At 72.8% G+C, this 57671-nt stretch carries 52 protein-coding genes (1 of these 52 cut by a window edge); 32 read left to right on the forward strand and 20 right to left on the reverse strand.

Translation table 11 applies throughout. The features are described from left to right. Positions 1 to 32 precede the first annotated feature (32 nt). Positions 33 to 494, forward strand: coding sequence for a hypothetical protein (locus ABD340_RS46240; RefSeq protein ID WP_344598361.1), 462 nt, complete (start codon positions 33 to 35; stop codon positions 492 to 494). Positions 495 to 544: 50 nt separating this feature from the next. After that, positions 545 to 1753, forward strand: coding sequence for a radical SAM family heme chaperone HemW (hemW, locus tag ABD340_RS46245; protein WP_344598362.1), 1209 nt, complete (start codon positions 545 to 547; stop codon positions 1751 to 1753). Positions 1754 to 1793: 40 nt separating this feature from the next. On the opposite strand, the gene ABD340_RS46250 is transcribed toward hemW, so the two are convergent. Together ABD340_RS46250 and ABD340_RS46255 are read right to left on the reverse strand one after the other, a co-directional pair. After that, positions 1794 to 2393, reverse strand: a complete 600-nt coding sequence (locus tag ABD340_RS46250) for a DUF4870 domain-containing protein (RefSeq protein WP_344598363.1) — start codon at positions 2391 to 2393, stop codon at positions 1794 to 1796. Positions 2394 to 2464: 71 nt separating this feature from the next. Next, positions 2465 to 3334: a DUF3097 domain-containing protein gene (locus ABD340_RS46255; protein ID WP_344598365.1), complete on the reverse strand. Its 870-nt coding sequence runs from the start codon at positions 3332 to 3334 to the stop codon at positions 2465 to 2467. 138 nt (positions 3335 to 3472) lie between these two features. Between ABD340_RS46255 and hrcA the strand changes: the two genes are divergently transcribed. The 3 genes from hrcA to ABD340_RS46270 all read left to right on the forward strand — a co-directional run bounded on the left by hrcA (position 3473) and on the right by ABD340_RS46270 (position 6473). Then, on the forward strand, positions 3473 to 4486 hold the full coding sequence (gene hrcA, locus ABD340_RS46260; RefSeq protein WP_344598367.1) for a heat-inducible transcriptional repressor HrcA: 1014 nt from the start codon (positions 3473 to 3475) through the stop codon (positions 4484 to 4486). Continuing rightward, positions 4487 to 5623, forward strand: coding sequence for a molecular chaperone DnaJ (gene dnaJ, locus ABD340_RS46265; RefSeq protein WP_344598369.1), 1137 nt, complete (start codon positions 4487 to 4489; stop codon positions 5621 to 5623). A gap of 118 nt (positions 5624 to 5741) precedes the next feature. After that, the gene (locus ABD340_RS46270) at positions 5742 to 6473 is read left to right on the forward strand and encodes a 16S rRNA (uracil(1498)-N(3))-methyltransferase (RefSeq protein WP_344598370.1); all 732 of its coding nucleotides are present in this window, start codon (positions 5742 to 5744) and stop codon (positions 6471 to 6473) included. Between the two features lie 39 nt (positions 6474 to 6512). On the opposite strand, the gene ABD340_RS46275 is transcribed toward ABD340_RS46270, so the two are convergent. Together ABD340_RS46275 and ABD340_RS46280 are read right to left on the reverse strand one after the other, a co-directional pair. Further along, the gene (locus ABD340_RS46275; protein WP_344598372.1) at positions 6513 to 7202 is read right to left on the reverse strand and encodes a hypothetical protein; all 690 of its coding nucleotides are present in this window, start codon (positions 7200 to 7202) and stop codon (positions 6513 to 6515) included. Beyond that, on the reverse strand, positions 7199 to 7786 hold the full coding sequence (locus ABD340_RS46280; RefSeq protein WP_425547554.1) for a SigE family RNA polymerase sigma factor: 588 nt from the start codon (positions 7784 to 7786) through the stop codon (positions 7199 to 7201). Before ABD340_RS46280 ends, ABD340_RS46275 begins: the two co-directional genes overlap by 4 nt. 317 nt (positions 7787 to 8103) lie before the next feature. On the opposite strand from ABD340_RS46280, the gene ABD340_RS46285 reads away from it, so the two are divergent. From ABD340_RS46285 to ABD340_RS46305, 5 genes are all read left to right on the forward strand, one after another. Further along, positions 8104 to 8448 (forward strand): histidine triad nucleotide-binding protein, encoded by a 345-nt coding sequence (locus ABD340_RS46285; RefSeq protein ID WP_344598375.1) that lies wholly within the window; start codon positions 8104 to 8106, stop codon positions 8446 to 8448. A gap of 247 nt (positions 8449 to 8695) precedes the next feature. Continuing rightward, entirely contained in the window at positions 8696 to 9763 is a 1068-nt protein-coding gene (locus tag ABD340_RS46290) for a PhoH family protein (protein ID WP_344598377.1), read from the forward strand. Positions 9764 to 9809: 46 nt separating this feature from the next. After that, on the forward strand, positions 9810 to 10289 hold the full coding sequence (gene ybeY, locus ABD340_RS46295; protein ID WP_344598379.1) for an rRNA maturation RNase YbeY: 480 nt from the start codon (positions 9810 to 9812) through the stop codon (positions 10287 to 10289). Positions 10290 to 10362: 73 nt separating this feature from the next. Continuing rightward, positions 10363 to 11670: a hemolysin family protein gene (locus ABD340_RS46300; RefSeq protein WP_344598381.1), complete on the forward strand. Its 1308-nt coding sequence runs from the start codon at positions 10363 to 10365 to the stop codon at positions 11668 to 11670. Positions 11671 to 11742: 72 nt separating this feature from the next. After that, the gene (locus ABD340_RS46305; RefSeq protein WP_344598383.1) at positions 11743 to 12507 is read left to right on the forward strand and encodes a hypothetical protein; all 765 of its coding nucleotides are present in this window, start codon (positions 11743 to 11745) and stop codon (positions 12505 to 12507) included. Here the strand turns inward: ABD340_RS46305 and ABD340_RS46310 are convergent. Next, complete coding sequence (locus ABD340_RS46310; protein WP_344598501.1) at positions 12500 to 12826, reverse strand: cytidine deaminase; 327 nt, start codon at positions 12824 to 12826, stop codon at positions 12500 to 12502. The two genes, ABD340_RS46305 and ABD340_RS46310, sit on opposite strands and share 8 nt — an antisense overlap. A 165-nt stretch (positions 12827 to 12991) precedes the next feature. On the opposite strand from ABD340_RS46310, the gene ABD340_RS46315 reads away from it, so the two are divergent. From ABD340_RS46315 to era, 3 genes are all read left to right on the forward strand, one after another. Further along, positions 12992 to 15139, forward strand: a complete 2148-nt coding sequence (locus tag ABD340_RS46315) for an MMPL family transporter (protein WP_344598384.1) — start codon at positions 12992 to 12994, stop codon at positions 15137 to 15139. Positions 15140 to 15177: 38 nt separating this feature from the next. After that, positions 15178 to 18576, forward strand: a complete 3399-nt coding sequence (locus ABD340_RS46320; RefSeq protein ID WP_344598386.1) for an ATP-binding protein — start codon at positions 15178 to 15180, stop codon at positions 18574 to 18576. 143 nt (positions 18577 to 18719) lie between these two features. Then, positions 18720 to 19655, forward strand: coding sequence for a GTPase Era (era, locus tag ABD340_RS46325; RefSeq protein ID WP_344598388.1), 936 nt, complete (start codon positions 18720 to 18722; stop codon positions 19653 to 19655). A 5-nt stretch (positions 19656 to 19660) separates the two neighbouring features. On the opposite strand, the gene ABD340_RS46330 is transcribed toward era, so the two are convergent. Then, a complete protein-coding gene (locus tag ABD340_RS46330) occupies positions 19661 to 20491 on the reverse strand; it encodes a hypothetical protein (RefSeq protein WP_344598389.1) in 831 nt (276 codons plus the stop codon). Positions 20492 to 20592: 101 nt separating this feature from the next. Here ABD340_RS46330 and ABD340_RS46335 point away from each other — a divergent pair, with 101 nt between their 5' ends. From ABD340_RS46335 to leuA, 3 genes are all read left to right on the forward strand, one after another. After that, positions 20593 to 21204 (forward strand): TerB family tellurite resistance protein, encoded by a 612-nt coding sequence (locus ABD340_RS46335; protein WP_344598391.1) that lies wholly within the window; start codon positions 20593 to 20595, stop codon positions 21202 to 21204. A gap of 248 nt (positions 21205 to 21452) precedes the next feature. After that, positions 21453 to 22250, forward strand: coding sequence for a dimethylargininase (gene ddaH / locus ABD340_RS46340; protein ID WP_344598393.1), 798 nt, complete (start codon positions 21453 to 21455; stop codon positions 22248 to 22250). Between the two features lie 195 nt (positions 22251 to 22445). Continuing rightward, on the forward strand, positions 22446 to 24149 hold the full coding sequence (leuA, locus tag ABD340_RS46345; protein ID WP_344598395.1) for a 2-isopropylmalate synthase: 1704 nt from the start codon (positions 22446 to 22448) through the stop codon (positions 24147 to 24149). A 274-nt stretch (positions 24150 to 24423) separates the two neighbouring features. Here the strand turns inward: leuA and ABD340_RS46350 are convergent, their stop codons facing one another. Beyond that, positions 24424 to 24678: a protealysin inhibitor emfourin gene (locus tag ABD340_RS46350; RefSeq protein ID WP_344598397.1), complete on the reverse strand. Its 255-nt coding sequence runs from the start codon at positions 24676 to 24678 to the stop codon at positions 24424 to 24426. Between the two features lie 231 nt (positions 24679 to 24909). After that, positions 24910 to 25938, reverse strand: coding sequence for a M4 family metallopeptidase (locus ABD340_RS46355; protein WP_344598399.1), 1029 nt, complete (start codon positions 25936 to 25938; stop codon positions 24910 to 24912). Positions 25939 to 26106: 168 nt separating this feature from the next. Here ABD340_RS46355 and recO point away from each other — a divergent pair, with 168 nt between their 5' ends. Both recO and ABD340_RS46365 read left to right on the forward strand, forming a co-directional pair. Next, positions 26107 to 26916, forward strand: a complete 810-nt coding sequence (recO, locus tag ABD340_RS46360) for a DNA repair protein RecO (RefSeq protein WP_344598401.1) — start codon at positions 26107 to 26109, stop codon at positions 26914 to 26916. Next, positions 26913 to 27710 (forward strand): isoprenyl transferase, encoded by a 798-nt coding sequence (locus ABD340_RS46365; RefSeq protein WP_344598403.1) that lies wholly within the window; start codon positions 26913 to 26915, stop codon positions 27708 to 27710. The genes recO and ABD340_RS46365 overlap by 4 nt, the downstream gene beginning before the upstream one ends. A gap of 69 nt (positions 27711 to 27779) precedes the next feature. Here ABD340_RS46365 and ABD340_RS46370 read toward each other — a convergent pair whose 3' ends face one another. The 6 genes from ABD340_RS46370 to ABD340_RS46395 all read right to left on the reverse strand — a co-directional run bounded on the left by ABD340_RS46370 (position 27780) and on the right by ABD340_RS46395 (position 31769). Further along, a complete protein-coding gene (locus ABD340_RS46370) occupies positions 27780 to 28205 on the reverse strand; it encodes an OsmC family protein (protein ID WP_344598404.1) in 426 nt (141 codons plus the stop codon). A gap of 227 nt (positions 28206 to 28432) precedes the next feature. Further along, on the reverse strand, positions 28433 to 28819 hold the full coding sequence (locus ABD340_RS46375; RefSeq protein ID WP_344598405.1) for a Fur family transcriptional regulator: 387 nt from the start codon (positions 28817 to 28819) through the stop codon (positions 28433 to 28435). Continuing rightward, on the reverse strand, positions 28816 to 29682 hold the full coding sequence (locus ABD340_RS46380) for a metal ABC transporter permease (protein ID WP_344598407.1): 867 nt from the start codon (positions 29680 to 29682) through the stop codon (positions 28816 to 28818). Before ABD340_RS46380 ends, ABD340_RS46375 begins: the two co-directional genes overlap by 4 nt. Beyond that, the gene (locus tag ABD340_RS46385) at positions 29679 to 30410 is read right to left on the reverse strand and encodes a metal ABC transporter ATP-binding protein (RefSeq protein WP_425547552.1); all 732 of its coding nucleotides are present in this window, start codon (positions 30408 to 30410) and stop codon (positions 29679 to 29681) included. The genes ABD340_RS46380 and ABD340_RS46385 overlap by 4 nt, the downstream gene beginning before the upstream one ends. Then, positions 30407 to 31363 carry a metal ABC transporter substrate-binding protein gene (locus tag ABD340_RS46390; protein WP_344598408.1) on the reverse strand — a complete coding sequence of 319 codons (957 nt, stop codon included), beginning with the start codon at positions 31361 to 31363 and terminating at the stop codon, positions 30407 to 30409. Before ABD340_RS46390 ends, ABD340_RS46385 begins: the two co-directional genes overlap by 4 nt. Before the next feature lie 61 nt (positions 31364 to 31424). Next, complete coding sequence (locus ABD340_RS46395) at positions 31425 to 31769, reverse strand: DUF6703 family protein (RefSeq protein WP_344598410.1); 345 nt, start codon at positions 31767 to 31769, stop codon at positions 31425 to 31427. 56 nt (positions 31770 to 31825) lie between these two features. Between ABD340_RS46395 and ABD340_RS46400 the strand changes: the two genes are divergently transcribed. The 7 genes from ABD340_RS46400 to secD all read left to right on the forward strand — a co-directional run bounded on the left by ABD340_RS46400 (position 31826) and on the right by secD (position 40245). Beyond that, a complete protein-coding gene (locus ABD340_RS46400; RefSeq protein WP_344598412.1) occupies positions 31826 to 32137 on the forward strand; it encodes an antibiotic biosynthesis monooxygenase family protein in 312 nt (103 codons plus the stop codon). Positions 32138 to 32225: 88 nt separating this feature from the next. Beyond that, positions 32226 to 33764 (forward strand): DUF1906 domain-containing protein, encoded by a 1539-nt coding sequence (locus ABD340_RS46405; protein WP_344598414.1) that lies wholly within the window; start codon positions 32226 to 32228, stop codon positions 33762 to 33764. Positions 33765 to 34039: 275 nt separating this feature from the next. Continuing rightward, complete coding sequence (locus ABD340_RS46410; RefSeq protein WP_344598415.1) at positions 34040 to 35428, forward strand: glycine--tRNA ligase; 1389 nt, start codon at positions 34040 to 34042, stop codon at positions 35426 to 35428. 173 nt (positions 35429 to 35601) lie between these two features. After that, on the forward strand, positions 35602 to 35979 hold the full coding sequence (locus tag ABD340_RS46415) for a hypothetical protein (protein ID WP_344598416.1): 378 nt from the start codon (positions 35602 to 35604) through the stop codon (positions 35977 to 35979). Positions 35980 to 36129: 150 nt separating this feature from the next. Further along, positions 36130 to 37296, forward strand: a complete 1167-nt coding sequence (locus ABD340_RS46420) for a cation:proton antiporter (RefSeq protein ID WP_344598417.1) — start codon at positions 36130 to 36132, stop codon at positions 37294 to 37296. Between the two features lie 21 nt (positions 37297 to 37317). Then, positions 37318 to 37848 (forward strand): hypothetical protein, encoded by a 531-nt coding sequence (locus tag ABD340_RS46425; RefSeq protein ID WP_344598418.1) that lies wholly within the window; start codon positions 37318 to 37320, stop codon positions 37846 to 37848. A 126-nt stretch (positions 37849 to 37974) separates the two neighbouring features. Continuing rightward, the gene (gene secD / locus ABD340_RS46430; protein WP_344598420.1) at positions 37975 to 40245 is read left to right on the forward strand and encodes a protein translocase subunit SecD; all 2271 of its coding nucleotides are present in this window, start codon (positions 37975 to 37977) and stop codon (positions 40243 to 40245) included. Positions 40246 to 40249: 4 nt separating this feature from the next. On the opposite strand, the gene ABD340_RS46435 is transcribed toward secD, so the two are convergent. The 4 genes from ABD340_RS46435 to ABD340_RS46450 form a co-directional block, all read right to left on the reverse strand. Further along, positions 40250 to 41233 carry a discoidin domain-containing protein gene (locus ABD340_RS46435; RefSeq protein WP_344598422.1) on the reverse strand — a complete coding sequence of 328 codons (984 nt, stop codon included), beginning with the start codon at positions 41231 to 41233 and terminating at the stop codon, positions 40250 to 40252. Beyond that, positions 41233 to 42861, reverse strand: coding sequence for an alkaline phosphatase D family protein (locus tag ABD340_RS46440; protein ID WP_344598424.1), 1629 nt, complete (start codon positions 42859 to 42861; stop codon positions 41233 to 41235). The genes ABD340_RS46435 and ABD340_RS46440 overlap by 1 nt, the downstream gene beginning before the upstream one ends. A 173-nt stretch (positions 42862 to 43034) precedes the next feature. Next, entirely contained in the window at positions 43035 to 44144 is a 1110-nt protein-coding gene (locus ABD340_RS46445; RefSeq protein ID WP_344598426.1) for a DUF4190 domain-containing protein, read from the reverse strand. Between the two features lie 127 nt (positions 44145 to 44271). Beyond that, entirely contained in the window at positions 44272 to 46149 is a 1878-nt protein-coding gene (locus ABD340_RS46450; RefSeq protein ID WP_344598504.1) for a glycoside hydrolase family 15 protein, read from the reverse strand. Positions 46150 to 46425: 276 nt separating this feature from the next. On the opposite strand from ABD340_RS46450, the gene ppdK reads away from it, so the two are divergent. From ppdK to ABD340_RS46480, 6 genes are all read left to right on the forward strand, one after another. After that, positions 46426 to 49101, forward strand: coding sequence for a pyruvate, phosphate dikinase (ppdK, locus tag ABD340_RS46455; RefSeq protein WP_344598428.1), 2676 nt, complete (start codon positions 46426 to 46428; stop codon positions 49099 to 49101). A gap of 77 nt (positions 49102 to 49178) precedes the next feature. After that, positions 49179 to 49952, forward strand: a complete 774-nt coding sequence (locus ABD340_RS46460; protein WP_344598429.1) for a YdcF family protein — start codon at positions 49179 to 49181, stop codon at positions 49950 to 49952. Between the two features lie 62 nt (positions 49953 to 50014). After that, positions 50015 to 51280 (forward strand): deoxyguanosinetriphosphate triphosphohydrolase, encoded by a 1266-nt coding sequence (locus tag ABD340_RS46465; RefSeq protein ID WP_344598431.1) that lies wholly within the window; start codon positions 50015 to 50017, stop codon positions 51278 to 51280. 299 nt (positions 51281 to 51579) lie between these two features. After that, a complete protein-coding gene (locus tag ABD340_RS46470; RefSeq protein ID WP_344598433.1) occupies positions 51580 to 52809 on the forward strand; it encodes an NAD(P)/FAD-dependent oxidoreductase in 1230 nt (409 codons plus the stop codon). Positions 52810 to 52864: 55 nt separating this feature from the next. Further along, positions 52865 to 54055 (forward strand): MFS transporter, encoded by a 1191-nt coding sequence (locus tag ABD340_RS46475; protein ID WP_344598435.1) that lies wholly within the window; start codon positions 52865 to 52867, stop codon positions 54053 to 54055. Between the two features lie 58 nt (positions 54056 to 54113). Continuing rightward, positions 54114 to 54599, forward strand: a complete 486-nt coding sequence (locus ABD340_RS46480) for a GtrA family protein (RefSeq protein WP_344598436.1) — start codon at positions 54114 to 54116, stop codon at positions 54597 to 54599. Between the two features lie 78 nt (positions 54600 to 54677). On the opposite strand, the gene ABD340_RS46485 is transcribed toward ABD340_RS46480, so the two are convergent. Beyond that, entirely contained in the window at positions 54678 to 56054 is a 1377-nt protein-coding gene (locus ABD340_RS46485) for an LVIVD repeat-containing protein (protein WP_425547555.1), read from the reverse strand. Between the two features lie 175 nt (positions 56055 to 56229). Here ABD340_RS46485 and ABD340_RS46490 point away from each other — a divergent pair, with 175 nt between their 5' ends. After that, complete coding sequence (locus tag ABD340_RS46490) at positions 56230 to 56988, forward strand: DUF305 domain-containing protein (RefSeq protein ID WP_344598439.1); 759 nt, start codon at positions 56230 to 56232, stop codon at positions 56986 to 56988. Between the two features lie 48 nt (positions 56989 to 57036). On the opposite strand, the gene ABD340_RS46495 is transcribed toward ABD340_RS46490, so the two are convergent. Then, positions 57037 to 57671, reverse strand: partial view of an LLM class F420-dependent oxidoreductase gene (locus ABD340_RS46495; RefSeq protein WP_344598440.1) — the 3' portion only. 238 nt of this gene lie beyond the right edge of the window; 635 of the gene's 873 nt are visible here — the last part of the coding sequence; its start codon lies off the right edge, out of view; its stop codon occupies positions 57037 to 57039.

Here is a 57671-nt window from a genome sequence, read left to right on the forward strand (position 1 = left end):
GCGGTGGCCACTATGGTTCCGGAGGTTCGACCGTGACCCACGTCGAGCAGGTCCTGCGTTCTCCGAGGGAGCGGGCGACGGTGAACGGGGCCGTCCGCGCGTTGCGCTCGGCCGCCCCTCTCGGCTGGGCGCGGCTCGGGTTCGAGTTCCGCGCGACCGTGGGCATCGACACCGTCTCCTTCAAGGTGGTGAACGCCGGCGGTGAGGCCCGTGCCGCGATGCCGCCGGGCCGGGCCGTCGGGAAGATGGACGAGCTGCGCCGGGCCATGTACCGGCGAGGCAAGGGCGCCTGGTTCACCGCGCGGCTGGTGATCGAGCGCGACGGCCCGTTCAGCGCGGAGTTCGACTACAACGGCGAACCGGACTTCAGCCCGCCGCTGACCCCCGCCGCCTACGTCCAGGACCTGGAGCGCTTCCCGCGCTCGGACGAGCACATCCCCGGCTGGCTCCGCGACAAGCTGGACGCGGGAGCGCCGCGCTCGGAGCGGCCGTAGCCGGAGCGGCCGCGGTCAGAGCAGCACTGACGGCGCGGCAGACTTGAAGGGTGCCCTCGACCCTGCCTGACGGTGACCCGGTACCCGCCGACGGCGCGCTGCCCCGCAGCGCCCTGGACGGGCTGGGTGAGCGGCCGTTCGCCTTCTACGTGCACGTTCCGTTCTGTGTGACGCGGTGCGGCTACTGCGACTTCAACACCTACACCGCCACCGAGCTGGGGCCGGGGGCGAGCCGGGACTCCTACGCCGACACGGCCATCGAAGAGGTGAGGCTTGCCCGCCGTGTACTGGGCGAGGTGGACCTGCCCGTGGAGACGGTGTTCGTCGGCGGGGGCACCCCCACGCTGCTGCCGCCTGACGACCTGGGACGCATGCTCGGCGCCATCGACAAGGAGTTCGGCCTTGCGAAGGGGGCCGAGGTCACCACCGAGGCCAACCCGGAGTCGGTGGACGGCCGTTACCTTGCCCGCTTGCGGGAGGTCGGATTCACCCGTGTCTCCTACGGCATGCAAAGCGCGCGCGAGCACATCCTGGCCGTACTGGATCGCACCCACACTCCGGGCCGGATCCCGCAGGTCGTCGATTGGACCCGCAAGGCCGGCTTCGACCACATCAACCTGGACCTCATATACGGCACCCCGGGGGAGAGCAACGACGACTGGAGGGCGTCCCTGGAGGCCGCGTTGGCGGCAGGGCCCGACCACGTGTCGGCATACGCCCTCATCGTGGAAGAAGGGACGCGCCTGGCAGCGCAGGTGCGCCGAGGGGAACTCACCCCGCCCGACGATGACGCGATGGCCGACCGCTATCTCATGGCGGACGAACTGCTGGCCGCCCAAGGTCTGCGCTGGTACGAGATCTCCAACTGGGCCGCGAGCCCCGAAGCCGCCTGCCGCCACAACCTCCTCTACTGGACCGGGGCTGACTGGTGGGGCGTGGGCCCCGGCGCGCACAGCCACGTCGGCGGCACCCGCTGGTGGAACGTCAAGCACCCCGCGGCGTACGCCTCCCGGCTCGCCGAGCAGGTCACGCCCGCGCACGCCCGCGAGGTCCTGGACGACGACGACCGGCACATCGAACGCGTCATGCTGGAGCTGCGGCTCGCCGACGGCTGCCCGGCCGGGCTGTTGGACGACGCGGCGGTGCGGCGGGCGATCGCCGACGGCCTCGTCGAGCCGGGCCCCTTCGAACGGGGCCGCGCCGTCCTGACCCGGCGCGGCCGGCTACTGGCCGACGCGGTCGTCCGCGACCTCACCTGAGCCACGGGAGCCGGCCCCGGGCGACCCGGAGGAGCGGCGGTCACTTGATCATGGGCCAGGCCATGAAGGCCGGAAAGGTGTACCACTCGCCGCGGTTGCCCGCGACCGCGGCCAGGATGAGGAAGACGATCTCCGTCACGGCCAGTGCCAGCGTCGGGATGAGCCAGATTCCCAGCGTCACGAAGATCAGCACGATGTTGACGATCATGTAGACGCCCTGGCTGATCGCGAGGTTGAGGCCCTGGGCGCCGTGGTGGCGCAGGAACGCCGACTCGTCCTTCTTGATCAGGAAGACCAGGAGCGGGGCGATGAACCCCACCAGGAACTGGCCCAGATGACCCATCAGCGCCCAGGTGCGTTCGTCGGGGGTGGTGTACCCGTACCCGTAGCCCGCGGCTCCGTACGGCTGCATCTGGCCGCCGTAACCCTGCGCCGGCCCGTATCCGGGCACCTGCCCGTAGCCCGGTTGCCCGTAGCCCGGTTGCCCGTAGCCCTGCTGTCCCTGACCCTGCTGCCCGTAGCCCGGCTGCCCGTACCCGGGTGGCGGCCCATACCCGGGCTGAGGCTGCCCGTACGGATTCTGGCCCTGGCCTTGCTGCTGCTCCCCGTACCCTGGTTGTTCCGGCGGCCCATACGACATCGCGTGCTCCTCGAGGATTCGCTGGCGTAGGCGAACTGAAGGCGCGGGGGCAGTAGGGCTGGCGTCAGGAGCTAGGGCTCCGGGGTGGTGACGAAGTCGATGAGCTCCTCGACTCGGCCGAGGAGCGAGGGTTCCAGGTCGGTGTAGGTCGTGACGGATCCGAGGATCCGATTCCAGCCCGCACGCACATCCTCCCCCCAACCGAGTGCGCTGAGCACCCCGTCCTTCCAGGATACGCCGCGGGGCACGCGCGGCCAGGCCGCGATTCCGACCGCCGAAGGCTTCACGGCCTCCCAGATGTCGATGAAGGGGTGGCCCGTGATGAGCACATGCGGTGACGAGACCTGTGCGGCGATGCGGCTCTCCTTGGAGCCCTCCACCAGGTGGTCGACCAGCACCCCCAGGCGGCGGCCCGGGCCGGGCCCGAACTCGTCGACGATGGCCGGGAGGTCGTCCACGCCCTCCAGGTACTCCACGACGACGCCCTCCACGCGCAGGTCGTGGCCCCAGATCTTCTCGACGAGCTCGGCGTCGTGGACGCCCTCCACGTAGATGCGGCTCTCCTTGGCGACCTTGGCGCGCAGCCCCCGCACGGCGATCGATCCCGACGCCGAACGCGGCGCCCGCCCCGTCCCGGCGGAGCCGCCGGAGCCGGGCGTGCCGGAGCCGGGAGCGCCGCCGGTACCGGTGGGGCGCACCAGCGTCACCGGCCTGCCGTCGATCAGGAAGCCCGACTTGGTCAGCGGGAACACCCGCCGTTTCCCGAACCGGTCCTCAAGCGTCACGCCGAACTTGTCGCAGCCGATCACGGCGCCGCAGAATCCGCTGTCCGGATCCTCCGCCACCAGCCCGGCCTCGGCGGGGACCTCCGGGATGGTGCCTTTGCGAGGCCGCCGCCAGTCGCCCGCCAGAACGTCGTCGCCGTAGTCCTTGCTCTGCACGTTTGGGCACTCTAACGAGCCCGGACGGCCCCGGCATCCCCGATTGCCGCTCGCCCATCTCCGAATGCGGCTCGCCTGCCCGTACACTTGGCACTCGGAAGTATGGAGTGCCAGTGCGGGGGCAGGGGAGGTGACCACGTGCTCGACGACAGGAAACTCGCGGTCCTGCGGGCCATAGTCGAGGACTACGTGTCCACCAACGAGCCGGTCGGGTCCAAGGCCCTGGTCGAGGGGCACAACCTCGGCGTGTCCTCGGCGACGATCCGCAACGACATGGCGGTGCTGGAGGAGCAGGGGTACATCCACCAGCCGCACACCAGCGCGGGCCGCGTCCCGACCGACAAGGGCTACCGGCTGTTCGTCGACCGGCTGTCCACGATCAAGCCGCTGTCGGGCGCCGAGCGGCGCGCGATCGAGACCTTCCTCAGCGGCGCCTACGACCTCGACGCCGTGGTCGGGCGCACGGTCCGGCTGCTGGCCCAGCTCACCCGGCAGGTGGCGGTGGTCCAGTACCCCTCGCTCACCCGCTCGTCGGTCCGGCACGTGGAACTGGTCCCGGTCGCCGACCACCGGCTGCTGCTCGTCCTGATCACCAATACCGGCCGGGTCGAGCAGCGGGTGATCGAGACGCCGTCCCACCTGTCGGAGGAATCGATCGGGCACCTGCGGGCGTTGCTCAACACGTGCCTGGACGGGTGCGGGCTGGGCGAGGTGCCGAACGCGGTGGCCGACCTGCCGGACCGGGTGCACCCCGAGGACCGGCCGGTCACGGCGGCCGTGCTGTCGGTGCTGCTGGAGACGCTGGTGGAGAAGCACGATGAGAAAATCGTCTTCGCCGGCGCGGCCAACCTCGCGTCGGTGGACTTCTCGCAGGGCTTGCGCGAGGTGCTCGAGGCGCTGGAAGAGCAGGTGGTCCTCATGAGGCTGCTCGGGGAGACGGGCGACTCCTCTACAGTTACGGTGCGGATCGGCACCGAGAACCCCGACGAGGGGCTCCAATCCACATCGGTGGTCGTCGCCGATTACGGGGTCGGCGACATGACCCTGGCCCGGCTGGGAGTGCTCGGGCCGACACGCATGGACTACCCCGGCACGATGGGAGCGGTACGGGCAGTGGCACGCTACGTGGGACAGATCCTGGCGGGGTCGTAAGTGGCCAACGACTACTACGCGACCCTCGGCGTTCGCCGCGACGCCACCCCGGACGAGGTCAAGAAGGCCTACCGCCGGCTGGCCCGCGAGCTCCATCCGGACGTGAACCCGGACCCGGAGACCCAGGAGCGGTTCAAGGAGATCACCCAGGCCTACGAGGTGCTCTCCGACCCGAAGAAGCGCGAGATGTACGACCTGGGCGCCGACCCGTTCGCGCCCGCCGGCGCGGGTGCCGGCGCGGGGGGCTTCGGCGGTGCCGGGTTCCCGTTCAGCGACATCATGGACGCCTTCTTCGGCAGCGCCGCCTCGCGCGGCCCGCGCACCCGCGCCCGCCGCGGCCGCAATGCCACCCTCCGGGTCGAGCTCGACCTTTCCGAGACCGCGTTCGGCACCACCCGGGAGCTGTCCATCGACACCGCGGTGGCCTGCACGACCTGCAGCGGCTCCGGCTGCGCGCCCGGTACCCATCCGGAGACCTGCGACACCTGCCACGGGCGGGGCGAGGTCCAGCAGGTGCAGCGCTCCTTCCTCGGCCAGGTCATGACGGCCCGGCCGTGCCCGCAGTGCGGCGGCTTCGGCAGCGTGATCCGCACCCCGTGCCAGGAGTGCTCGGGGGACGGCCGGGTCCGCACCCGCCGCACCGTCAAGGTCAAGATCCCGGCGGGCGTGGAGAACGGCATCCACATCCAGCTGGCCGGCGAGGGCGAGGTCGGCCCGGGCGGCGGCCCGCCCGGCGACCTGTTCCTGGAGATCGTGGAGAAGCCGCACACGATCTTCGAGCGGGACGGCGACGACCTGCACTGCACGGTCGAGATCCCGATGACGGCCGCGGCGCTGGGCACCAACGTCACGGTCGAGACGCTGGACGGCGCCGAGGAGGTCGACATCAAGCCCGGCACCCAGTCCGGCCAGGTGATCAGGCTGTACGGGCGCGGCGTCCGGCACCTCAACGAGAGCGGCCGCGGCGACCTGCACATCCACGTCAACGTGGAGACCCCGGGCAAGCTCGACGAGGAGCAGGAGGAGCTCCTGCGCCGCCTGGCCGAGTTGCGCGGCGAGGAGCGCCCGCCCGGCAAGTTCGCCCCGGGGCAGCGCAACGTGTTCTCCCGCCTCAGGGACGTCTTCAACCAGCACTGAAGCGATGCCGTGGCGGCCTACAACGAGGGCCGCCACGGGACGCCGCCCCCGCCGCGACGGTGATCGCCGGCGCCGCGGCGGGCGCGACGCGTGTCGGATTCGTCCGGGGGGAGTGGTCATGAGTCCGCCGGTGTTCCTCGCCGAGACGGCGGGGCTCGAGGGCGAGAGGGTCGTCCTGGACGGCCCCGAGGGCCGGCACGCGGCCACCGTGAAGCGGCTGCGGCCAGGGGAGCGCGTCGACCTCACCGACGGCGCGGGCCTGCTGGCCGAGTGCGTCGTCGTGGCGGCCGACCGCGCCGCGCTGACCCTGGACGTGCTGGCCCGGCACCGGCATCCGGTCCCCGAGCCGCGCCTGGTGGTCGTCCAGGCCCTGCCGAAGGGCGAGCGGGGCGAGCTGGCCGTGGAGGCGATGACCGAGGCGGGCGTGGACGAGATCGTCCCGTGGGCGGCGGCCCGCTGCGTCACCCAGTGGCGTCCGGAACGGCGCGGGAAGGCGCTGGGGCGCTGGCGTTCGGCGGCTCGGGAGGCGGCCAAGCAGGCTCGTCGCAGCCGGCTGCCGGAGGTCTCGGACCTCGCCACGACCGCCCTGGTCGCCGAACGGCTGGCGGCCGCCGGCACGGCCCTGGTGCTGCACGAGGAGGCCGCGGGACCGCTGAGCGCGGTGCGGCCGCCGGCCACCGGCGAGATCATCGCGGTGGTCGGGCCGGAGGGCGGGATCACCGCGGACGAGCTGGCCGCGTTCGCCGCGGCGGGCGCCCGCACGGTGCGGCTCGGGCCCACCGTGCTGCGCACGTCGACGGCGGGCGTGGCCGCGCTGTCGGTGCTGATGGCCGCGACGGGCCGCTGGTAGCGCTCCCTGCCGGGCGCCGCCGGGGCCGGCGGCGGAGGATCACTGCGCCGTCGAGCCCTCGGACTGCTGCTGGGTGGTGTCGGGCTGCTCCTCGGTGACCGGCGGGTTGGTCGGGTCGGTCGGGTCCGGGTCGGTCGAGCCGCTGTCCGACGGCGACGGGGTCGGGGACGGCGAGGTCGACGTGCTCGGGCACGGCCCGGGCGACGAACCCCCGCCGGACCCGCCGCTGGGGTCGGGGGTGGGACTGCCGGCGGGCGGCGCCGGGCGGGACGTGCCGCCGGTGCAGGCGGGGGAGCCCGGTGAAGTCGCTGGAGACGGGGTGCCGGCCTTGTTCGGGTCGGCACTCTCGCTCGGGACGCTGGACGCGGGCGGCTGCGCGTTGGGCGGGACGCCCTGCGTGCCGGCGGGGTCGCCGCCGGAAGGGCTGTGCCCGCCCTCGCCGGCGGTGCCGTTGTTGCCCGTCGCCTGGATGAGGGCGATCGTCGGCGGGGCGGCGACGCCGATACCGGCGATCAGGACGGCGGCGGCGACGGCGAGCATGGGCCGGGCCCAGTTCACCGTGAACCAGTCCCGGTCGAACCAGTCCCGGCCGAATTTGCGCTGGGCGCGCTCGTCGATGCGGCTCCGGATCTTGTCCAGGCCGTCGGCCGCCGGGATGACCGTCTCCGCCTCCGCGTGCAGGGCGCGGCGGAGGAGCTCGCCGTGCTCGTCGTGGGGGTCGGTGGTCATGAGAACTGCTCCAGGATGTTGCGTAGCGCGGCCATGCCGCGTGCCGTGTGACTCTTGACGGCACCTCGGGAGATGCCCATGGTCTGGGCGATCTCCGCTTCGGACAGATCGGCGTAGTATCGCAGCACCAGCGCCTCGCGCTGCCGGGTGGGGAGCTTGTGCAGCGCCTGCACCACCGCGGAGCGTTCGAGTTCCCCGATGGCGCCGGCCTCCGCGCTCGGCGCGTCGGGCAGCCCCTTGGGCGCGTACTTCTCGACGACCGCGCGGTGCCGCAGCACCGACCGCGATCGGTTGACCACCGATTGTCGCAGGTAGGACAGGGCCTTGTCGGGATCGCGGAGTCGGCGCCAGCCGCCGTGCATCGCCACGAACGCGTCCTGGACGACCTCTTCGGCCGTTCCGGCGTCGCGCACCAGCATGGCGGCCAGGCGTACCAGCGAGCGGTAGTTGGCACTGTAGAGCGCGGTCACTGCCTGGTCCGCGTCCCAGGCCACGGCCACCGCCCCGGCCGTGCCCCTGGCCACGAGGGTCTCGGTCACGTCAGTGGGACGCGCGCCCTCATCGTCGGGTTTACGAAAGGGCATCTTCTGTCTTGCCTCGGTCACCTATCCGCCGCCTTCACCGACCCCCGGCCGCGTTATCGGACGGTCGGCCCCCGGTGCGCGTGGAGGTACGCGTGGAGGGGCGAACCGACCGGTCGGGAGACGAGGCGCGCTGTGACGAGCCGGGGGTGCGCCTGAGTTGCCAACCTTATCCAGCGGAGGGCCCCGATGGGCCCGAAACCGCCCAGAGGCCGATCGGCGCGGCCCTATTCGCGGCGGGGCCTCACGGGGCGTGGCGGGGCCGTGCCGATAGGATCTCCGGCACTGTGACGGGCGCCGCGAGGGGTGGGAGGAGAGCGATGACGGACTGTCTGTTCTGCAAGATCGTTTCGGGGGAGGTGCCCGCCAAGATCGTCCGGGAGTCGGCGGGGACGGTCTCTTTCCGCGACATCAATCCGCAGGCGCCCACGCACGTGCTGGTCATCCCGCGCGAGCACCATCCGACGGTGGGCGAGCTGGCCGACTCCGACGCCGGGCTGCTGGCCGAGTTGATGCAGGAGGCCCGGCAGGTCGCCGAGGACGACGGCGTCGCCGGCAACGGCTACCGCATCGTGTTCAACACCGGGCCCCAGGCGGGGCAGACCGTGTTCCACGTGCACGCCCACGTCCTTGGCGGCCGTGGCCTCAACTGGCCGCCCGGCTGAAACGGCCCGGGGACGGGAAACGCCAAGAGGCCCGCAGGGGAACGGCCAGGGGAGGGCAGGAGAACGTTTCATCGCGCCGCGGCCCCGGTGCCCCTGGATTCCGCCGTTTCGCGGGTGGCGTACGGGATCGCGCGAGCGGAAATGCGGCGGCGTTCCGGCGTAGGCGGCCAGTACCATTGGAAGGTACACAGGCAGGACACGTCCGGAACGAGAGAAGGCAGGTCGGAGAGGCCGCAAGGCCCGGCTGATGGTCGAATCAACTCACGCGGGACGCGCCGACCGCACGGGCGCGCGGTCCCAGATCAAGATCGTGGTTCCCGACGACCATTCGATGGTGAGCCTGCTGGGCTCCCGGGATGAGTTGCTCCACGTCATCGAGCGCGCGTTCCACAGCGACATCCATGTCCGGGGCAACGAGATCACCGTGACCGGCCCCGAGTCCGAGTCCGAGCTGGTGTCCAGCCTCTTCTCCGAGCTGATCGACCTGCTCAGGAGCGGTACCCAGCTCACCCCCGACGCCGTGGAGCGCAGCGTGGCGATGTTGCGGAACCAGACCGAGGAGCGCCCGGCCGAGGTGCTGACCCTGGACGTGCTGTCCAGCCGGGGCCGCACCATCCGGCCCAAGACGCTCAACCAGAAGCGGTATGTCGACGCGATCGACAAGCACACGATCGTGTTCGGCATCGGGCCGGCCGGCACCGGCAAGACCTACCTGGCCATGGCCAAGGCGGTCAGGGCGCTGCAGGACAAGCAGGTCAACCGCATCATCCTGACCCGGCCCGCGGTCGAGGCGGGAGAGCGGCTGGGCTTCCTGCCCGGCACCCTCTACGAGAAGATCGACCCCTACCTGCGGCCGCTGTACGACGCGCTGCACGACATGGTCGACCCCGACTCGATCCCCCGCCTGATGGCCGCCGGCACCATCGAGGTCGCCCCCCTGGCGTACATGCGGGGACGGACGTTGAACGACTCGTTCATCATCCTCGACGAGGCGCAGAACACCTCGCCCGAGCAGATGAAGATGTTCCTGACCCGGCTGGGGTTCGGCTCCAAGGTCGTGGTGACCGGCGACGTCACCCAGGTCGACCTGCCGGGCGGGACGCAGAGTGGGCTGCGCGTCGTCCAGGACATCCTCGACGGCGTGGGCGACATCCACTTCTGCCGCCTGAGCAGCCACGATGTCGTGCGGCACAAGCTGGTCACCGACATCGTCGACGCCTACAGCCGCTATGACGCCTCCAGGGACGCCGACGTCCCGGCGATCAAGCAGGGCGCGGGCGGCGCGCGCGGCTCGTCCCGCAAGCGGGGCCGTTAGATGGCCGCCGCGGGCGGGTCGTGCCGATGAGCGGGAGGTCGCGCCGATGAGCATCGAGGTGCTGAACGAGTCGGGCGCCGAGGTCGACGAGAAGGGGCTCGCGGCGCTGGCCCGGCACGTCCTGGACGGGATGCGCGTCCATCCGCTGGCCGAGCTGTCGCTGCTGCTGGTCGACGAGGCCGCGATGAGCGAGCTGCACGAGAAGTGGATGGGCGAGCCCGGCCCGACCGACGTGCTGGCCTTCCCGATGGACGAACTGCGCCCGGGCCACATGTCGGGCGGCGCCGACGAGGACGGCGAGCCCGACCCCGGCCTGCTGGGCGATGTGGTGCTGTGCCCGGCCGTCGCCGAGCGGCAGGCCGGGACGGCGGGGCACAGCCGCGCCGCGGAGCTGGAGCTGCTGTGCACGCACGGCATCCTGCACCTGCTCGGGTACGACCACGCCGAGCCGGAGGAGCACAAGGAGATGTTCGGCCTCCAGGCCGACCTCCTCGAGTCCTGGCAGGAGAAACGCGGCCGACGATGAGCACGTTCCGCCGTCCCGCCCCGTCCTCCGCCGTCCGGCGGGCCGTGCGGAGCGTCCCGCGCAGGGAGGCGTCGTGAGCTCGGCGCAGGGGTGGCTGCTGGCCATGGCCGTGGCACTGGTGTGCATGGCGGGGCTGCTGGCGGGCACCGAGGCCGCGCTGGCGCGGGTGTCGCGGGTGCGCGTCGAAGACCTGGTCCGCGAGGGCCGGCGCGGCGCCGACCGGCTGGCCGCGGTGGTGGCCGACCCGGCCCGCTACCTCAACATGGTGCTGCTGCTGCGGATCAGCTGCGAGCTGGTCGCCACCGTGATCGTGGCCGATCTGTGCATCTCCTGGCTGGACGAGACCTGGCGGGCCTACGTCACCGCCGCCGCGATCATGATCGTGGTGAGCTACGTGGTGGTCGGGGTCGGCCCGCGGACCCTGGGCCTGCAGCACGCCGACCGGATCGCGCTGGCCGGCGCCGCGGTGGTCCATCCGGTGACCCGGGTGTTCGGGCCGCTGCCCCGGCTGCTGATCCTGCTCGGCAACGCGCTCACCCCGGGCAAGGGGTTCCGGGAGGGGCCGTTCGCGTCCGAGGCCGAACTGCGCGACCTGGTCGACCTGGCCGAGCAGCGCAGCCTGATCGAGCCGGACGAGCGGGAGATGATCCACTCGGTGTTCGAGCTGGGCGACACGCTGGTCCGCGAGGTGATGGTGCCGCGCACCGACATCGTCTTCATCGAGCGCGGCAAGACGCTCCGGCAGGCGCTGACGCTGGCGCTGCGCAGCGGCTTCTCCCGGATCCCGGTGGTGGGCGAGAACGAGGACGACGTGGTCGGCATCGCCTACCTGAAGGACGTCGTGCGGCGCGGCCACGAGCACCGCGAGGGCGAGTCGGTGGAGACGGTCGAGTCGGTGATGCGCCCGGCGACCTACGTCCCCGACAGCAAGCCGATCGACGAGCTGCTGCGGGAGATGCAGGCCCGGCAGATCCATCTGGCCGTGGTGATCGACGAGTACGGCGGCACCGCCGGGCTGGTCACCATCGAGGACATCCTGGAGGAGATCGTCGGTGAGATAGCCGACGAGTACGACGTGGAGACGCCCCGGGTGGAGTGGCTCGACGACGTCACCGCCCGGGTCACCGCGCGGCTCCCGGTGGAGGACCTGGCCGAGCTGTTCGGCGCGGAGATCGAGGCGGAGGAGGTGGAGACGGTGGGCGGGCTGCTGGCCCACGCGCTCGGCCGCGTCCCGATCGAGGGCTCCACGGCGACGGTGGCGGGGCTGTCCCTGAAGGCCGAGAGCATCGCCGGCCGCCGCAACCGGATCGGCACCGTGCTGGTGCGCCGCCTTCCCGAGCCGTCCGAGCGGGAGACCGAGGCGCAGCAGACCACCGGCTGACGCTCACGCCGCGCGGTTGGTCCGTCGCTTTCCGGGAACGAACGTGCGCGCCGAGGACTTTCGGGGGACGCCATGCCGCGCTTCGTTCACGGGTTCCTGCCCGCGGCGGGGATCGTCCTGGCGGCGGTGGCGGGCTGCGATGGAACGGCCGCGCCGGTGGAGCCGCGCGGCAGGCCGCCGGAACGGCTCGCGGGCGGCGCGACGCGGCTGCCGCCCGCGCCGCTGGCCCAGGTCGTCCTGTCGTCCGCCGACGTGCTCGGGCAAGGGTTCCTGCCCGCGGAGCGGCAGGACGTCTTCACCGGGCTGCGGGCCCGCCGTCCCGCGTGCGCGCGGATGCTGGCGCTCGCCGACGCGAAGACGCTGAAGGGGCTGCGCGCCGCGCCCGCCGGCGGCGGGCGCGGGACGGGTCAGGGGCACGCGGCGTTCTACCGTGCGCAGCCGCCCGCGACCATGGTGGAGCACGTGTTCAGGCTGCCGCCCGGCGACGCGGGCCGGTACGTCGCCCGGGCCTCGGCCGCGGCCGCGGCATGTCCCCGGATCCGGATCGTCCTGGGGCCGCGCGAGGCGGCTCTGCGGCGCGCCCGCCTGCCCCGCCCCGGCGGCCTGCGGGACGCCGTCGGCGTCGCGTTCACCGCCGAGGGCGGGCGCGGGACCGGCCTCACGATGGTGTGGGCGCGGTCCCGCAACGACCTGCTGGTGCTGGCCGTGGCCGGTGAGTCCGCGGCCGGCCGGGCGATGGAGCGGATCGCGGCCGCGGCCGTCCGCAAGCTCAGGTCGTTCCAGGACGAACGGGCCCGCCTCGCCGCCCGTCCCGGCGGGGCCCGCGGGATCAGGTGACGGTGGTCTTGACGTCGCCGTTCGGGGCGACCACCAGGATGGCGGCCGCGGGGCCCAGGTCGCGTACCGCGGACACGTCCGAAGGGCCGGCGGTCTCGCCGGCGGTGACGACCGCGGCGGCCTCCAGGTCCTCGGCTCCGCTGGAGACGGCCATGGCGACCGCCACCTGGAGGGCGGTCAGCTTCAGCGACGGCAGGTCGACGGTCGTGGCCGAGTAGGTGCGGCCCGTCTCGTCGCGGACCGCGGCGCCCTCGGCGGCGCCGGCGCGGGCGCGGGCCGCCCGGGCCAGGGTGATGATCTTGGCGTCCTCGGGGTTCATCTCGCTCACGGGCCAAGCCTAGAGGTCCGCCGTGACCTGCGCCGCACCCGCGCCCGTCCCCGCGCTGACGCCGGTCGCAAGCGGGTGGCAAGCGGCCCCCAAGCGGGGCGGGCGAGGCTCGGTAGGTCAACGCAGAGTCAAAGCAGAACCGTCATGGGGGACCTCATGTCTCGTTTGCTGTACCGCCTGGGGAGGACCGCGGCGCTGCGGCCCTGGCGGTTCATCGTCGCCTGGGTGCTGGTGGTGGCCGCCGTGGGAGGCGTGGCGGGCGTCGCCGGGGGCACGATGCAGGACGACTACACCCTCGCGGGGACCGGCTCGCAGCAGGCCGCCGACCTGCTGGAGGAGCGGTTCCCCGCGCTGTCGGGCGCGGACGCCCGCGTGGTCGTCCACGCGCCGGACGGCGGCCGGCTGGACCCGGCGGGCCTGGCCGGCGCGCGGCAGCGGCTGGGGACGCTGCCGCACGTGAGCGCGGTCGACCCGGCGCTGCCGAGCCGGAACGGCGCGACCGCGCTGATCACGGTGCGGTACGACGTACCGGTCACGGATCTGGCCCCGGACGAGACCCTGGACCACCTGCGCGGGGCCACCCGGGACCTGACGGCGGCGGGGAGCCAGGTGGAGTTCGGCGGGCAGGTGCCGGAGAACGTCACGGCGCCCGGCGGGGTCGCCGAGGCGGTCGGGGTGGTCGCGGCGCTGGTGATCCTGCTGCTGGCGTTCGGCTCGGTGGTGGCGGCGGGGCTGCCGCTGGCGGTGGCGCTGACCGGGTTGGGCGCCGGGGTCTCCGGGATCACGGTCCTGGCCGCGTTCGCGAACGTCGCGACGACGGCCCCGACGCTGGCGATGATGACCGGCCTGGGGGTCGGCATCGACTACGCCCTGTTCATCCTGACCCGGCACCGGGAGGGGCTGGCCGACGGCCTGGACGTCCCGGAGGCGGCCGGCCGCGCGAACGCCACGGCCGGGCTATCAGTGATCTTCGCGGGGTTCACCGTGCTGCTGGCGCTGTGCGGGCTGGTGCTCTCGCGCATCCCGGTGTTCATGACCATGGGCTTCGCCACCGGGATCGTGGTCGCGGCCACCGTGGCGAGCGCGGTGACGCTGCTCCCGGCGGTGCTGGGGCTGGCGGGACGGCGGGTGCTGCGCCGCCGGGACCGGGCCCAGGGCGCGACGATCAAGGCCGAGTCGCCGCGGGTGCGGCGCTGGGCCGAGCATGTGGGGCGCCGCCCGTGGCCGTGGCTGCTGGCCGCGCTCGTCCTGATGCTGACCCTGGCCGCCCCGGCGGCGGGCATGCGGACCTGGCCCAGCGACGCCAGCAGCGAGCCGACGTCCAACACCGTGCGGAAGGCGTACGACCTGGTGGCCGAGGGGTACGGCCCGGGCGCCAACGGGCCGCTGCTGGTCGCGGTGGACCTGCGCCGGTCTCCCGACACCGAGGGGCTGCGGGCGCGGCTGGCCGCGACCCGCGGGATCGTGTCGGTCACGCCCGCGCAGGTGTCGCCCGACCGCGGCGCGGCGGTGCTGGTGGTGACGCCCGCATACGGTCCGCAGGACGAGCGCGTCACCGGGCTGGTCGAGCGGGTGCGCTCCGACGTGCTGCCGCCGGGCTCGGAGATCACCGGGCTGACCGCCGCGTACGTCGACCTCACCCGGATGCTGGACGAACGGCTCTGGCCGGTGATCGGGGCCGTGGTCGCCACCTCGTTCCTCATGCTGCTGATCGTCTTCAGGTCGCTGCTGGCGCCGCTGAAGGCCGCCGCGATGAACCTGCTGTCGATCGGCGCGGCCTACGGCGTCCTGACCGCGGTGTTCCAGTGGGGCTGGGGCGCCGAGCTGCTCGGCCTGCCGCACAGCGTGCCGGTGTCCAGCTTCATCCTGCTGCTGATGTTCGCGGTGCTCTTCGGTGTCTCCATGGACTACGAGGTGTTCCTGCTGTCCAGGGTCCGCGAGGAGTGGCTGCGCACCGGGGACGCCCGCGGCTCGGTGTCGACCGGGCTGGCGGTCACCGGCCGGGTGATCTCCAGCGCGGCGCTGATCATGGTGGCGGTGTTCCTCGGCTTCGCGATGGACCCCGGGCTGGTGATCAAGCAGATGGGCGTCGGGCTGGCGGTCGCGGTCGCGCTGGACGCCACCGTGGTGCGGCTGGTGCTGGTGCCCGCGACGATGGCGCTGCTGGGCCGGGCGAACTGGTGGCTGCCGCGGCCGCTCGACCGGCTGCTGCCCGACCTCGCCCCGCACGGCGCCGACACGATCCCGGCGGCCGCCGGCGGATCGTCCCGGGACGCCGGCGAGCGCCAGCCCAGCGGGGTCTGAGCAAGCTCGCCGGAGGCCCGGTCTAGGCTGGCCGGGAGATGGCGAACGTGCGTGTGCTCGGCAGTTTCGAAGCGTGGGTGGACGGGGGCCCGGCTGATCTCGGCGGCCCCCGCCAGCGCTCGGTGCTGGCCAGGCTGGTGGCGGCGCGCGGCCGGATGGTCCCCGCCGACGGCCTGGTGGCGGACCTGTGGCCTGGGGACGCACCGCCCCGGGCCGTGGCGGGCCTGCAGTCGTTCGTGTCGCATCTGCGGCGCGCGCTGGAGCCGGGGCGCCCGCCCCGCACGCCGGCCCGGGTGCTGGTCACGGCGCCGCCCGGGTACGCGCTGCGGCTGCCGGCGGGCGACGTGGACGCCTGGCGGTTCGACGCCCTGGTCGACGAGGCCGCCGGACGGCTGGACGGCGGCGACCCCGCGGAGGCCCGCCGGTGCGCGGAGGTCGCGCTGGCGGAGTGGCGCGGCCCCGCCTACGCCGAGTTCGCCGACCTGCCGTGGGCCGTGGCGGAGGCGGCCCGGCTGGACGAGCGCCGCCGTCTCGCGACCGAGCGGCGGGCCGAGGCGATGCTGCGGCTGGGGGCGGCGGCCGAGGCCGTGCCCGACCTCGAGGCGTACGCGGCGGGCAACCCGCTGCGGGAGGAGGCGTGGCGGCTGCTCGCGCTCGCCCTGTACCGGGCCGGCCGCCAGGGCGACGCGCTGGCCGCGCTGCGCCGGGCCCGCACCACGCTGGCGGAGGAACTGGGGGTGGACCCGGGCCCGGCGCTGCGCCGCCTGGAGGCCGACATCCTCGCGCAGGCGCCGGAGCTGACCGGAACCGTGCGCCCGCACCTCCGCGTCGCCCCCGACACGCCCCCTCCCGACACCACCTCCGACACGCTCCTCGAGCCTGCGGCCGCGCCGGCCCCGGGCCCGGTCTTCGTCGGGCGGCGGGACGAGCTGGCACGGCTGGCCGCCGCGGCCCGGACCGCCGCGGCGGACGGCCGGTGCGGCCTCGTCCTCGTCGGTGGCGACGCCGGGATGGGCAAGACCGCCCTGGCCGAGCACTTCACCCGCGCCCTGACCGCCGACGGCTGGACCGCCGGCTGGGGCCGCGCCCCCGAGACCGGAGGCGCCCCGGCCGCCTGGCCCTGGGCCGAGCTGCTGCGCGACCTCGCCGCCGCCGCGGCCCCGCCGGACGACCTGGCCGGACGGCTGGCCCCGCTGCTCACCGACGGCGACCCCGCCGCCGGCCCGGTGCCGGGCGCGGGCCGTCAGGACGCCGCGACCGGCCGCTTCCGCCTCCACCTGGCGGTCGGCGACTACCTGGCGGGGCTGGCCGGGCGGGCGCCGCTGCTGGTCGTCCTGGACGACCTGCACTGGGCCGACGAGGAGACCCTCGCGCTGCTGGCCGCCCTCCCGCGCCGCCTGCGCGACCGTCCGGTGCTGCTGGTCGGCACCTTCCGCCGTACCGAGACCCCCGAACGCCTGGCGGACGCCCTCGCCGCCCTCGCCCGGCACGAGCCGCTGCGCCTGGACCTCGGGGGGCTCCCCGCCGCCGACGTCGCCGCGCTGGTCCGCGCCACCTGCGCCACCGAGGTCGGAGACGCGGAGCTGGCCGCGATCGCCGAGCGCACCGGCGGCAACCCGTTCTTCACCCGCGAGACCGCCCGGCTGCTGGACGCCGAGGGCCCGCGCGCCGCCACCAGCCTGGTCCCCGCCGGCGTCGGCGACGTGCTGCGCCGCCGGGTCGCCCGGCTGCCCGAGGGCGCCCGGCGGGTGCTGCGGTACGCCGCGGTCGTCGGCCGCGACGCCGACCTGGGCGTCCTCACCGACGTGTGCGGCGACGAGGACGCGGTCATCGACGCGCTGGAGGCCGGGCTGTCGGCCGGCCTGCTGACCGAGCCGCGGCCGGGCCGGGTCCGCTTCGCCCACGTCCTGGTCCGCGACACCCTCTACACCGGGCTGTCCGGCGCCCGCCGCGCCCGCCTGCACGGCCGGGTCGGCGAGGCGCTGGAACGCCGCCACCCCGGCGAGATCGCCGCCATCGCCCACCACCACCTCGAGCACCTGGAGGCGGGCGGCGCCGACCCGGCCCGGGCCGTCCGGTACACCCGCCTGGCGGCGGAGGCGGCCGAGGCCAGGTTCGCGCACCGCGCCGCCGCCGACCTGTGGGGGCGCGCCGCCGACGCGCTGCGCGCCCGGGGCGACGGCGCCGTCCGCGACCGGCTGGTGCTGGAGGAGCGCGCGATCCGTTCCGCGGCGCTGGCAGGCGACGTCGTCGAGGCCCGGGAGCGCAGGCGCTCGGCGCTGAGCGCCGCCCGTTCCACCGGCGACGCCGACCTGCTCGCCCGGGTCATCGTCAGCTTCGACGTGCCGACGCTGTGGATCAGCCGCGAGTACGCCACCTTCGACCGGGACATCATCGACGCGGCCGAAGAGGCTCTGCGGGGCGTCGACGACCCAGAACTGCGGGCGCGGCTGCTCACCAGCCTCGCGATCGAGCTGGAGGGCGAGGGGGACGAGCGGGGCGTCTCGGCGGCGGCGGAGGCGATGCGGATCGCCCGCCGGCTCGGCCGTCCCGAGCTGCTGGCCGTCGCGATCAACGGCTGCCACCTCAGCGCCTACCGGAGCGCCGACGGGTACGCCGCGCGCCGCGCGCTGGCCGCCGAGCTGCTCGACCTCGCCACCGAGCACGACCTGGACCTGTACCGGGTGCTGGCCCATCTCCAGCTCCAGCAGGCCGGCATCGCCGCACTGGATCTGCCCGCCGCCCGGCGGCACCGCTCGGCCGCGACCCGGCTGGCCGAGCGGTTCGGGCTGCCGCTGCTCGGCATGATGGCCGGCTGGCTGGACGCCCTCGGACCGGCCCTCGCCGGCCGGTTCGAGGAGGCCGAGCGCGCCTACCGGGAGATCGCCGAGGCCTGCGCCGAGTCCGGCATGTGGAACAGCGAGAACGCGCTGGCCTTCGCCGGGGTCTTCAGTGTGCGGCTCGCCCAGGGCCGCGAGGCGGAGCTGGTGGAGGAGGCCAGGTGGCTGTGGGAGCGCTGGCCGCACGTCGGTGCGCCCGCCGACGTCTACGCGCTCACGCTGGCCGCCGCGGGCCGTGCCGACGAGGCCCGGCGCGTGGTGGAGGACGTCCCCCCGCCACGGTACGACTTCTTCTTCGACCTCTTCCTGAGCCTGCAGGGGCGCCGCGCGATCGTCCTGGACCAGCGTCCGGTGGCCGCCGAGGCGTACGAGGGGCTGCTGCCGTACCGGGACCAGATGGCCGGGGGCGGCAGCGCCGTGGTCACGCTCGGCCCGGTCGCGCAGATCCTCGGCGACCTGGCCGCCTTCCTGGATCGTCCGGCCGACGCCGCCGGGCACTACCGCCACTCGGCCGAGGTCGCCGAACGCATCGGCACCCCGTACTGGGCGGGCGTGGCCCGCGAATCGCTGCGGGCCTTGGGGACGCCCGCAGCATGACCGAGCGAAGCGAGGGCATGATTGCGGTTTTTGTCGGGGGTGTGGGGGTCGTCCCCCCACTGGGGTGCGGCTTGACCCCACTGGGCTGGGGGTGCGGCGTTCGATGGACGATTCGTTCCGCCGGGTAGGCGACAATTGACAGCGTGACGACGCTGGGAGAGACGACGGCCGCGGGCCACCGATCGGGATTCGCCTGTTTCATCGGGCGGCCCAACGTGGGCAAGTCAACGCTGATGAACGCCCTGGTGGGGACCAAAGTGGCGATCACCAGCAGCCGGCCGCAGACCACCCGGCGGGCGATCCGCGGGATCGTGCACCGCCCGGACGCGCAGCTGGTCGTCGTCGACACCCCCGGCCTGCACAAGCCGCGCACGCTGCTGGGGGAGCGGCTGGACAGCCTGGTGCGCTCCACCCTCACCGAGGTCGACGTGATCGGATTCTGCGTGCCGGCCGACCAGGCGGTGGGGCCCGGCGACCGGTTCATCGCCCGCGAGCTGGCCAACGTGAAGAAGACCCCGGTGGTCGCGATCGTCACCAAGACCGACCTGGTGCCGCCGCGGCGGGTCGCCGAGCAGCTGACCGCCGTGGCGGAGCTGGGTGAGGCCGCCGGCGTCGGGTTCGCCGACATCGTGCCGTGCTCGGGCCAGGGCGGCTTCCAGGTCGACCTGGTCGGCGACCTGCTGATCCGGCGGCTGCCGGAGGGCCCGGCGCTCTACCCCGAGGGCGATCTGACCGACGAGCCCGAGCAGGTGCTGGTCGGCGAGCTGATCCGGGAGGCCGCGCTGGAGGGCGTGCGCGACGAGCTGCCGCACTCGATCGCCGTGGTCGTGGACGAGATGGCGCCGCGCGAGGGCCGCGACGACCTCATCGACGTGTACGCGCACCTGTTCGTCGAGCGGCCCAGCCAGAAGGCGATCGTCATCGGCACGAAGGGCGCCCGGCTGCGCGAGGTCGGCACTCAGGCCCGCACGCACATCGAGGCGCTCCTGGGCACCAAGGTCTACCTCGATCTGCGGATCAAGGTGGCCAAGGACTGGCAGCGCGACCCCAAGCAGCTCCGCAGGCTCGGCTTCGACTGACCGGATCAGTCGGGCTTCTGCCAGGGGCCCTCGTGCTCGGCGGGTTGGTCCGCCTGCTGGGTCTGCACCGGTTCGGCCTGGACGGGCGGCGTCCCTTGGACGGGTCGAGTCTGAGGAGGCTGTGCCCAGTCGGTGTCCGGGCCCTGGGGCGGAGCGTCCTGTTGCGGGACGTACTGCGGCGGCGGGTACGGGGACCGTCGCGCGGCCCGCGCGGTGCCGATCCGCAGTGCGATGGACGGGGCCATGCTGAACCCGACGACCAGCAGTGACATCGCCACCGCCAGGTACCAGCCGGTCACCACCGCCACCTCGTACCCGACCGACAGCTCCTGCGCCGCCAGCCGGTCCTTCAGGCCGTCCAGACGGAGCACGAACAGGGCGCAGACCAGGAGGGACAGCAGGCCGGGGACGGCGGCGAGCGCGCAGGCGCGGGCGTCGCGGCCGACGAGCCCCCAGAACGCCAGGCCGATCGAGACCATCGCCAGCACCGGGACGGCGGCCACCACCGTGTCGGCCTCGATCCCGACCACGCTGCCCAGTTCGCGGGTGAGGGTGCGGCCGAAGACGTCGACCACGATCCGCGCCTCCGCCCAGGGCAGGAACGCCGAGACCAGCAGCAGTGTCCCGGAGATGACGACCGCGACGTTCCAGAGGCTGCCCTGGGCGGCCGGGTCGTACGGGGGCGGGTAGGCGGGGTGGAAGCGCGGCTCGTGGCCGTCCGCGGGCGGCAGGAACGCCGGCCGCGCCGCCTCGGACGGCGGGCCCGCCGGGCGCGGCTCCGCGGGCGGGTCCGGGGAGCGCGCGGCTCCCTCGCCGGAATCCTGGTCACCAACCATGAACCCAGCGTAAGGGGACGGAACGCGGGCGCGCGGCCGGGCACGGCGGCGGCGATCGATCGGTAGGTTGGAGCGAAGCCCGTTTTGGGAGGGGAGTCCCGGTGTTCCTGATCTTCGGCCTGTCGGTGTTCTTCCGCACGGTCGGCGAGGGCACGTTCCACTGCCCGCGCTGCGGCGGAGACCGTGCCTACCGGCAACGGGTCGGGTGGCGCTGCTTCACGCTGTTCTTCCTGCCGGTGCTCCCGCTCGGCAAGGTGGGCGAGGTCGTCGAGTGCCGCACCTGCAAGACCCGCTACGACGTGAGCGCGCTCCGCGCGCCGACCGCCGGGCAGCTGGCCGCGGCCCTGCCGGCGGGGATGCGGGCCACCGCCGCGCTGGTGCTGCGCGCGGGCGGCGCCGGGCATCCGGCGGCGCGGGCGCGGGCGGTCGAGGCCGTCCAGGGGTACGGCGAGGCCCGGTACGGCGACGCGGACGTCGAGACCGACCTGCGGCTGGCCGAGCCGTTCCTGGAGCAGGAGGTCACCCGGGCGGGCGCCCAGTTGGCGATGGAGGCCAAGGAGTGGTTCCTGGCGCAGGCGGCCCGCATCGCGCTGGCCGACGGGCCGCTCAGCGACGTCGAGCGCAACGTCCTGCACCGGATCGCGGACCTGCTGGGCATGTCCCGCGCGCACGCCCTCGGTGTGATCGTCACCACGGAGGGCGCGGCGCGCTGAGGGGGTGTTTCATAAGTCTCGTTCGTAGCGAGCGGCGTTCAGGTGCGTGCATCGCAAGGCGGAGGAGGGAGTCAGCCCGGGTTTGGCTGTCGACCGACGACAACGCGGCGAGGTGCGTGCCTGGGCGTCGCGCAGCAGGACAGCAGGCTTATGAAACACCCCCTGAGCCGCGGGACGGGTTGCGGGACGCGCCCGCGCGGCACCAGAGTGGCGGTGGACGGACGGCCCCTGCTGAGCGGAGCCTTGTGATGGGCGAGTGGACCGGGGAGCCCGCGCGGCCGCCGGAGGCCGGAACGGCGCTGGTGCGGCGGCCGGGGCCGCGGCTGGCGGACGGCATCGTCACCCACATCGAGCGCCGGCCGGTCGACACCGCGCTCGCCGCGCGGCAGCACGAGGCGTACGTGGCCGCGCTGCGCGAGGCGGGCTGGCGGGTCCGGGAGGTGCCCCCGGCCGACCGCTGCCCGGACGCGGTGTTCGTCGAGGACGCCCTGGTGGTCGCGGGCGACACGGCGATCATGGGCCGGTCCGGCGAGCTCCGGCGGCGCGCCGAGCTGGAGGGCGCCGAACAGGCGGCGCTCGACCTCGGGCTGCGGGTGTCGTGGATCAAGGAGCCCGGCACGCTGGACGGCGGCGACGTGCTCCAGGCCGGCGACACCGTGTACGTCGGGCGCGGGGCGCGCACCAACGAGGAGGGCGTCTGCCAGCTCGCCGGCCTGCTGGGCGGGCGGCGGGTCGTTCCGGTCGCGACGCGCGGGACGCTGCATCTGAAGTCGGCGATGGCCGCGCTGCCGGACGGTTCGCTGATCGGGCTGCCCGAGCACCTCGACACCGCCGTACTGCCGTGCCTGCGCGTGGTGCCCGAGCCGTCGGGCGCGCACGTGCTGCCGCTGGGGGCCGACCGCCTGCTGATGGCCGCGTCCGCGCCGCGCACGGCCGAGCTGCTCTCGGCCGACGGCTGGCGGGTCACGGTGGTCGACATCAGCGAGTTCGAGGCCCTGGAAGGCTGCGTCACCTGCCTTTCCGTGCTCGTCCCGGGCGTCGCCTGAACGGCCGCGGCCCGTCTCGAATGGCGGGACCCGGTTACCGAAACACGGCCGTTATCTGTTAGCTTTACGGACGTGTTGCGTGAGCTGCTCCTCCTTAGCGGCCGCAGCGGGGGCCTGTAACAGGCTGGCTCCCCCGTTGCGGGAGTTCGGCGTGGACGTCGGCCGCCAGGATCGAGCAGAGGGAACCCCTTCCAGATGTATCCGCAACAGAATCCTTCGGGCATGCCCTTCGAGCGCTATCGCCCGTTCGCTCCCATCGCCCTGACCGACCGCACCTGGCCGGACAAGGTGATCACCGAGGCGCCGCGCTGGTGCGCGGTGGACCTGCGGGACGGCAACCAGGCGCTGATCGACCCGATGGACGCGCACCGCAAGCTGAAGATGTTCGAGCTGCTGGTGCGGATGGGCTACAAGGAGATCGAGGTCGGCTTCCCGGCCGCCAGCCAGACCGACTTCGACTTCGTCCGGCAGATCATCGAGGACGGCCTGATCCCCGACGACGTGGTGATCCAGGTACTGACCCAGGCCCGCCCGGAGCTGATCGAGCGGACCTTCGAGGCGGTGCGCGGCGCCGGCCGGGCGATCGTCCACCTGTACAACTCCACCAGCACGCTGCAGCGCCGGGTGGTGTTCGGGCAGGACCGCGACGGGATCACCGCGATCGCGGTCGAGGGCGCGAAGCTGTGCGCCAAGCTGGCCGAGGACATGGGCGACACCGAGATCCACTTCCAGTACTCGCCGGAGTCGTTCACCGGCACCGAGCTGGAGTACGCGGTCGAGGTCTGCAACGCCGTCAACGACGTGTGGAAGCCGACGCCGGACCGGAAGGTCATCGTCAACCTGCCGGCCACCGTCGAGATGGCCACGCCGAACGTGTACGCCGACCAGATCGAGTGGATGAACCGCAACCTGGCCTACCGGGACTCGGTGATCCTCTCCCTGCACCCGCACAACGACCGCGGTACCGCGGTGGCCGCCGCCGAGCTGGGCTACCTGGCCGGCGCCGACCGGATCGAGGGCTGCCTGTTCGGCAACGGCGAGCGCACCGGCAACGTCTGCCTGGTCACGCTGGGGCTGAACCTGTTCACGCAGGGCGTGGACCCGCAGATCGACTTCTCCGACATCGACGGGATCCGCCGCACCGTCGAGTACTGCAACCAGCTGCCGGTGCACGAGCGGCACCCCTACGGCGGCGACCTGGTCTACACCGCGTTCTCCGGCTCCCACCAGGACGCGATCAACAAGGGCTTCGAGCACCTGGCACGGGACGCCGAGGCCGCCGGGACGCCGGTGGACGACTTCCGCTGGGAGGTCCCGTACCTGCCGATCGACCCCAAGGACGTGGGCCGCACCTACGAGGCGGTCATCCGGGTCAACAGCCAGTCCGGCAAGGGCGGCGTCGCGTACGTGATGAAGACCGAGCACTCGCTGGAGCTGCCGCGGCGGCTGCAGATCGAGTTCTCCCGGGTGGTGCAGGAGCACACCGACTCCGCGGGCGGCGAGGTCACCCCGGAGCGGATGTGGGAGATCTTCGAGGGCGAGTTCCTGGCCAACGGCCCCCGGGTGGGGCTGCTGGCGCACCGCACGACCTCCCAGGTGGACGAGAAGGACGTGCTCGGCTGCGACGTCCGGATCGACGGGGAGATCCGCGAGATCGAGGGCGTGGGCAACGGGCCGGTGTCGGCGTTCGAGTCGGCCCTGGCCACGGTCGGGATCCACGTGCGGGTGCTCGACTACGCCGAGCACGCGATGAGCGCCGGCGGTGACGCCCGCGCCGCCGCCTACGTGGAGTGCGACGTGGACGGCACCTCGGTCTGGGGTGTGGGCATCGACGGCAACATCGTCACCGCCTCGCTGAAGGCCATCCTGTCGGCGGTCAACCGCGTCGCCCGCGGCTGAGCGGCCGCTCCCGCCGGGTCCGCCCGGCCCTTTCGAGACTTCCGCCCGCGCCCGCGCGGGGGCGCGGGCGGAAATCCAGACCCGGTCACGCCGGTGTGATCCAGGCGCGTGACCGGTGCCGGGCCCCGGGCCGTGACGATCTCACGGCCGGGGCCCGTCGCGTCGCACCTCACCGGGGCAGTGCGTCGAAGCAGGGCATGCCGAAGTGAACGTGCGGCCCGTCCGCGCCCCGCCCGCCCCGAGCCGGGATGGGCGGGCGGGGGCGCGGCCCAGGTCAGCGCCCCTGGCCGAGGACGTGATGGACCAGTTCCCGGAGCGGCCCGTGCAACTGGGCCTCACCGACGGTGGTGCTGGCGCCGTCGATGTCGATGTCGTACAGGAACTGGTCGGGGATCCGGCCGGGCGGCGGCACCATCGCCAGATCCACCCGGTCGACCAGCCGGGCCAGCATGGGATCGGTGGCACTGTCGGATTGCCCGCGCTGCTCGATCCCCGCGAACCCCCCGCTGCGAACCACTGTCACCTTCACCGTCTCTCCCGCTCGCCTCCGCGTCGCCGCGGCGCGTCCGCGATGCCGGACGCCGGCCCCACACAGCGTCCGTCCCGCCTCGCCGCTTCTCACCACACCGGTTCGGGGGGCGCACCGGTAAGGCGCGTCCCCTTCACAGCGTCACCCTTCACGGCGCCGATTTCCACCGCGCCGTCGTTCACGGCGCCCGTTTCCGTGGCGCCCTGGCCCGGCGCCTCGCCGAATCGCCGTTCACAGCGGGACGCCTACCCCGGACCACGCCTCCCGTACCGCGCGGGTCTCGGCGGCATCGCCGCCGTAGAGACGGGTCGAGGCGGAGACCGTCGCGGCGGCGAACCCGGCGAAGTCGACGGTCGACGAGATCTCGCCGCCGGTCAGCGTGGCGTACCAGATCCGGCCCGCCTTCTCCCAGGAGTTGCCGCCGATGGCGGCCGCGGCCAGGTAGAAGGCCCGGTTGGGGATGCCGGAGTTGATGTGGACGCCGCCGTTGTCGCTGGTCGTGTCGACGTAGTCGTCCATGTGACCGGGCTGCGGGTCCTTGCCCAGTCGCGGGTCGTCATAGGCGGTGCCGGGCTCCTTCAGGGAGCGCAGCGCCACGCCGTTGACGCCTTCGGCCAGCAGCCCCTGCCCGATGAGCCAGTCGGCCTGGTCGGCGGTCTGGCCGAGATGCCACTGCTTGACGCACGAGCCGAACACGTCGGAGACCGACTCGTTCAGCGCGCCCGACTGGTCGCGGTAGACCAGGTCGGCGGTGTACTGCGTGACGCCGTGGACGAGCTCGTGCCCCGTGACGTCGAGCGGGCCGGTGAACGCCAGGAAGAGCGTGCCGTCGCCGTCCCCGTAGACCATCTGCTCGCCGTCCCAGAAGGCGTTCTCGTAGGCGCGGCCGTAGTGGACGGTGGAGATGAGGGGGAGCCCGGCGCCGTCGATGGAGTTGCGCCGGTAGGCGGCCTCGAAGAAGTCGAAGGTGACGCCGAGCCAGTCGTAGGCCTGGTCGACGATCTTGTCGCCGGTCGCGGGCTCGCCCTCGCCGCGGGCCTTCTCGCCGGGGAGCGTCTCCTCGTTCTCGGCGTCGTAGACGGTCCGGTCGGGGACGAAGTCCTCGCTGGGGGCGGGGGGCGTGGCCGAGAAGGCGAGACGGGCCTCGCGCTGCACCGAGCTGAGGGCCAGGGAGCGGCGTGCGGAATCGGCAAGCGCCGGGTCATCGGTGACTTCGGCGACACGTTCCAGCATATGCGGGGGCACGATGGTGCATCTCATGGCACAACGCTGCCAGCTCGTTGTGAGTCCGGCCACAGTTTCCCTGCAACTTTCACGACCTAATGCGGTCACGGACCGTGATGGAAGGCTGGCGCGCGGGTGCGTGCGCGGTCGACGGCGGCGGCCGCTGGACGGCGTTGTGGAACAAAGGTGCGGAACAATGGGGGCGTGACCCTCTACCGCGATGAAGGCATCGTCCTACGCACCCAGAAGCTGGGTGAGGCCGACCGTATCGTCACGGTGCTCACCCGGCGCACCGGACGGATCCGCGCGGCCGCCAAAGGGGTGCGCAAGACCAAGTCGCGGTTCGGCGCGCGGCTGGAACCGTTCACCCACGTCGACCTGCAGCTGTACGAGCGGCGTTCGCTCGACCTCATCACCCAGGCCGAGACGCTGCGGCCGTACGGGGAGCACCTGGTCACCGACTACCCCCGCTACACCGCCGGCACCGCGATGCTGGAGACCGCCGAGAAGCTCACCGCCGAGGAGGGGGAGCCGGCGCTGCGCCAGTTCCTGCTGCTGGTGGGCGGGCTGCGGACGCTGGCCGAGCGCACCCACGACCCGCGGCTGGTGCTGGACGCCTTCCTGCTGCGGTCGTTGTCGGTCGCGGGCTGGGCGCCGGCGCTCGACGAGTGCTGCCGCTGCGGCGACCGCGGCGGGCTGCGCGGGTTCGCGATCGCGGCGGGCGGCGCGGTCTGCGCGCGCTGCCGCCGGCCCGGCGCGGCCACCCCGGCGCCGCCGACGTTCGCGCTGATGCTGGCGCTGCTGCGGGGCGACTGGGAGCACGCCGACGGGAGCGAGCAGCGGCACCGGGTAGAGTGCAGCGGCCTCGTCGCGGCCTATCTGCAGTGGCATCTGGAGCACGGCATCCGATCGCTGCGGCATGTGGAGCCGGAGGACCCCGCGTCCCGTCCGAACGAGAACCAGACCCCCGCCGACAGCCACGACACCGACAGCAGCCACAGGGAGCGAGTTTGAGAAGGGCCGTTCAGCCTCCGGAACCGCACAAGACCGGAGTCCGCCCCCCGGCGATCCCCGCCGGCCTGGTGCCCCGGCACGTCGCCATCGTCATGGACGGCAACGGCCGCTGGGCCAAGGATCGCGGGCTGCCCCGCACCGAGGGCCACCGGATGGGGGAGGACTCCCTCTTCGACGTGATCATGGGCGCGATCGAGCTGGGCGTGCCGTACCTGTCGGCCTACGCCTTCTCCACCGAGAACTGGAAGCGCTCGCCCGAAGAGGTGCGCTTCCTCATGGGCTTCAACCGGGACGTGATCCGGCGGCGCCGCGACCAGCTCAACGCGATGGGCGTGCGGGTGCGGTGGGCGGGCCGGCGGCCCCGGCTGTGGCGCAGCGTCATCGGCGAGCTGGAGACCGCCGAGGAGATGACCCGCGGCAACGACGTGCTGACCCTGCAGTTCTGCGTGAACTACGGCGGCCGGGCCGAGATCGCCGACGCGGCGGCGGCCATCGCCCGGGACGTGCGGGACGGCAAGCTCAACCCGGACAAGATCACCGAGAAGGTCTTCGCGCGCTACCTGGACGAGCCGTCCATCCCGGACGTGGACCTGTTCCTGCGCTCGTCCGGGGAGCAGCGGACCTCCAACTTCCTGATCTGGCAGTCGGCGTACGCGGAGATGGTGTTCCTTGACACGCTCTGGCCCGACTTCGACCGGCGGCACCTGTGGCACGCCTGCGAGCTGTACGCCTCGCGCGATCGCCGCTACGGCGGCGCCGTCCCCAACCCGGTGGAGCCCGCCCCGACCGGCTGAGGCCTCGCGGGGCCGCGGACCCGAGCCCTCGCGCGGGCGAGGGCTCGGTTCCCTTCGTGCGGGGTGCCTCTAGACCAGGGCGGCGTCGAGGCTGATCTTGGTGCCGGCCAGCGCCTTGCTGACCGGGCAGTTCTCCTTGGCGGTCTGCGCGGCCTTCTCGAAGTCGGCCGCGGACAGGCCGGGCACGCTCGCCCGCACCGTCAGGTGGATGCCGGTGATGCCCTCGCCGGGCTGGAACGTCACCTCGGCCTTGGTGTCGACCTTCTCCGGCGGAGTGCCGGCTCCCGCCAGACCGTGCGAGAGCGCCATCGAGTAGCAGGTGGAATGGGCGGCCGCGATGAGCTCCTCCGGGCTGGTGCGGCCGTCCGGCTCCTCGGCTCGCGACGGCCAGGTCACCTCGAAGGAGCCGACCTTGGACGAGTCGAGCGAGACCTTGCCCTGGCCGCCCATCAGCGGCCCTTCCCAGTGCGCGTTCGCAGTACGTGTCGTAGCCATGACCCGATTCTTGCGCATCGGCGGGACGCGGCCTTCCAAGGGGGCGGAGTGGAGGGGCGCGTCGCGTCAGAAACGCCCCGTCCTGGCTGGACGGGGCGTTTCCGAGGGGTGGGAGGATGATGGCCCGGGGAGCAGCGGACGTGCCGCGGCTCGTTCGGACATTTATGGCATGCCAGAGCGACTTTTGCACTGTGGCAATGCACAAAATCTTGCGCGGGCGACCCGGCTCAGGAGCGGTTCGGGGCGCAGTCGGCGCAGGTGCCGAAGACCTCGACGGTGTGCGTGATGTCCACGAAACCGTGCTCGGCGGCGATCGCGTCCGCCCACTTCTCGACCGCGGGTCCGGCCACCTCGACGGTGCGCCCGCACGCGCGGCACACCAGATGGTGGTGGTGCTCCTCCGAACGGCAGGCGCGGTAGACCGCCTCGCCGTCGTCGGTGCGCAGCACGTCGACCTCGCCGGAGTCGCTGAGCGCCTGCAGCGCCCGGTAGACCGTGGTGAGGCCGATCTTGGAGCCGTCCGCCCGCAGGTCGGCGTAGATGTCCTGGGCGCTGCGGAAGCCCTCGCATCCGGCCAGCGCCTGCCGTACCGCGTTGCGGCGGGCCGTCGTCATCCCCGTAGTACCTCCGCTTCGACGTCCACATCTGCCCCGGCCGCGGCCGGGACCGCGCGTCTGCGTCGCAGCACCGCGCCCCCGATCACCGCGGCCACGAACACCGCCAGGGCCAGCAGCACGATCGAGGGTCCAGGTGGGAGATCGTACTGGAACGAGCCCGCCAGCCCGGACACCGCCGACAGTACACCGACCGCCATCGCCAGCAGCATCGTGCCGCGAAAGCCCCGGGTCAGCTGCTGCGCCGCCGCCACCGGAACGATCATCAGCGCGCTGACCAGCAGCAGCCCGATCGCGCGCATCGCGATGACGACCGTGACCGCCGCGGTGGCCGCGATCAGGATGCCGAGGAACCGGGTCGGCAGCCCGGACGCCCGCGCGACCTCCTCGTCCTGGCACAGCAGGAACAGCTCGCGGCCGAACACGGCCACGATCCCGAGCACGGCCACCGCCAGTCCCGCCACCACGTACAGGTCCGACGCCGACACGCTGCTGATCGACCCGAACAGGTACGATTGCAGGTTCGCGCCGCCGCCCTCGGCGCCGGTGAGCACCACGCCGCCCGCCAGCCCGCCGTAGAACAGCAGCGCCAGCGCCACGTCCGCGCCGCTGCGGGTGCGCTCGCGCAGCACCTCGATCGTGACCGCGCCCAGCACCGACACCACCAGCGCGCCCAGGACCGGCGACGAGCCGGTGAGCAGGCCCAGCCCGATCCCGGTGAGCGCGATGTGCCCGATCCCGTCGCCCAGCAGCGACAGCCTGCGCTGCACGATGAAGGTGCCGACCGCGGGCGCGGTCAGCCCGATGAGCACCGCCATCACCAGCGCGACGCGCATGAAGTCGTACTCGAGCATCTCGATCACGCCGCGCTCCCGGTGGGCTCGAGGGCGGGGCCGCCGCGGCCGGTCTCCTGCGCGACGCGGCCGTGCGCCAGCACGATCGTGCGGTTGATCAGCGGCTCCAGCGGGCCCAGCTCGTGCGCCACGAGCACCACCGTGCGGTTCGCCGCGGCCAGGTCGCGCAGGGTCGCGGCGAGCGCGGACTGGCTGGCGGCGTCCACCCCGGCGGTCGGCTCGTCCATCACCAGCGCCTCGGGCTCGCCCGCCAGCGCCCGGGCGATGAGCACGCGCCGCTGCTGGCCGCCCGACAGCAGGTGCGCCGAGTCGCGGCCCCGGTCGGCCAGCCCGACCGCTTCGAGGGCCCGCTCCACCGCGGCCCGGTCGGCGGCCGAGGACGGCCGCCAGCGCGACTGCCGCGCGACCCGGCCGGACGCCACGACCTCCCGCACCGTGGCCGGCACCCCGCCGCCCGCCGGCAGCCGCTGCGGGACGTACCCGACCCGCTTCCAGTCGCGGAACCGGGCGGGCGCGCGGCCGAAGATCTCGGTCCGTCCCGAGGCCAGCGGCAGCAGCCCCAGCAGCGCCTTGACCAGGGTGGACTTGCCCGCCCCGTTGGGGCCGAGCACGGCCAGCAGGTCGCCGGGCGCGACGACCAGGTCGACGCCGCGCAGCACCTCGCGGCCGTCGAGGCGGACCCGCCCGCCGCTCATCGCGAACGGCGGGGCGGACGGGGACGGGGCGGTGGGTTTCATGAGCATCCCAGGGCGGGTTTCAGGGTGTCCAGATTCCTGCGCATGATCGAAAGGTAGTCGTCGGAGGAGCCCTCCTTGACGCCTTCGACCGGGTCGAGCACCGCGGTCCGGACCCCGGCCGAACGGGCCAGCGACTCGGCGACCCTGGCGCTGACCAGCGTCTCGGTGAAGACCGTCGTGGCGCCGGCCGCCTTGACCTCGTGCGTCAGCTCGGCCAGCCGCCTGGGCGAGGGCTCGGCGGCGGGGTCGACGCCCGCGATGGAGACCTGCTTCAGGCCGTACCGGTCGGCGAGGTAGCCGAACGCGGCGTGCGCGGTGACGATCGTCTTCTGCCGGCACGACTTCAGGCCGTCCCGGAACGCCTGGTCGAGCCGGGTGAGCTCGGCCGCGGTCGCGGCGGCGCGGGACTTGTAGCCGGCGGCGTGCCCGGGGTCGGCGGCGGCCAGCCGGTCGCCGAGGGCGGTCGCGATGGCGGCCATCCGGCTGGGGTCGAGCCAGATGTGCGGGTCGGCGGAGCCCTCGTGGTCGTGGCCCTGCTCGCCCTCGCCCTCATGGCCGTGCTCGTGCCCGTCGGCGGCCGGCGCGGGGATCGTCTTGATCACGCTCGCCGCGTCCAGCGCCCTGTCCTTGGCTCCCTTGCTCACGGCGTCGTCCACCGCGGGCTGCACGCCCTTGACGTAGACCGTGTAGTCGGCTTTGCGGACGTCGGCGATCTGGCGGGCGGTGAGTTCCAGATCGTGCGGCTCGGTCCCCGGCCGGGTGAGCGTCTGGACCGCGGCGTCCGGGCCGCCGACCTTCCCCGCCAGCCAGGCGACCGGGTAGAAGGACGCGACGATCTCGGACTTTCCGGCCCCGGCCGCGTCACCGCCGCCGCACGCGGTGAGGCCGGCCAGGCCGGTGACGGCCAGCGCGGTGATCGGGAGGGCGCGAAGACGCCAGCGAGAGAAGAACACGCCCCAAGTGTGGACGAAGATGAAAATGGTTGTCAAAACCGACGTATCGCCGTGGCGGCCGTCACGGCAGATGGGCGACGGCGAACGCCGCCAGTACCGCCAGCGCGGCCAGGCGCAGGAGCCGTCCGGAAAGCTCCAGTTCAGGCCAGTTGAGATAGGCGAACCAGGCGAGCAGCACCCAGAGCACCAGCAGGCCGGACGCGCCGACCCAGCCGGAACCGGCCATGCCGATCACCAGCAGCCCGAAGACCACGGCCAGCAGCGCCCAGCGCGGCATCCGGCTCAGGAAGACCAGCGGGGCCGCGCTGCTGGCCTCGACGGCGGCGCGCAGTCCCGGCCGCCGCTCCGGCGGACGCCCGCCCGACGCCCCGCCGGCCGATCCGCCCCGTGCGTTCCGTGCGTTCACGGGCCCCAACGTACGCCGACGGCGGGCGTGGTGGCGCCCGGTGCCAGGATGGATACGTGATTGCGATTACCCGGTACCGCGTGCCCGGCCAGGAGGCCGACGGTTTCGCCGAGCGGATGACGGCGGTGCTCGACGCGCTCGCGGCCAGCCCCGGCTACCGTTCGGGACGGCTCGGCCGCACCGTCGACGACCCCTCGCTATGGGCGCTGGTCACCGAATGGGACGGCGCCGGCTTCTACCGCCGCGCGCTCGGCTCCTACGAGGTTCGGCTGGAGTTCATCCCGCTCGCCGCGCTGGCGGTGGACGAGCCGGGCGCCTACGAGATCCTGGCCGACCGTCCCGCGGCCGGGAACGCCGCTGGTCAATAGCCGGGAAAGATCGTCCGGCCCGCGGTTTCGGGCGACCCGCCGACGGTGATCATCGTCCGCGACATGATCACCTCGCGGGGGAGTTGTGATGCGCCATGTGCCCGTTCTCGGTGGACTCCTGGGCGTGGTGGCGCTCTCGCCGCTCGTCTCCGGGCCCTACCCGGCCGCCGCGCGGGCCGAGAGTGAACCGGCCCCCGCGCTGAGCGCCGCGGCGCACGACGAGCGGCGCACCGCCCGCGACTCGCGCGGGCAGCGGCAGCGGCGTGCGGCGGTGCGCGTCGCCGCCTACCGGGGGCTGCGGATCCCCGTCCCGGACGGCTGGCAGGTGCACGATCTCGAGCGGGACCCGTCCCGCTGCGTCCGGTTCGACCGGCGCGCGATCTACCTCGGCCGGCCGGGGGAGCGGCCCGACTGCCCGGCGCGGGTGATCGGCGGTGAGGACGCCCTGCACGTGGCGCCGCTCGGGCCCGCCGGGACGTCCGCGCGGGCCGGGCGCGGTCCGGTACGGGCGGACCGGCTCGCCGCCTACACCGTGAAGCCGACGGCGGACCACCGGGTGCGGGTGCCGCTCCGCGAGGCCGGGGTCGTGATCAGCGGCTCGTACGGGACGGACCCGTCCCGGATCCAGCGGCTCATCCGCGGCGCGACGGTCAACGGGCCCCGGCCGCTCGGCGACGACCCCGACGACGAGGACGAGAAGGAATTCCGGGACGACGACCAGGGCAAGCACTCGGACAAGGACTACAAGGGCAAGGACAAGAACGAGTACTCGCCCAAGCGCCCGGAGGACGGTACGACGCTCCTGGACCTGATTCCGCGTCCCTCGGACGGGGGAGGCGGCAAGCCCAAGAGCAAGAAGCCCAAGAGCAAGAGCAAGAAGCCCAAGAGCAAGAGCAAGAGCACGAAGGGCAAGGCCCCGAAGAATCAGCCCAAGACGGGGCGGCAGAAGAACTGGGCGGTCGGGAAGGGCTTCGACACCTGCACGGCCCCGTCCCTGGCCTCCATGCGCGCCTGGCGCAAGGCTTACCGCATCAGCAACATCTACATCGGCGGCGCCGCACGTGGCTGCGCCCAGCCCAACCTCACCCGCGACTGGGTGAAGTCGGCGCGCAGCATGGGCTACCGGCTGATCCCCACGTACGTGGGCCTTCAGGCGCCCTGCGGCCGCTATCGCGCCCGGTTCACGGCGGGCAACGCGGCGGCACAGGGCAGGAGCGCGGCCGTGGACGCCATTCGCAAGGCGAAGGCGCTCGGCATTCCGGCAGGCAAGCCCATCTATTTCGACATGGAGGCCTACCCGAACGATGCCTCGTGCCGCAGAGCGGTTCTGACGTTTCTGCACAACTGGACCGTGAAGATGAAGGCCGAACGGTACGTGCCGGGCGTCTACAGCAGCGTGGGCTCGGGGATCCGCGATCTGGCCAGGACGACGGGGTACACCCTGCCGCAGGCGGTCTGGTTCGCGCACTGGGACGGGAAGCCGAGACTGTACGGGCACCCGCAGATCCCCGATCGGCTCTGGCATCCGCACCGCCGGATCAAGCAGTACCGGGGCGGGCACCGGGAGACGCACGGCGGCGTCACGATCAATATCGACAGCAATAACGTGGACGGGCGGGTCTACTGAGGCTCCGCTCCTCTCCTGGGACGGCGCTGACAAATGTGGTGGCGAACCCGAGACTTTCCGAAATCGTGCATTTTTGGACTGTTTAGGGTGGCGTACAGACGCCCGTGCCAGTGCTCTAAGCTGGGGATCGCTCGCGGGGCGCCGGGGACGTCGCGCTCCGCCGCAGCAGCACGACACCCGGGGATCACACTCACCGCGGCCCGCCCGCCGCACCTGCGCGGCGGGCGGGCCGTACGGATAAATCCCGCCGACTGCCAGTTGGATGGAGAATGCTCATGGCACGCCGTTCCGACGTGTTGGACACGATCGTCAACCTTGCCAAGCGCAGGGGCCTGGTCTACCCGTCGAGCGAGATCTACGGCGGGCTGCGCGCCTCGTGGGACTACGGCCCGCTGGGCGTGGAGCTGAAGAACAACGTCAAGCGCCAGTGGTGGAAGTCCATGGTGCAGGGCCGGGAGGACGTCGTCGGCCTCGACTCGTGCGTGGTCCTGGCGCGCGAGGTCTGGGAGGCCAGCGGTCACGTCCAGGCGTTCGTCGACCCGCTCACCGAGTGCCAGTCCTGCCACAAGCGCTTCCGGGCCGACCACCTGGAAGAGGCGTACGAGGAGAAGCACGGCAGGCCCCCGGCGAACGGCCTGGCCGACATCGGCTGCCCCAACTGCGGGGTGAAGGGCTCCTTCACCGAGCCGCGCATGTTCAACGGCCTGCTCAAGACCTACCTGGGCCCGGTCGAGGACGAGTCCGGCCTGGCCTACCTGCGCCCCGAGACCGCGCAGGGCATCTTCATCAACTACCTCAACGTGCAGCAGTCGGCGCGGCGCAAGGTCCCGTTCGGGATCGGCCAGGTCGGCAAGTCGTTCCGGAACGAGATCACGCCGGGCAACTTCATCTTCCGCACCCGCGAGTTCGAGCAGATGGAGATGGAGTTCTTCGTCCGTCCCGGCTCGGACGAGGAGTGGCACCAGTACTGGATCGACGAGCGGATGCGCTGGTACACCGACCTGGGCATCCGCAAGGAGAACCTGCGGCAGTTCGAGCACCCGGCCGAGAAGCTGTCGCACTACTCCAAGCGGACCGTCGACATCGAGTACAGGTTCGACTTCGCGGGCGGCGAGTGGGGCGAGCTCGAGGGCATCGCCAACCGCACCGACTACGACCTGACCACGCACGCCAAGGCGTCCGGGGCCGATCTGTCGTTCTTCGACCAGGAGGCCGGGGAGCGGTTCGTCCCGTACGTGATCGAGCCCGCGGCGGGCGTCGACCGCTGCACGCTGACGTTCATGATGGACGCCTACGCCGAGGACGAGGCGCCCAACGCCAAGGGCAAGCTGGAGAAGCGCACGGTGATGCGGCTCGACCGGCGGCTGGCCCCGGTCAAGGTGGCGGTGCTGCCGCTGTCGCGCAACGCCGACCTGTCCCCGAAGGCGCGCGACCTGGCGGCCCGGCTGCGCCAGAACTGGAACGTCGAGTTCGACGACGCGGGCGCGATCGGCCGCCGCTACCGCAGGCAGGACGAGATCGGCACCCCGTTCTGCGTGACGGTCGACTTCGACACGCTCGAGGACGACGCGGTGACCGTGCGGGAGCGCGACACCATGAGCCAGGAGCGCATCGCGATCGGGCAGGTCGAGGCGTTCCTCGGCGCCCAGCTCCTGGGCTGCTGACCGGCTGCCGAACCGGCGACCGCAGAGGGCCGCCCCCTTCCGCTCGGGAAGGGGACGGCCCTCGCGTATTTGGTGAAACCGGACAGGATCACATAGTCTCCTAGCGGATTGTTCCGATACGGACTTCTGATCCGGGCTTTTGACACGGGCGGCTGAGAGGGCAGAGTGTGCGGGTGCGACGCCGAGCGGTGCTGCCGCTGCTGGCGTTCGTCCTGTGCCTGCTCGGGCTGATCTACGAGCCCGGCGCGCCTGCCCTCCACAAGGGAGGGCCCGACGGCCCGTTCGCGGCCGCCCCCGCCCTTCCGGTCGCGGCGACGACGCACGGGCCCGCGCACGACACCGACCTGGACCCGGCCTTCCTGGCCAACCACGCGCAGGCCGCCGCTTCCGGGGACCAGCCGGCACCGCCGCTCGCGCTGCCGCCCGAAGGCATCGCGCCGTACGCCCCGCCCGGCGTCCGCGTGGCCGGTGCCCCCTACCGGCCCCCCACCGCCTGCCCGCACGCCACGACGCGGCGAGCGCGCGCCCCGCCCGCCTCCACGGGTTCCTGACGTCCTGTCGTCCCGGTGGCCGTCCGACGGCCGCCGGCAGCCGCGCGCGGCCCGCCGTGCCCCAAGGGGCGCGCTCCGGCCGCGCGGTGCTCCTGTTGGAGGTTTCCCATTCACATCGCCGAAGCACTCATCGCTCTCGGCGGGGCGTTCGTGGTCGCCGGGCTCCTGGCCCGGGCCGGCGTACGGATCGGCCTGCCCACCATCCCCCTGTTCATGCTGGCGGGCATCCTCTGCGGCCCGCACACACCCGGCATCGCCCTGTTCGACGATCCCGCCGACCTCAAGCTGCTGTCCGCCCTCGGCCTGGTGTTCCTGCTCTTCTACCTCGGTCTGGAGTTCCACCTGGACGACCTGGTGTCCGGCGGCGGCCGGCTGCTCCTGGCCGGAGGGTTCTACCTGCTGCTCAACGTGGGTGGCGGGCTGGCCTTCGGCTTCGCGCTCGGCTGGGGCGGCCGGGAGGCGTTCGTCCTGGCCGGGGTGATCGGCATCTCCTCCTCGGCCATCGTCACCAAGGTCCTCATGGACCTGGGCCGGCTGGGCAACCCCGAGAGCCGGCTGATCCTCGGCATCATCGTGGTCGAGGACGTCTTCCTGGCCCTCTACCTGGCCCTGCTCCAGCCCATCCTGGGCGGCGCCAGCGGCTTCGGCGAGGCCGCCGCCGAGTTCGGCAAGGCGTTCGCGCTGCTGCTCGTGCTGGCCTGCGTCGCCCGCTGGGGCGCCCGCTGGGCGGGCCGGCTGGTCGACGTCAAGGACGACGAACTGCTGGTGGTCACCTTCGTCGGGCTGGCCGTGCTGACCGCGGGGATCGCCGAGGAGTTCGGGGTCTCCGACGCCATCGGCGCCTTCATGATCGGGCTCATCCTCGGTGCGACCCGGTCGGCGGAGCGGATCCGGACGCTGGTGCACCCGCTCCGGGACGCCTTCGCCGCGCTGTTCTTCTTCGCCTTCGGGCTGCAGATCGACCCGGGCGACCTGGCCTCGGTGGCCGTTCCGGTCCTGCTCGCGGTGCTGCTCACCGTCGTGCTGAACCTGTCGGCCGGGCTGCTGGCCGGTCGGATCCACGGGTACGGGCGCGTCCCGTCCGCCAACGTCGCGCTGACCGTGCTGTCGCGGGGCGAGTTCGCGCTGGTGCTGGCGTCGATGGCGGCCGCCGCCGGGCTCGACTCCAGGCTCGCCCCGTTCATCGCCGGGTATGTCCTGGTGCTGGCCGTGGCGGGGCCGCTGGCGGTCACCCGCTCCGAGCGACTGGGACGGCTGCTGCCCGAACGGCTGTTCCCCGCCGCCGCGACCCGCGCGGAGGAGCCCGCCCTCCGCTGATCGCGGCGCCGATGGGCTACGGTGGCGGAGACGGACCGGTTCGCCGACGGGAGGAAGCGGATGCGCGACCTTCGGCGACCGTCCGCGCCCGCCACCGGCGACGCCTTCGGCGCGTCCGGCGCGTCCGGCGCATCCGGCCGGGACGAGCGGGGACGGCTCGCCCGCCTGCTCATCATCACGCTGGGCCTGCTGGGCCTGGTGGCGGCCCCCGCCGCGGGCACCACCGCGGCGGGCGCCGGGGCCGCCTCCGGCGTCCGCGCCGGGGCCCAGCTCGCCGGGCAGACCGTTCCCGGCGCCCGGGCGTCCGGCACCCAGACCCGGCAGCGCACCCAGCAGCCGGCGCGGGCCGAGCACGCCATCACGGCGGTCGCCGCGGCCCGGCCGCAGGCCGGGGCGTACGCCCCGCTGCCGGCGCCGGCACCGCCGCCGCCCGGCATCGAGATCCTCCCCTCCCACGTCCCGGCCGACCGGCCCGCCCCGGCCCGCGCCGAGCCCGCCACCCTCCCCGGCGGCGTCCCCCGAGGCCGCGCCCCGCCCCCCACCGGGTTCTGACGACGCCGTCCGGCCGGTGCCCGGGCCGCGCCCGCCGATGATCACCAGGTGATCGTCGGCGCGCGGTCCGGCGACCGGCGTTCACCCGGTGCCGCGAGGCGCCGGCATCCCGTGGAGGTCCATCCGTTGACTCGCGCCAATGTGGTGCGGGCGTTGCTGGCCCTGGCCATCCTCGCCACCTCGCTCTTCCTCGCCCTCACCAAGCCCGCCCGGCTCGGCCTCGACCTGCGCGGCGGCACCCAGATGGTCCTGGAGACCCGGGACTCCCACACGGTCAAGGCCGGCCGGGAGACCACCGACCGCGCCAAGGAGGTGCTCCAGCGCCGGATCGACGCGCTCGGCGTGTCGGAGTCGTCGATCACCCGGTCCGGGGAACGGCGCATCATCATCGAGCTGCCCGACGTCCAGGACCCGACCCGCGCCGCCCAGGTGGTCGGCAAGACCGCGCAGCTCACCGCGCACCCCGTCCGGACCAACGACGGCAAGCCGAAACCGGGCGAGCGGATCCTGCGCGACGAGCAGGGGCAGCCCATCCTCGTCGGCCCGCCGCTGCTCACCGGCGACGCGATCGGCTCCGCCAAAGCCGGCATCGACCAGCAGAACCTCGGCGGCTGGTTCGTCACCATCGACTTCCGCGGGGGCGGCGGCGCGGCCTGGGAGAAGGCCACCGCACGGGCCGCCTGCCTCGCCGGCGACGACCGGCGGATCGCGATCGTCCTGGACGGCCAGGTGATCTCCTCCCCGGGGGTCACCCAGGACGTGCGCTGCAACGTCGGCATCGCCGGCGGCTCCACCCAGATCACCGGCGACTTCAGCCCCGCGCAGGCCAAGAACCTGGCCGCGCTCATCCAGGGCGGCTCGCTGCCCGTCCCGGTGCACATCATCGAGCAGCGCGTGGTCGGCCCCACCCTGGGCGCGGCGGCGATCGAGGCCAGCGCGCAGGCCGCGGTCATCGGCGTGCTGCTCACCGGGCTGTTCATCATCGCCGTGTACCGGCTGGTCGGCGCCCTCGCCGCGGTGGCGCTGGCCTGCTACGCGCTGATCACGTACGCGGCGCTGGTGGGGCTGGGGGCGACGCTGACGCTGCCCGGCCTGGCCGGGTTCGTGCTGGCCATCGGGATGGCCATCGACGCCAACGTGCTGGCGTTCGAACGGGCCCGGGAAGAGTACGCGGCCGCGCCGCGGCGCGGCGTGCGCACCGCCCTGGCCACCGGTTTCGACCGGGCCTGGTCGGCGATCGCCGACTCCAACATCACCACGCTGCTGGCCGCCGGGCTGCTGTTCTTCCTGGCCTCCGGCCCGGTCCGCGGCTTCGGCGTCACGCTGTCCATCGGCGTCCTGGGATCGCTGATCTCGGCGATGCTGCTCAGCCGCGTCCTCACCGAGACGGCCCTGAGCCTCCGCCCCGTCGCCCGCCGGCCCCGGCTGACCGGGCTGGGCGCCACCGGCCGCGTCCGGGACTGGCTGGACCGCCGCCGCCCCGACCTGATGCGGCGCCGCAGGCTCTGGCTCGGGATCTCCGGGCTGGCCGTCGCGCTGGCGGTCACCGGGATCTTCGCCCGCGGCCTCAACTTCGGCGTGGAGTTCACCGGCGGCCGGCTGGTCGACTACTCCACCAGCCGGCCGGTCGGCATCGACGCCGCCCGCGCCGCCGTGGCCGACGCCGGATTCCCGCGCGCCGTCGTCCAGACCTCCGGCACCGACGACATCTCCGTGCGCACCGAGAAGCTCACCAACGCCGAGGAGAAGTCGATCCGGGACGCCCTGGCCCGGCAGGGCGGCCAGGTCACCAAGCAGCGCGACGAGCTCATCGGCCCCACCCTGGGCCAGGAGCTGCGCATCAAGGCGCTGATCGCGCTGGCCGTCGCGCTGCTGGTGCAGCTGGCCTACCTGGCCCTGCGGTTCCGCTGGACGTTCGCGGTCGGCACGGTGCTGGCGATGTTCCACGACGTGGTGATCGTCACCGGGGTGTTCGCCTGGCTCGGCAAACCCGTCGACGGCGTCTTCCTGGCCGCCCTGCTCACCATCATCGGCTACTCGGTGAACGACTCGGTGGTGGTCTTCGACCGCATCCGCGAGCTGTGGGGGGCCCGGCCGAAGGCGCCGTTCCCCGAGGTGGCCAACCTGGGGGCGCTGCAGACCGTCCCGAGAACGGTCAACACCGGCATGGGCGCGCTGTTCATCCTGGCCGCCCTGGCGGTGCTGGGCGGCGAGTCGCTGACCGACTTCGCGATCGCGCTGCTGATCGGCATCCTGGTCGGCACCTACTCCAGCGTGTTCACCGCGACGCCGCTCGCGATCGTCCTGGAGCGGTACGCCAAGGCCCCGGCGCCGCGCCCGAAGCGGCTGCAGCGCCCGCCCGAGCGCAAGCCGGGCGACTCCGGCGCGGTCGTCTAGGGGGTCATGGGCCGAAGACCTCCAGTTCGATGATCCGGGAGAAGCGGCCGTCGTTGGAGCCGAGGCAGACGATCCGCACGGCGTCCGCCTCCACCGGGTCGAACGTCATCGGGACCCGGCCCGAGGTGTTGGAGCGGGACCGGGCGACGGTCGTCCACTCGCCGTCCTCCCGGACCTCGACGTCCCAGTCCCGCAGGCCGTACCGGGACGCGGCGTAGCGGTTGCCGGCCAGCGTGTGCAGCACGACGGCCGAGATCCGCCGCGTCCCGCCCAGGTCCACGTCCAGGGTGTCGGGCCACGCGCGCGAGGTCGCGTCGTTCCAGCCGTTGCCGACGCCGAACTCCTCGCCGTTGAGGTTCCCGTCGGTGACGCTGGCCGCGGGGTAGCGGCCGGACGCGTCCTCCGAGGAGGCCGTGACCGGACGTCCACACGCCAGGTCGTCCTCGCCCGGGCCCGGCTCGGCGAGCGTGACCGGCACGGTCAGCCGCTCCCGGCCGACACGCAGGGACAGCCGGTACTCGCCCGCGGCGACCTCCGGCGGCGCGGTGATCCGGAACTGGATCCTCGCCTCGTACGAGGCCGGCAGGTAGTTGGCGAACACCGGGCGGGAGACCTTGAGCGGCCCCGCCTCCGCGGTCAGGTCGCCGTACACCGGCCCGCCGGTGGCGTTGCGCATCCCGATCGTCATCCAGCCGCTCCGGCAGCGCGGATCCGACGCCCGGACGAGCGTGAACCGGGACCGGTCGGCGGTGGGCGTGACCTTCCCGCGCGCGTCCGCCGACAGCGTGCGGGTCTCCACCTTCCGCATGGTGGCGTGCTCGGGGTTGACGGGCGGGGGCGGGTAGGCCAGCACGCCCGGCGTCCAGGTCGGCCGGGGGTCCCGCGGCGCGCCGCCGGGCGACCCGATGGCGGCCAGCGGGTAGGCGACGACCGCGCACGCGGCGGCGGCGAGGCCGCCCCACAGCGCCAGGCGGGGCGGAACGCTCATCAGGCCACCTCCACGTTCAGGCCGGGACGGCCGTTCTCGATCATGAACCCGGCCTTGGTCTCCACCGGCGAGTCCGGACGGCTCACCACCGGCGTGACCCGGTAGGCCACCCGGTAGGAGTCCGGCGTCACCGTGCAGGTCGTGTAGCCGCGCTGGTCGTTCTGGAATCTGATGTGCGGGTTGGACGGGTCCTGCTCGCCCGGCGGCAGCCCGGTCGAAGGGCTGCCGTCGCCGCCGCTGCTGATCGAGGTGCCGAGGAACTCCGATCCCAGCGTCGGCGACTCCGGGTCGTCGAAGTCCAGCTTGAGGTCGGCGGCCTGGCCGCGGTGCGCGTCGCCGGTGATGACGACGACGTTGTCCACCCGGCGCTCGGCGATGCCCCGCAGGATCCGGTCGCGGGACGCCTTGTAGCCGTCCCAGAAGTCCATCGAGAACAGCTGGGTGTCGGGGTCGGTGTTGAAGTCGTCCTGGGCCATCACGACCTGGTTGGCCAGCACCTTCCACCGCGCCGCCGACCCGGCCAGCCCGTCCAGCAGCCAGTTCTCCTGGTCCAGGCCGAGCATGCTGCGGGACGGGTCCAGCCGGGCCGTGCAGTCGACCCGGCCGCCGTCCCCGCACGCCTGGTCGGAGCGGTACTGGCGGCCGTCCAGCACGTCGAACTGCACCAGGTCCCCGTACTGGACGCGCCGGTAGAGCCGCATGTCCGGGCCCGCCGGCGCCTGGCCGGCCCGCAGCGGCATGTGCTCCCAGAAGGCCCGGTACGCGTTGGCCCGCCACACCAGGAACTCGGCCACCGAGGAGGTGCTCTCGTCGGAGATCGACCCGGCGTAGTTGTTCTGCACCTCGTGGTCGTCCCAGGTGACCAGCCAGGGGGCGTGGGCGTGCGCGGCCTGCAGGTCGGGGTCGGACTTGTAGAGCGCGTACTGGAGCCGGTAGCGGTCCAGCGTGTCGCACCGGAACCGCAGCCCGTCGTGGACGGCCGTGCTCCGGACCCCGCCGTCGGCGGGCACACCGCCCTCGTAGAGGTAGTCGCCCAGGTGGACGATCACGTCGAGGTCCTCGGCCGCCATGTGCCGGTAGCCCGGGTAGTGGCCGTCCTGCCACGCCTGGCAGGAGGCGAACGCGAAGCTCATCCGGTCGAGCCGGCGGCGCGGGTCGGGTGCGGTCCGCGTCCGGCCCACGGGGCTCACCTCGCGCCCGCTCCGGAACCGGTAGAAGTACTCGCGGCCCGGCTTCAGGCCCCGCACGTCCACGTGGACCGAGTGGGAGTACTCGGGGACCGCCCACGTCTCCCCGCGCCGCACCGTGCGGGAGAACCGCTCGTCCGCGGCGACCTCCCAGGCCACCTTGTACCGCCGGTCGTCGAGCCCGCCCCTCGGCTCGAGCGGCCTGGGCGCGAGCCGCGTCCACAGGACGACCCCGCCGGGCAGCGGGTCCCCGGACGCGACGCCGAGCCCGTACAGCCGGTCGGCCGCCGACCGCGGGGGAGCGGGCGCCGCCCGGGTGTGCGCGTCGGCCGGACGCGTGGCCAGGCCCAGTGCCATGGCCGCGCCCGACAGGAGCAGGAAGTCCCGCCGCGTGCGGCGGGCATGGTACGCGGCCGCGGCGCGCGTTCCGGGATCGTCCACGGGTCGCCTCCCTCGGGTTGCTCGGCGACTGGGTCTCCGCTGCGGGATGACAGGGAGGATTGGAGTGACCCGACATGATCTCCGGTCGGCGGCCGTCCGCCCGCCGGATGGCGCGCGGATGAACGTAAAAAGGCCTCCCGGATATCCCCGGGAGGCGCCAAGCCCGCGGCGGTTCAGCCGGGGACGACGGAGCGCTTGAGGGGGCGGCCCTTCGCGCCGGAGACCATGCACATGATCGTGCGGTCGCCCAGGTCCCACATCTCCTTGGTCGGGGGCACGTACCACTGGTCGATCCGGACGGGCGAGGGGCGCTTGGCGAACATCTTCTTCCAGTGGGCCGTGCAGCCCGCGTCGGCCTTCCGCTCAGCCGCCGGGTCGCCGGGGAAAGGGCCGGACGGCAGATCGAACTGGTGCGTGAGCTGGGTTCCGTGCGGCCGATCGCAGGGGATGAGGTTGACCGTGATCGCCTCCTCCTTCTTCGGCCAGTCGAAGCAGTCTCCGGGCTTCAGCTCGTCCAGGGCGCGGGTCTGCCGGACCTGCGATCCGATCGGCCCGGCCAGCTTCTGGCCCTGGGCGGCGGTGATGGCGCACTGCACCAGGCGGTCGCCCAGCTGCCAGCCGGTATCGCGCGGGTAAACGACGTAGGTCTCGCCGTTCTCGACCGGCGTGTGGGTCTTGAACCGGGCCTGGAAGCGCCCCTCGCACCCGCTGGTCCCGCGCCGGCGCATCTCCTCGTCGCCCAGCCACTCGGTCCTGGGGAGCTTGAAAGTCAAGATCAGCTCGCCGTCGTGCGGGCCGGTGCACGGCACGGTCTTGTGCTCGGCCGCGTCCGGTCCGGCGGTCAGGTCGAAGCACTCGCCGGGTTTGAGGTTAAGCCGGTAGTCGGCCTTGTCGGCGGTCTCGCCGGCGGCCGTGCCCACGACCGCGGCCACGGCGATGACGGCCACCACCAGCCAGACCCCGGCGGCGGCGAGGCCGCCGACGACCAGGCCCCGGCCCCGCTCTCCGCGACGGTTGATCTGCGCGAGTGCGGCGATCCCGAGGCCCACCGTGATCAGCAGCCCGCCGAGCAGCCCGGTGACCAGGGTCGCGATCGCCAGCGGGTTGGTCCTGTCCGTCCCCTGCGGCGGCACGGACGGCACGGACGGCACGGGCGGCACGGGCGGCTGGTCCGGCGGGGGCGCCGGGGAGGCGCTCGGTGCCGTCCAGGCCGGGACGGCTTCGGGGTTCGGGGGATCGGGCGGGGAGGTGGAGTCCCCGTCAGCGTTCGGTGGCACGTTCACGAGCGCGACGTTAAGCGAAGAACATCGGAAATCAGCGGTTTGTCGGCTCTTTGGCCAGGTGTTGCCGCGGGGTAAACCATTTCCGGTGCCGTGACCGGGGACCTCCCCGGTCACGGCCCCGGGGGGATCAGGCCAGCGGGGGCTGGCGCTCGTCGTCCTCGGCCGCGATGACCTGCATGACCGCGTTGATCAGCGCCAGATGGGTGAACGCCTGCGGGAAGTTGCCCAGGTGGCGTCCGGTGTGCGGGTCGATCTCCTCGGCGTACAGCTGCAGCGGGCTGGCGTACGACAGCAGCTTCTCGCACAGCGCCCGGGCCCGCTCCACCTCGCCGATCATGACCAGCGTGCTCACCAGCCAGAACGAGCAGATGGTGAAGGTGCCCTCCTCGGAGGCGAACCCGTCGTCGGTCTCCGCGGCCCGGTAGCGCAGGACCAGATCGTCCTCCGACAGCTCGTCGGCGATGGCCAGGACGGTCTCCCGGACCCGCTTGTCGTCGGCGGGCAGGAAGCCCAGCAGCGGGATCAGCAGCGACGAGGCGTCCAGCGCGCTGGCACCGTAGTGGGCGGTGAACACCCCGCGCTCGTCCAGGGCGTTGGCCAGCACGTCGGCGTGGATCTCGTCGGCGGCGGCCTGCCAGCGCCGCGCCCGGTCGCTGTCGCCCCGGATGCGGGCCAGCCGGGCGCCGCGGTCGGCGGCGACCCAGCAGAACACCTTGGACGAGGTGAAGTGCTGCGGCTCGCCGCGCACCTCCCACATGCCGCAGTCGGGGGTGCGCCAGTTGGCCAGCGCGTCCTCGACCTGCTTGATGATGATCTTCCAGAGCCGGTCGTCGAGCCGGTCCCGCTTGCGCACGAACAGGTAGATCGAGGCGATGATCGCGCCCCACACGTCGTGCTGGGCCTGCATGTACGCCTCGTTGCCGATGCGCACCGGGCGGGCGTCGTCGTAGCCGCTGAGATGGTCGAGGGTGGACTCGGGCAGCTCCTCGCGACCGTCAAGGCCGTACATGATCTGCAGCTTGCCCTCGGCGGCCTCGGCCACGTCGGTGATGAAGTAGAAGAAGTCGTTGGCCTCCCAGTCGTACCCGAGGGTGTAGAAGGCCCACAGCGCCATCGTGGAGTCGCGGATCCAGGTGTAGCGGTAGTCCCAGTTCCGGTCCCCGCCCGGCGCCTCCGGCAGCGAGGTGGTCGCCGCGGCGGCGACCGCGCCCGTCGGGGCGTAGGTGAGCCCCTTGAGGGTGAGCGCGCTGCGCTGCAGGTGGCTGCGCCAGGGGTGGTCGGGGAAGCGGCCGCGGTCCAGCCAGTGCTGCCAGTGGTGGACGGTCCAGACGAGCCGCTCCTGGGCCTCCTCGTAGCTGCCGGGCGGCTCGTGCTCGCTCCAGGAGAGCGCGACGAAGCGGGCGTCGCCCTGCTTGAGGAGGGTGCGGGAGGTGGCCAGCGAGCCCTCGAAACCGACGTTCATGTCGGTGGTCAGGCGCAGGTTGACGCCGTTGCCCCGGGCCAGGGCCTCGTGGTAGCCGACCCCGGTGTGCTCCCAGCGCGCCGGGGTCTGGCCGTAGTCGAACACAGGCATGCAGTCGAGCCGCACCTGGACCTGGCCGTTGACGCAGCGGACCATGCGCAGCAGCACGTGGTCGGCGTCGTAGTCGGTGGGGGCCCGGCGATGGGTGTGGGAACGTTCCGTCTCGTGGTGCCAGGGCCCCATGAGGAGCGCGTCGGTGACCACCAGCCACCCCCCGTGCACCCACCAGGTGGTCTCCATCACCATGGTGCCGGGGATGTAGCGTTGCGCCGCGGGCACCTCCACCCCCGCCGGGCCGAGCCGGAAGTAGCCCGCGTCACGGTCGAGGATCGACCCGAACACGCTGGGCGAGTCCATCTTGGGCAGGCACATCCACTCGATGTTCCCGCTCGGGGCGACCAGCGCGGTCGTCTCGCAGTCCGACAGGAACCCGAAATCGGCGATCGGCGCGAACGGGTCTCCCGCCCGGCCGCCGGCGACCATCGGCCTCACAGCCTCACCTCCCTGATCCATCACGTTCCATCATTCCCTCTCGATCGCAATGCCCGTGCCATGGGCTTGGGGTGTCATGTCTGGAATGTCACTATTGGAATAGACCAGTACAGGCCTCCTGACCTGCACCGACGTCCACTCGGCGACCGGGCGCCGAGCGGACCGCGGATACGCGGGTACAGTCCCGCCATCGAGACATCGGACTTTCTTCGGGAAAGTCTCAGATGTCTTGGTGTCGGGCGGAATCGGAGCGTGAAGGAGCACCCCGTGCCGAAGTTCGTGTACGACTTCACCGAAGGCAACAAGGACCTCAAGGACCTGCTGGGGGGCAAGGGCGCCAACCTCGCCGAGATGACCAATCTGGGCCTGCCGGTGCCGCCCGGATTCACGATCACCACCGACGCGTGCCGGCACTACCTGGAGCACGGGACGCTGCCCGCGGGCCTGCAGGACGAGGTGGACGCCCACCTGGCCGCACTGGAGCGGCGGATGGGCAAGCGCCTGGGCGACCCCGCCGACCCGCTGCTGGTCAGCGTGCGCTCCGGGGCCAAGTTCAGCATGCCCGGGATGATGGAGACCGTCCTGAACGTCGGGCTCACCGACGCCTCCGTGCACGGCCTGGCCGACCAGTCCGGCGACGAGCGGTTCGCCTGGGACTCCTACCGGCGGCTGATCCAGATGTTCGGCAAGACCGTCCTGGGCGTCGACGGCGAGCTGTTCGAGGACGCCATCGAGGCCGCCAAGGACGCCAAGGGCACCAAGGACGACGCCGGCCTGGACGCCGCCGACCTCCGCGCCCTGGTCGACCGGTTCAAGGACATCGTCCGCGAGCACGCCGGCCGCCCGTTCCCCACCGACCCGCGCGAGCAGATGGACCTGGCGGTCAAGGCCGTGTTCGACTCCTGGAACGCCCCGCGCGCCGTCCTGTACCGCCGCCAGGAGCGCATCCCGGTCGACCTCGGCACCGCCGTGAACGTGTGCTCCATGGTCTTCGGCAACATGGGCCTGGACTCGGGCACCGGCGTGGCCTTCACCCGCGACCCCGCCACCGGCCAGCAGGGCGTGTACGGGGACTACCTGCAGAACGCCCAGGGCGAGGACGTGGTCGCCGGCATCCGCAACACCGTGCCGCTGACCGAGCTGGAACGCATCGACAAGCCCTCCTACGACCGCCTCCTGGAGATCATGGAGACGCTGGAGAACCACTACCTCGACATGTGCGACATCGAGTTCACGATCGAGCGCGGCATGCTGTGGATGCTCCAGACCCGGGTGGGCAAGCGCACCGCCGCCGCCGCGTTCCGGATCGCCTGCCAGCTCCTGGACCAGGGGCTGATCGACGAGGACGAGGCCGCCTCCCGGGTGACCGGCGACCAGCTCGCCCAGCTGATGTTCCCCCGGTTCGACGAGTCCCGGCTCGCCTCCGCCCGCCGCCTCACCAAGGGCATGAACGCCTCGCCGGGCGCCGCCGTCGGCAAGGCCGTGTTCACCTCCGAGAGCGCCGTCCGCGCCGCCGAGAACGGCGAGGACGTCATCCTGGTCCGGCGCGAGACCAACCCCGACGACCTGTCCGGCATGGTCGCCGCCCGCGGCGTCCTCACCTCCCGCGGCGGCAAGACCTCGCACGCCGCCGTGGTCGCCCGCGGCATGGGCAAGACCTGCGTCTGCGGCGCCGAGGAACTCGACGTCGAGGTCAAGGCCGGCCGCTTCACCGCCCCCGGCGGCGTGGTCGTCGAGGAGGGCGAGGTGATCTCCATCGACGGCACCAGCGGCGAGGTCTACCTCGGCGAGGTCCCGGTCGAGGACTCCCCGGTCGTGCGGTACTTCGAGGGCCGGCTGCGGCCCGGCGACGGCGGCGAGCTCGTCCAGGCCGTCCACCGGCTCATGCGGCACGCCGACTCCCGGGCCGCGCTGAAGGTCCGCGCCAACGCCGACAACCCCGCCGACTCCGCCCGGGCCCGCCGGTTCGGCGCGCAGGGGATCGGGCTGTGCCGCACCGAGCACATGTTCCTCGGCGACCGGCGGCAGCTGGTGGAGAAGCTGATCCTGGCCGAGGGCGAGGAGGAGCGCACCGCGGCCCTGGACGCCCTCGAGCCCCTCCAGCGCGAGGACTTCGAGGGGATCTTCGAGGCCATGGACGGGCAGCCGGTCACCATCCGGCTGATCGACCCCCCGCTGCACGAATTCCTCCCTGACCTGACCGAGCTGTCGGTCAGGGTCGCTCTGGCCGGTGCCGGCGCCGATCCGCAGGACCGGCGGCTGCTGGAGGCCGTCCAGCGCCTGCACGAGGAGAACCCTATGCTCGGACTGCGCGGCGTGCGGCTCGGTTTGACGATTCCCGGGCTGTTCGCCATGCAGGTTCGGGCGATCGCCGAGGCCGCGGCGCGGCGCCGGCGGGACGGCGGCGACCCCCGGCCGGAGATCATGATCCCGCTGGTCGGCGCCGTCCAGGAACTGGAGGCCATCCGGGACGAGGCGCAGGGCGTGCTGGCCCAGGTCGCCCGGTCCACCGGGGTGGACGTCCCGGCGCTGATCGGCACCATGATCGAGCTGCCCCGGGCGGCGCTCACCGCCGGGCAGATCGCCGAGGCCGCCGAGTTCTTCTCCTTCGGCACCAACGACCTCACCCAGACCACCTGGGGGTTCTCCCGCGACGACGTGGAGGCGGCGTTCTTCTCCCGCTACCTGGAGGCGGGCATCTTCGGCGTGTCGCCGTTCGAGACGCTGGACCGGGAGGGCGTCGGGCGGCTCATCCGGATCGCGGCCGAAGAGGGCCGGGCCACCCGTCCGGACCTCAAACTGGGCATCTGCGGCGAGCACGGCGGCGACCCGGAATCGGTGCACTTCTGCCACGAGGTCGGGCTGGACTACGTCTCCTGCTCGCCGTTCCGGATCCCCGTCGCCCGGCTGGAGGCGGGCCGCGCCGCGATAGCGAGCACATGACAAAAAGCGGTCGAACCGGACACTGACTTGTGAACCCGATCGAGCATGGGAACCATCTAACTAACGTGTCCAGTGCGATGACGTTGGAATTCGATGTGCCGGAGCCCAGGCGGGCCGATCTTCCGGCGGACGACCTGCCCATGGACGATCGACCCGATGACGATCACGCCGAGAGCGGGGGCGGCGGCCGCCGCCCCCGCTGGTTCACGATCTCGTGGATCATCCTGCTCGGGCTGGTGGCGGTCCTGGTGCTCACCCCGCTCACCGTGGCCTGGCGGGTCTGGTACCAGGCGCGCCAGGACGAGACGCCGCGCTCGGACGCGATCATCGTCCTCGGCGCGGCCCAGTACAACGGCGTTCCTTCACCGACCCTCCAGTGGCGGCTGCAGCACGCCCTCGACCTGTACCGCCACGGCCGCGCCAAGGCGATCGTCACCGTCGGCGGCAAGCAGCCCGACGACAACTTCACCGAGGCCGGCGCGGGCAAGCGCTGGCTGGTGCAGCGCGGCGGCGTCCCGGCCGACAAGGTGATCTCGGTGCCGGAGGGCCTCGACACGCTGGAGAGCATGCGGGCGGTCGGGCGGCGGTTCGACCAGCTCGGCTGGAACTCCGGGATCATCGTGACCGACCCGTGGCACGGCCTGCGGTCCAAGCGGATGGCCGAGGACAGCGGGATCGACGCGGTCGCCTCGCCCACCCGCAGCGGCCCCAGCGTGCAGACCCGCGAGGGCCAGTTCCACTACATCGTCCGCGAGACCGGCGGCTACCTGTCCTACGTGCTGTTCGGCAAGAGCGTGCGGCCGCCCAGCGAGACGATCAAGACCGTCCCGCGGCAGACCGCAACGCCGTGATCACGATCGGGCCGCCCGCGGTTCAGCGCACGTCCCGGCGGTCCGCATAACCTGGTTTGACGATGACGCAGATTCCGCCGGACTATTCGGACCGAGACCGCGAGCGCTGGGCCCCCGAGCCCGCCAAACGGCGCGACCGCACCGCCTTCGAGCGCGACCGCGCCCGGGTGCTGCACAGCGCGGCCCTGCGCCGGCTCGCGGCCAAGACCCAGGTCGCCTCGCCCGGCGCGGACGCGCCCGGCAGCGTGCAGAGCCTGCGCACCCGGCTGACGCACTCGCTGGAGTGCGCCCAGGTGGGCCGCGAGCTGGGCAAGTCGCTGGGCTGCGACCCCGACCTGGTGGAGACCGCCTGCCTGGCCCACGACATCGGCCATCCGCCGTTCGGGCACAACGGCGAGGTCGCGCTGGACACCGTCGCCCAGAACTGCGGCGGCTTCGAGGGCAACGCGCAGAGCCTGCGCGTGCTGACCCGGCTGGAACCCAAGTCCTTCGCCCCGGCGGGCCCGCCCCTGTACGGCCGCAGCGTCGGCCTCAACCTCACCCGCGCCGCCCTGGACGCGGCCATGAAGTACCCGTGGCCGCAGGCGGACGCCGTCAACGGCAAATTCGGGGTCTACACCGACGACGTCCAAGCCGCCCGCTGGGCCCGGGAGGACGCCCTGCCGCGCAAGACCTGCTTCGAGGCCCAGGTCATGGACTGGAGCGACGACGTCGCCTACTCCGTCCACGACCTGGAGGACGCCCTGGTCGCCGGGCACATCGACTTCGGCCACCTGGCCGATCCGGCCGAGCGGCGCCTGGTCGCGCAGACCGCGATCAAGCTGTACTGCGACGACGCCACGCTGCCCGAACTGGAGGAGCGCTTCGCGGCGCTGCTGGCCGAGCCGTTCTGGCCGGACCGCTACGACGGCACCCCGCGCACGCTGGCCGCGCTGAAGAACCTCACCAGCACGCTGATCGGACGGTTCTGCCTGGCCGCCGAGGCCGCCACCCGGGCCGCCTACGGCGACCGCCCGCTCACCCGCTACGCCGCCGACCTGATCGTGCCGCGCGAGCAGCGGCTGGAGTGCGCGCTGCTCAAGGGGATCACCGCGCACTACGTGTGGATCAGCCACGAGGAGATCCGGGCCCGGCAGCGCGAGCTGATCATGGAACTGGCCGAGCTGATGCTGGCCGGCGCCCCGGGCACGCTCGACCCGGCGTTCCGCGCCGCCTACGTCGAGGCCCCGGACGACGCCGCCCGCCTCCGCGCCGTCATCGACCAGATCGCGTCCCTGACGGACACCTCGGCGATCAACCGCCGCACCCTGCTACGCGATCATGTGTGAGGGATCGCGTCCCTGACCCGAGCCGCCTTGGCGATCAACCGCCGCACCCTGCTACGCGATCATGTGTGAGGGATCGCGTCCCTGACCCGAGCCGCCTTGGCGATCAACCGCCGCACTCTGCTACGCGACCATGTGTAATTAGATCGCGTCCGTTCGTGTGCGGGGCCGGAACGATCTTGGGGGGTCGGTGGGCTTGTTTATGCCACGGAATGGCGATAGGCGGGCCTTGTCTTGGTTATGACGCCGCTGTAGGGCATAGAAGGACGAGGCTTAAGCGGTGCATACCCTGAGGAGGTTCCATGTCCCGGGAGACGTTCGTGATCGTCGGTGCGAGCCTGGCGGGCGCGAAGGCGGCGGAGACGCTGCGGGAGGAGGGCTTCGAGGGGCGGGTGGTGCTGATCGGGGAAGAGGCCGAGCGGCCGTACGAGCGGCCGCCGCTGTCCAAGGGGTACCTGCTGGGACGGCAGGAGCGGGACAAGGCGCACGTGCACGAGGCCGACTGGTACGGCGAGCACGGCGTCGAGCTGCGGCTGGGGGTGCGGGCCACCTCGATCGACCGGTTCGCGCACCGGGTGGGGCTGGCCTCGGGGGAGCCGGTGGACTACGACCGGCTGCTGCTGGCCACCGGGTCGTCCCCGCGCAGGCTGGACGCGCCGGGCTCGACGCTGCAGGGCATCCACTATCTGCGTTCGATGGCGGATTCGACCGCGCTGCGGGAGGCGCTGGAGCCGGGCGGGCGGCGGGTCGTGGTGGCCGGCGCGGGGTGGATCGGGCTGGAGACGGCCGCCGCGGCGCGCACGTACGGCAACGAGGTGACGATGATCGAGCCCGAGCCCACGCCGCTGCACTCGGCGCTGGGGCCTGAGGTCGGCGGGCTGTTCGCCGACCTGCACCGGGGGCACGGCGTGGATCTGCGGCTGGACCAGGGCGTGGCGGGGTTCTGGGGGGCCGGTCAGGTGTCGGCGGTGGTCACCTCGGGCGGGCAGGAGATCCCGGCGGACGTGGTGATCGTCGGGGTCGGGGTGCGGCCCAACACCGAGCTGGCCGAGGACGCCGGGCTGGAGGTGTCCGACGGGGTGCTGGTGGACCAGGCGCTGCGGACCTCCGATCCCGACATCTTCGCGGCGGGCGACGTGGCGAACGCGTACCACCCGCTGCTGGGCAAGCGGATCCGGGTGGAGCACTGGGCGAACGCGCTGAACGGGGGCCCCGCGGCGGCCCGCGCGATGCTGGGGCGGGCGGTGAGCTACGACCGGATCCCCTACTTCTTCACCGACCAGTACGAGCTGGGCATGGAGCTGTCGGGCGTGGCGGCGCCGGGGGAGTACGACGACGTGGTGTTCCGCGGGGACGTGCCGGGCCGCGAGTTTCTGGCGTTCTGGCTGCTGGACGGCCGGGTGGTGGCCGGGATGAACGTCAACGTGTGGGACGTGACCGGCGACGTGCAGGCGCTGATCCGGTCGGGCGAGCCGGTGGACGCGGCGGGGCTGGCCGATCCGAAGGTCCCCCTGACCGAACTGGTCGCCTGATTCTTCCGTTTTCGGAAGGTGATCACCGTCCCGTAAGGAACGTAGGGTCTTGCGGGTGGTGACTGAGACGATCGCCGCGCTCGGCCGGGCGCGGACCGCGGTGACCGTGGCGTTTCTCGTGCACGGGCTGGTCGGCGCGGCGTGGGTGGCGCGGATCCCGCAGATCAAGCGCGAGCTGGGGCTGAGCGAGGGCGCGCTGGGCGTGGCGCTGCTGGGCGCGCCGGTCGGCGTGGTCCTGGCGGTGCGGTTCGCCGGGTGGACGGTGGCGCGCTGGGGCAGCCGGGCCACCACGCTGGCGTCCGGGACGGCCGCGGCCCTGGCCCTGGTGCCGCTGGGCCTGTCCTGGAACATCGCCGCCCTGACGTGCTCACTCGTGCTGATGGGCGGCTCGCTGGGGCTCATGGACGTGGCGATGAACGCCCAGGGCGTGGCCGTCGAACGCCGCTACGGCCGTCCGCTGATGTCGGGGCTGCACGGCGCGTACAGCGTGGGGACGCTCGGTGCCGCCCTGGCGGGGTCGGCAGCCGCGCACCTGGAGGTGCCGGTTGCGGTGCATCTGAGCGTCGCCGCGGCGGTGCTGACCGCGGTGCTGCTGCTGTGCTGCCGCGATCTGATGGACCGTTCGGCGGACGTGCTGCCCGACCCGGAGACGGAGCGGACGGCCGCCGGGGCGGCGCCGGACCCGGCGGTACGGGCCGGGCGGTGGACGCTGGCGCTGCTGGGCGTCATCGGGCTGTGCTCGTTCGTCGGTGAGGGCGCGATGGCCGACTGGAGCGCGGTCTACCTGCGCGAGACGCTGGAGACGGGGCCGGGCCTGGCGGGGCTGGGCTATGCCGGATGCGCGGTGGCGATGGCGGTCGGCCGGCTGGCCGGCGACCGGGTGGTGGCCCGGTTCGGGCCGGTTCCGGTGCTGCGCGCCGGGTCGCTGGTCGCCGCGCTCGGGCTCGGCCTGGGCCTGCTGGCGGAGCACCCGGCCGTGGCCGTGCTCGGGTTCACGTTGTTCGGGCTGGGCGTCGCGCCGGTGGCGCCGGTCACCTTCAGCGCCGCGGGGAACCTGCCGGGCGTGCCCGCGGCCAACGGGATCTCCCGGGTGACGGCGGTGGGCTACCTGGGCCTGCTGGGCGGGCCCCCGGTGATCGGGTTCGTGGCGCAGGGGGTCGGGCTCGGCTGGGCGCTGGCCGTGCCGGTGGCGCTGGTCGCGCTGATCGTCCCGCTGGCGGGGGCGACGGCGACCGCGGGCCGCTGAGCGGGTTTCGGCGTGGGGCTAACTCGGCTTATGTCCGCTTCCGGTAAAGTCTGGGCGGGTGAACGCCAAGCAGGGGCCGATACCGGTCAGTTCGGACCCGGTCCCCCCGATCGCACCTCGCAGGGCCGCGCGGCCTCCCAGGACCTTCGTCCGGGAGCTGCTCACCTTCGGCTTCGTGGGCCTCCTCGGCACGGTGATCACCATCGGCGGGGCCAACGTGCTGCGGCACTGGCTCGGCGGCGGCCCGCTGACCAGCGTGGTCGTCCCGACGGTCGTCTCGACCGTCACGTCCTACCTGCTCAACCGGCACTGGACGTTCCGGCACCGGGACAGCGACGGCTCCGGCCGGGAGTTCGTGATCTTCTTCGGGCTGAACGGCGTCGGGATGGCCATCCAGGTGCTGTGCACCGGGATCACCTTCTACGCCCTGGCCCTGCGGGGCGGGCTGTCCTACAACGCCGGGCTGCTGGTCGGGCTGGGGCTGGGCTCGGCGTTCCGCTACTGGTCGTACAAGAAATGGGTGTTCACCCCGGCGGCCGCCTGAGCCGCGGACGGGAAGGCCCCGGCGGCACGCGCACGGGGCGCGTGACCGCCGGGGCCGCCGGTTCCTCGCGACGACCGGTCAGTCGAAGTAGTCCGGCTGGGACTGCGCGTTCAGCAGCGGAAGCCGCACGCGCTCGCCCTGGTCGGTGGCCCGGTCCTTGATCTTCAGGACGTCGAGGCCCTTCTGGATGTCGTTGGAGTAGATGTAGCCGTTGTAGTAGTACGCCGACCACGACCCGCCGATCTGCAGCGTGTCGGACCAGGGCCCGCGCTCGAACCAGCCGATCTCCTTCGGCTTGCGCGAGTCGGTGAAGTCCCAGACCGAGATGCCGCCCTGGTACCAGGCCTGGACCATGATGTCCCTGCCCTTCACCGGGATCAGCGAGCCGTTGTGGGCCACGCAGTTCTCGGTGTCGGCGTTGGGCCGCGGGATCTTGTAGTAGCTGCGGAAGCGGAGCTTGCGCTTGTCGCCGGAACCGACGATGTCGTAGATGGCGTTGGCGCCCTTCTGCTGCCCGACGGCGGTGTTGCAGGTGGCCGCGGAGCCGCCGCCCAGCTCGTCGGTGAAGACGATCTTGTTGGCCTTGTTGTTGAACGTGGCCGAGTGCCAGAACGCGAAGTTCTCGTCGTCCCGCACGCTGGTGATGGTGTACGGCTTCTCCGGGTCGGAGATGTCGAACAGCACGCCGTCGCCCATGCAGGCCCCGGCCATGATGTCCTTGTCCGGGTAGGCGGTGAGGTCGTGGCAGCCGGAGGTCGCCGAGGTGCCGTTCGGCCACGGCGTGCCGACCGGGTCACCCGGGTTGCCGCCGTCCGGGAACAGCACCGGCTCGGCGATGACCCCCGCGGAGGCCGGGTTCTTGTGCGGGACCTTGATGATGGAGATCAGGTCGTGCGGCGGCTGGCAGTCCGGGTAGGTCCCGTCGGGACGGTAGGACGACACGTAGATGTAGCTCGTGCCCTTCTTGCCCGGCACCAGCGTGTTGGTGTGCGAGCCGCACTTGGTCTCGACGGCCTTGACGTAGCGCGGGTTGCGCACGTCGCTGATGTCGAAGATCTTGATGCCCTCCCAGGCGGTCTTGTCCGTGGCCGGCTTCGGCACGGCCTGGCAGGAGTCATCGCTCATCGAGGCGTCCGTCGACAGGAACAGCAGGTTCCCGGCGAGCGAGACGTCGTTCTGCGACCCGGGGCAGCTCACGACCGTGACGACCTTGGGCTTGCTGGGCTTGCTGATGTCGTAGACCGTGAAGCCCGCGTAGTTGCCGCCGAAGGCGTAGTTCCCCTTGAACGCCCAGTCGGAGCCCAGGTTGGCGGCTCCGGCCATCGGTCCCTGCTTGGGGATGTTCGCAAGCAGGCTCATGTTGGGGGACTTGGCGATCTCGTCCTTGCCGGGCGGCTCGGCCGAGGCCGCGGGTGCGACCATGACCGCCGAGACCGCCAGCAGTATCCCCGTCAACGTGCCCAACAGTGTTCTTCGCGTTCTTCGTCCAGGCGCTGGCGCCACTGCGACTCCTTCGCTCACTGCCCCCATGGGCTGACATAGATCATCCGGAGTATGAACGGTTTCAATACCTCTGGATAGCCCTGAACACATCTGTGAGCTTCTTGAGATCTGTCCGGAGTTCACCCTGATGCGAAGAGCGGATACGGTCGCCGTGACCGAGGGGTGGAACGCCGGGAACGGCGGAAAGGCCGGAGTGGTGGAACATCGGATGCGGGGTCGGGTCGTGCCCGTGGGCATGGCGCTGGCGGCGGTGCTGGCCGCGGGTGCGCTGAGCGGGTGCAGCGGGGACGAGCCGGAGGCGGCGCCGAAGAGCGAGAGCACCGTGCTGGTGCCGGGGCGTCCGGGCGAGCCGAACAAGACCGCCGTGCGCGGGCCGGCGTCGGCCGCGCCGCCGACCGCCGCCGAGATCCGGTTCGTGGAGATGATGATCCCGCACCACCGGCAGGCGGTGGAGATGGCCGGGCTGGCGCCCGGCCAGGCGGCCGACGCCAAGGTGAAGTCGCTGGCGCACCGGATCGGGGCGGGCCAGCAGTCGGAGATGGCGGCGATGGAGTCGTGGCTGAAGAAGAACGGCCGCCCCGGGGCGAGCCCGGGCGGCGGGCACGGCGGCGGGCACGCGTCGCCCTCCGCCGCCGCGACCTCGCACGCGGGGATGCCGGGGATGGCGACCCCGGAGCAGATGGGGCGGCTGCGGGCGGCGCGCGGCGCCGACTTCGACCGGCTCTTCCTGACCCTGATGATCACCCATCACCAGGGCGCGCTCACCATGACCAAGGACGCGCTCGACAAGGGCACCAACGTGATCGTCCAGGAGCTGGCCCGGGACGTGCAGTCCAGCCAGCAGGCCGAGATCGACCGGTTGCGGACGCTGCTGCCCAAGGACTGACCCCGTTCCCGGACGGCCGCCGACCGTCCGGGAACGGGATCGTCCGGCTCAGCGGCCGGCCGGGACGGTCTTCTCGGTCTGCGCCAGCGCCTCGCCCAGCAGGCCGGCCAGGTCCTGCCCGGCGCCCTGCGAGAAGATCACGTGGTCGACGCCCGCCTCGGCGAGCCGGCCGACGGTGTCCACCGCCTGGTCCACCGAGGGGGTCGTGTCGCTGAAGAAGGTCAGCGAGGTCTTCTCGATCTCGGCGTAGTCGCGGCCCTCGCGCTCGCAGTGCCCGCGCAGCACCTCCAGCTTGTGCGGCAGCTCCTCGCCGTCGAAGATGTTGCAGGCGTCGGCGTACTTGGCCACGAACCGCAGCGTCTTCTTCTCCCCGGTGCCGCCGATGAGGATCGGCGGGTGCGGGCGGCGGACCGACTGCGGGGAGTTCAGCGGCCGTTCGAGCTGGAAGTGCGCGCCCTGGTACGGCTTCTCGTCGCCCTTCCACATCTGGTGGGCGATCTGCAGGGTCTCCTCCAGCTTCTCGAACCGCTCGGCGGTCGGCGGGAACGGGACGCCCAGCCCGCGCGACTCCTCGTCGTTCCACGCGGCCCCGATGCCCAGCCAGGCCCGTCCGCCCGACAGCACGTCCAGCGTGGTCGCCGTCTTCACCAGGATGCCCGGATGCCGGTAGGTGACGCCGGTGA

Origin of the sequence: Actinomadura vinacea, from assembly GCF_039532545.1 — a bacterium.
GTDB classification, from domain to species: Bacteria; Actinomycetota; Actinomycetes; order Streptosporangiales; family Streptosporangiaceae; genus Spirillospora; species Spirillospora vinacea.

Excerpts from the sequence above, each read along its gene's own strand:
- ABD340_RS46275 (WP_344598372.1), bottom strand. The coding sequence starts at position 7,202 with ATGACCACCGACCCCCACGACGAGCACGGCGAGCTCCTCCGCCGCGCC.
- ABD340_RS46460 (WP_344598429.1), top strand. The coding sequence starts at position 49,179 with ATGACGTTGGAATTCGATGTGCCGGAGCCCAGGCGGGCCGATCTTCCG.
- ABD340_RS46285 (WP_344598375.1), top strand. The coding sequence starts at position 8,104 with ATGACGGACTGTCTGTTCTGCAAGATCGTTTCGGGGGAGGTGCCCGCC.
- ABD340_RS46465 (WP_344598431.1), top strand. The coding sequence starts at position 50,015 with ATGACGCAGATTCCGCCGGACTATTCGGACCGAGACCGCGAGCGCTGG.
- ybeY (WP_344598379.1), top strand. The coding sequence starts at position 9,810 with ATGAGCATCGAGGTGCTGAACGAGTCGGGCGCCGAGGTCGACGAGAAG.
- ABD340_RS46370 (WP_344598404.1), bottom strand. The coding sequence starts at position 28,205 with ATGGCTACGACACGTACTGCGAACGCGCACTGGGAAGGGCCGCTGATG.
- ABD340_RS46305 (WP_344598383.1), top strand. The coding sequence starts at position 11,743 with ATGCCGCGCTTCGTTCACGGGTTCCTGCCCGCGGCGGGGATCGTCCTG.
- ABD340_RS46490 (WP_344598439.1), top strand. The coding sequence starts at position 56,230 with ATGCGAAGAGCGGATACGGTCGCCGTGACCGAGGGGTGGAACGCCGGG.
- ABD340_RS46375 (WP_344598405.1), bottom strand. The coding sequence starts at position 28,819 with ATGACGACGGCCCGCCGCAACGCGGTACGGCAGGCGCTGGCCGGATGC.
- ABD340_RS46330 (WP_344598389.1), bottom strand. The coding sequence starts at position 20,491 with ATGGTTGGTGACCAGGATTCCGGCGAGGGAGCCGCGCGCTCCCCGGAC.
- ABD340_RS46250 (WP_344598363.1), bottom strand. The coding sequence starts at position 2,393 with ATGTCGTATGGGCCGCCGGAACAACCAGGGTACGGGGAGCAGCAGCAA.
- ABD340_RS46290 (WP_344598377.1), top strand. The coding sequence starts at position 8,696 with ATGGTCGAATCAACTCACGCGGGACGCGCCGACCGCACGGGCGCGCGG.
- ABD340_RS46435 (WP_344598422.1), bottom strand. The coding sequence starts at position 41,233 with ATGAGCGTTCCGCCCCGCCTGGCGCTGTGGGGCGGCCTCGCCGCCGCC.
- ABD340_RS46410 (WP_344598415.1), top strand. The coding sequence starts at position 34,040 with ATGGCACGCCGTTCCGACGTGTTGGACACGATCGTCAACCTTGCCAAG.
- ABD340_RS46470 (WP_344598433.1), top strand. The coding sequence starts at position 51,580 with ATGTCCCGGGAGACGTTCGTGATCGTCGGTGCGAGCCTGGCGGGCGCG.
- ABD340_RS46405 (WP_344598414.1), top strand. The coding sequence starts at position 32,226 with ATGCGCCATGTGCCCGTTCTCGGTGGACTCCTGGGCGTGGTGGCGCTC.
- ABD340_RS46315 (WP_344598384.1), top strand. The coding sequence starts at position 12,992 with ATGTCTCGTTTGCTGTACCGCCTGGGGAGGACCGCGGCGCTGCGGCCC.
- ABD340_RS46450 (WP_344598504.1), bottom strand. The coding sequence starts at position 46,149 with ATGGTCGCCGGCGGCCGGGCGGGAGACCCGTTCGCGCCGATCGCCGAT.
- ABD340_RS46280 (WP_425547554.1), bottom strand. The coding sequence starts at position 7,786 with ATGCCCTTTCGTAAACCCGACGATGAGGGCGCGCGTCCCACTGACGTG.
- ABD340_RS46385 (WP_425547552.1), bottom strand. The coding sequence starts at position 30,410 with ATGAAACCCACCGCCCCGTCCCCGTCCGCCCCGCCGTTCGCGATGAGC.
- ABD340_RS46310 (WP_344598501.1), bottom strand. The coding sequence starts at position 12,826 with ATGAACCCCGAGGACGCCAAGATCATCACCCTGGCCCGGGCGGCCCGC.
- ABD340_RS46355 (WP_344598399.1), bottom strand. The coding sequence starts at position 25,938 with ATGAGATGCACCATCGTGCCCCCGCATATGCTGGAACGTGTCGCCGAA.
- ABD340_RS46320 (WP_344598386.1), top strand. The coding sequence starts at position 15,178 with ATGGCGAACGTGCGTGTGCTCGGCAGTTTCGAAGCGTGGGTGGACGGG.
- ABD340_RS46270 (WP_344598370.1), top strand. The coding sequence starts at position 5,742 with ATGAGTCCGCCGGTGTTCCTCGCCGAGACGGCGGGGCTCGAGGGCGAG.
- ddaH (WP_344598393.1), top strand. The coding sequence starts at position 21,453 with ATGGGCGAGTGGACCGGGGAGCCCGCGCGGCCGCCGGAGGCCGGAACG.
- leuA (WP_344598395.1), top strand. The coding sequence starts at position 22,446 with ATGTATCCGCAACAGAATCCTTCGGGCATGCCCTTCGAGCGCTATCGC.